Origin of the sequence: Umezawaea beigongshangensis, from assembly GCF_016464305.1 — a bacterium.
GTDB lineage: Bacteria > Actinomycetota > Actinomycetes > Mycobacteriales > Pseudonocardiaceae > Umezawaea_A > Umezawaea_A beigongshangensis.
This window is the reverse complement of sequence record NZ_JAEIOJ010000004.1, coordinates 398,920-454,523: the sequence shown is the minus strand read 5'-3', so window position 1 is coordinate 454,523 and position 55,604 is coordinate 398,920. Positions and strand designations below refer to the sequence as shown.

General features: G+C 72.1%; 60 protein-coding genes and 1 pseudogene (2 of these 61 only partly in view). 20 read left to right on the top strand and 41 right to left on the bottom strand.

Annotated features, from left to right (window positions below; all coding sequences use genetic code 11):
* Both IMZ35_RS13820 and IMZ35_RS13815 read left to right on the top strand, forming a co-directional pair.
* On the top strand, positions 1-60 hold the end of the coding sequence (locus IMZ35_RS13820) for a metallophosphoesterase family protein (RefSeq protein WP_199441416.1). It extends 624 nt beyond the left edge of the window; only the last 60 of its 684 coding nucleotides appear in the window; the start codon falls outside the window, past its left edge; the stop codon is at positions 58-60.
* 43 nt (positions 61-103) lie between these two features.
* A complete protein-coding gene (locus IMZ35_RS13815) occupies positions 104-892 on the top strand; it encodes a ParB N-terminal domain-containing protein (protein WP_199441565.1) in 789 nt (262 codons plus the stop codon).
* 2 nt (positions 893-894) lie between these two features.
* On the opposite strand, the gene IMZ35_RS13810 is transcribed toward IMZ35_RS13815, so the two are convergent.
* From IMZ35_RS13810 to IMZ35_RS13765, 10 genes are all read right to left on the bottom strand, one after another.
* Positions 895-1,872, bottom strand: a complete 978-nt coding sequence (locus IMZ35_RS13810; RefSeq protein ID WP_199441415.1) for a hypothetical protein — start codon at positions 1,870-1,872, stop codon at positions 895-897.
* A gap of 218 nt (positions 1,873-2,090) precedes the next feature.
* Entirely contained in the window at positions 2,091-2,981 is an 891-nt protein-coding gene (locus tag IMZ35_RS13805) for an SDR family NAD(P)-dependent oxidoreductase (RefSeq protein ID WP_199441414.1), read from the bottom strand.
* Between the two features lie 329 nt (positions 2,982-3,310).
* Positions 3,311-4,495, bottom strand: coding sequence for an ABC transporter ATP-binding protein (locus IMZ35_RS13800; protein ID WP_199441413.1), 1,185 nt, complete (start codon positions 4,493-4,495; stop codon positions 3,311-3,313).
* A 7-nt stretch (positions 4,496-4,502) separates the two neighbouring features.
* Entirely contained in the window at positions 4,503-5,348 is an 846-nt protein-coding gene (locus tag IMZ35_RS13795; RefSeq protein ID WP_199441412.1) for a carbohydrate ABC transporter permease, read from the bottom strand.
* Positions 5,348-6,310 (bottom strand): carbohydrate ABC transporter permease, encoded by a 963-nt coding sequence (locus IMZ35_RS13790; RefSeq protein ID WP_438816868.1) that lies wholly within the window; start codon positions 6,308-6,310, stop codon positions 5,348-5,350. The genes IMZ35_RS13795 and IMZ35_RS13790 overlap by 1 nt, the downstream gene beginning before the upstream one ends.
* Entirely contained in the window at positions 6,307-7,536 is a 1,230-nt protein-coding gene (locus tag IMZ35_RS13785; protein WP_229371755.1) for an ABC transporter substrate-binding protein, read from the bottom strand. The genes IMZ35_RS13790 and IMZ35_RS13785 overlap by 4 nt, the downstream gene beginning before the upstream one ends.
* A 220-nt stretch (positions 7,537-7,756) precedes the next feature.
* Complete coding sequence (locus IMZ35_RS13780; RefSeq protein ID WP_199441410.1) at positions 7,757-8,287, bottom strand: YflT domain-containing protein; 531 nt, start codon at positions 8,285-8,287, stop codon at positions 7,757-7,759.
* A 170-nt stretch (positions 8,288-8,457) separates the two neighbouring features.
* Entirely contained in the window at positions 8,458-8,727 is a 270-nt protein-coding gene (locus IMZ35_RS13775) for a hypothetical protein (protein ID WP_199441409.1), read from the bottom strand.
* A 752-nt stretch (positions 8,728-9,479) separates the two neighbouring features.
* Positions 9,480-10,685, bottom strand: coding sequence for an acyl-CoA dehydrogenase family protein (locus IMZ35_RS13770; protein ID WP_199441408.1), 1,206 nt, complete (start codon positions 10,683-10,685; stop codon positions 9,480-9,482).
* Between the two features lie 465 nt (positions 10,686-11,150).
* On the bottom strand, positions 11,151-12,110 hold the full coding sequence (locus IMZ35_RS13765) for an HpcH/HpaI aldolase/citrate lyase family protein (protein WP_199441407.1): 960 nt from the start codon (positions 12,108-12,110) through the stop codon (positions 11,151-11,153).
* Positions 12,111-12,223: 113 nt separating this feature from the next.
* On the opposite strand from IMZ35_RS13765, the gene IMZ35_RS13760 reads away from it, so the two are divergent.
* From IMZ35_RS13760 to IMZ35_RS13750, 3 genes are all read left to right on the top strand, one after another.
* The gene (locus IMZ35_RS13760) at positions 12,224-12,556 is read left to right on the top strand and encodes a hypothetical protein (protein ID WP_307868071.1); all 333 of its coding nucleotides are present in this window, start codon (positions 12,224-12,226) and stop codon (positions 12,554-12,556) included.
* Positions 12,557-12,640: 84 nt separating this feature from the next.
* Positions 12,641-13,894, top strand: coding sequence for a magnesium transporter MgtE N-terminal domain-containing protein (locus IMZ35_RS13755; RefSeq protein ID WP_199441406.1), 1,254 nt, complete (start codon positions 12,641-12,643; stop codon positions 13,892-13,894).
* On the top strand, positions 13,887-14,417 hold the full coding sequence (locus IMZ35_RS13750) for a DUF1003 domain-containing protein (RefSeq protein ID WP_199441405.1): 531 nt from the start codon (positions 13,887-13,889) through the stop codon (positions 14,415-14,417). Before IMZ35_RS13755 ends, IMZ35_RS13750 begins: the two co-directional genes overlap by 8 nt.
* 3 nt (positions 14,418-14,420) lie before the next feature.
* On the opposite strand, the gene IMZ35_RS13745 is transcribed toward IMZ35_RS13750, so the two are convergent.
* Together IMZ35_RS13745 and IMZ35_RS13740 are read right to left on the bottom strand one after the other, a co-directional pair.
* A complete protein-coding gene (locus IMZ35_RS13745; protein WP_307868069.1) occupies positions 14,421-14,837 on the bottom strand; it encodes an NUDIX hydrolase in 417 nt (138 codons plus the stop codon).
* Positions 14,834-15,238 (bottom strand): MarR family winged helix-turn-helix transcriptional regulator, encoded by a 405-nt coding sequence (locus tag IMZ35_RS13740; RefSeq protein WP_229371753.1) that lies wholly within the window; start codon positions 15,236-15,238, stop codon positions 14,834-14,836. Before IMZ35_RS13740 ends, IMZ35_RS13745 begins: the two co-directional genes overlap by 4 nt.
* A 209-nt stretch (positions 15,239-15,447) precedes the next feature.
* Between IMZ35_RS13740 and IMZ35_RS13735 the strand changes: the two genes are divergently transcribed.
* On the top strand, positions 15,448-16,593 hold the full coding sequence (locus IMZ35_RS13735; protein WP_199441403.1) for an Mrp/NBP35 family ATP-binding protein: 1,146 nt from the start codon (positions 15,448-15,450) through the stop codon (positions 16,591-16,593).
* A 99-nt stretch (positions 16,594-16,692) separates the two neighbouring features.
* On the opposite strand, the gene IMZ35_RS13730 is transcribed toward IMZ35_RS13735, so the two are convergent.
* The 4 genes from IMZ35_RS13730 to sigE all read right to left on the bottom strand — a co-directional run bounded on the left by IMZ35_RS13730 (position 16,693) and on the right by sigE (position 19,982).
* Complete coding sequence (locus IMZ35_RS13730) at positions 16,693-17,064, bottom strand: sec-independent translocase (RefSeq protein WP_199441402.1); 372 nt, start codon at positions 17,062-17,064, stop codon at positions 16,693-16,695.
* Positions 17,065-17,113: 49 nt separating this feature from the next.
* Positions 17,114-18,652, bottom strand: a complete 1,539-nt coding sequence (locus tag IMZ35_RS13725; protein ID WP_199441401.1) for a S1C family serine protease — start codon at positions 18,650-18,652, stop codon at positions 17,114-17,116.
* Positions 18,653-18,759: 107 nt separating this feature from the next.
* On the bottom strand, positions 18,760-19,407 hold the full coding sequence (locus IMZ35_RS13720; RefSeq protein ID WP_229371750.1) for an anti-sigma factor family protein: 648 nt from the start codon (positions 19,405-19,407) through the stop codon (positions 18,760-18,762).
* Positions 19,404-19,982, bottom strand: a complete 579-nt coding sequence (gene sigE, locus IMZ35_RS13715) for an RNA polymerase sigma factor SigE (RefSeq protein ID WP_199441400.1) — start codon at positions 19,980-19,982, stop codon at positions 19,404-19,406. Before sigE ends, IMZ35_RS13720 begins: the two co-directional genes overlap by 4 nt.
* A gap of 272 nt (positions 19,983-20,254) precedes the next feature.
* On the opposite strand from sigE, the gene IMZ35_RS13710 reads away from it, so the two are divergent.
* A complete protein-coding gene (locus IMZ35_RS13710; protein WP_307868067.1) occupies positions 20,255-20,887 on the top strand; it encodes an O-methyltransferase in 633 nt (210 codons plus the stop codon).
* Between the two features lie 164 nt (positions 20,888-21,051).
* Here the strand turns inward: IMZ35_RS13710 and glgC are convergent, their stop codons facing one another.
* Complete coding sequence (gene glgC / locus IMZ35_RS13705) at positions 21,052-22,266, bottom strand: glucose-1-phosphate adenylyltransferase (RefSeq protein WP_199441398.1); 1,215 nt, start codon at positions 22,264-22,266, stop codon at positions 21,052-21,054.
* Between the two features lie 114 nt (positions 22,267-22,380).
* Here glgC and glgA point away from each other — a divergent pair, with 114 nt between their 5' ends.
* The gene (glgA, locus tag IMZ35_RS13700) at positions 22,381-23,550 is read left to right on the top strand and encodes a glycogen synthase (protein WP_199441397.1); all 1,170 of its coding nucleotides are present in this window, start codon (positions 22,381-22,383) and stop codon (positions 23,548-23,550) included.
* On the opposite strand, the gene IMZ35_RS13695 is transcribed toward glgA, so the two are convergent.
* Complete coding sequence (locus IMZ35_RS13695; protein WP_307868066.1) at positions 23,537-24,700, bottom strand: MFS transporter; 1,164 nt, start codon at positions 24,698-24,700, stop codon at positions 23,537-23,539. The genes glgA and IMZ35_RS13695 overlap by 14 nt on opposite strands.
* 26 nt (positions 24,701-24,726) lie before the next feature.
* Between IMZ35_RS13695 and IMZ35_RS13690 the strand changes: the two genes are divergently transcribed.
* On the top strand, positions 24,727-25,689 hold the full coding sequence (locus IMZ35_RS13690; RefSeq protein ID WP_199441396.1) for a LysR family transcriptional regulator: 963 nt from the start codon (positions 24,727-24,729) through the stop codon (positions 25,687-25,689).
* A gap of 119 nt (positions 25,690-25,808) precedes the next feature.
* Here the strand turns inward: IMZ35_RS13690 and IMZ35_RS13685 are convergent, their stop codons facing one another.
* The gene (locus tag IMZ35_RS13685) at positions 25,809-27,293 is read right to left on the bottom strand and encodes a leucyl aminopeptidase family protein (protein WP_199441395.1); all 1,485 of its coding nucleotides are present in this window, start codon (positions 27,291-27,293) and stop codon (positions 25,809-25,811) included.
* Between the two features lie 129 nt (positions 27,294-27,422).
* Entirely contained in the window at positions 27,423-27,590 is a 168-nt protein-coding gene (locus IMZ35_RS13680; protein WP_199441394.1) for a DUF3117 domain-containing protein, read from the bottom strand.
* Positions 27,591-27,885: 295 nt separating this feature from the next.
* Between IMZ35_RS13680 and IMZ35_RS13675 the strand changes: the two genes are divergently transcribed.
* Together IMZ35_RS13675 and IMZ35_RS13670 are read left to right on the top strand one after the other, a co-directional pair.
* Positions 27,886-28,686, top strand: a complete 801-nt coding sequence (locus IMZ35_RS13675; protein WP_199441393.1) for a PaaX family transcriptional regulator — start codon at positions 27,886-27,888, stop codon at positions 28,684-28,686.
* Positions 28,687-28,701: 15 nt separating this feature from the next.
* Positions 28,702-29,487, top strand: coding sequence for an enoyl-CoA hydratase-related protein (locus IMZ35_RS13670; protein ID WP_199441392.1), 786 nt, complete (start codon positions 28,702-28,704; stop codon positions 29,485-29,487).
* Here the strand turns inward: IMZ35_RS13670 and IMZ35_RS13665 are convergent.
* The 7 genes and pseudogenes from IMZ35_RS13665 to folP form a co-directional block, all read right to left on the bottom strand.
* Positions 29,474-30,037 carry a DNA-3-methyladenine glycosylase I gene (locus IMZ35_RS13665; RefSeq protein ID WP_199441391.1) on the bottom strand — a complete coding sequence of 188 codons (564 nt, stop codon included), beginning with the start codon at positions 30,035-30,037 and terminating at the stop codon, positions 29,474-29,476. The genes IMZ35_RS13670 and IMZ35_RS13665 overlap by 14 nt on opposite strands.
* Positions 30,034-30,477: an SRPBCC family protein gene (locus IMZ35_RS13660; RefSeq protein ID WP_199441390.1), complete on the bottom strand. Its 444-nt coding sequence runs from the start codon at positions 30,475-30,477 to the stop codon at positions 30,034-30,036. Before IMZ35_RS13660 ends, IMZ35_RS13665 begins: the two co-directional genes overlap by 4 nt.
* A 158-nt stretch (positions 30,478-30,635) precedes the next feature.
* A pseudogene (locus IMZ35_RS32260) lies at positions 30,636-30,914 on the bottom strand (DivIVA domain-containing protein); the annotation flags it as partial.
* 46 nt (positions 30,915-30,960) lie between these two features.
* Positions 30,961-31,638 (bottom strand): permease prefix domain 1-containing protein, encoded by a 678-nt coding sequence (locus IMZ35_RS13650; protein ID WP_199441388.1) that lies wholly within the window; start codon positions 31,636-31,638, stop codon positions 30,961-30,963.
* On the bottom strand, positions 31,620-31,961 hold the full coding sequence (locus tag IMZ35_RS13645) for a PadR family transcriptional regulator (RefSeq protein WP_199441387.1): 342 nt from the start codon (positions 31,959-31,961) through the stop codon (positions 31,620-31,622). The genes IMZ35_RS13650 and IMZ35_RS13645 overlap by 19 nt, the downstream gene beginning before the upstream one ends.
* 11 nt (positions 31,962-31,972) lie before the next feature.
* Positions 31,973-32,911, bottom strand: a complete 939-nt coding sequence (locus tag IMZ35_RS13640; protein ID WP_199441560.1) for a glucosyl-3-phosphoglycerate synthase — start codon at positions 32,909-32,911, stop codon at positions 31,973-31,975.
* Complete coding sequence (folP, locus tag IMZ35_RS13635; RefSeq protein ID WP_307868062.1) at positions 32,911-33,780, bottom strand: dihydropteroate synthase; 870 nt, start codon at positions 33,778-33,780, stop codon at positions 32,911-32,913. Before folP ends, IMZ35_RS13640 begins: the two co-directional genes overlap by 1 nt.
* Before the next feature lie 153 nt (positions 33,781-33,933).
* On the opposite strand from folP, the gene IMZ35_RS13630 reads away from it, so the two are divergent.
* Positions 33,934-35,472: a CocE/NonD family hydrolase gene (locus IMZ35_RS13630; protein WP_199441386.1), complete on the top strand. Its 1,539-nt coding sequence runs from the start codon at positions 33,934-33,936 to the stop codon at positions 35,470-35,472.
* 56 nt (positions 35,473-35,528) lie between these two features.
* A complete protein-coding gene (locus IMZ35_RS13625) occupies positions 35,529-35,915 on the top strand; it encodes a DUF3224 domain-containing protein (RefSeq protein ID WP_199441385.1) in 387 nt (128 codons plus the stop codon).
* 51 nt (positions 35,916-35,966) lie between these two features.
* On the opposite strand, the gene IMZ35_RS13620 is transcribed toward IMZ35_RS13625, so the two are convergent.
* From IMZ35_RS13620 to dapE, 3 genes are read right to left on the bottom strand one after another with little or no spacing between them, the layout of a single operon-like run.
* On the bottom strand, positions 35,967-36,506 hold the full coding sequence (locus IMZ35_RS13620) for an LOG family protein (protein ID WP_199441384.1): 540 nt from the start codon (positions 36,504-36,506) through the stop codon (positions 35,967-35,969).
* Positions 36,506-37,279 carry an LOG family protein gene (locus IMZ35_RS13615; protein ID WP_199441383.1) on the bottom strand — a complete coding sequence of 258 codons (774 nt, stop codon included), beginning with the start codon at positions 37,277-37,279 and terminating at the stop codon, positions 36,506-36,508. Before IMZ35_RS13615 ends, IMZ35_RS13620 begins: the two co-directional genes overlap by 1 nt.
* Positions 37,280-37,327: 48 nt before the next feature.
* The gene (gene dapE, locus IMZ35_RS13610; RefSeq protein ID WP_307868059.1) at positions 37,328-38,392 is read right to left on the bottom strand and encodes a succinyl-diaminopimelate desuccinylase; all 1,065 of its coding nucleotides are present in this window, start codon (positions 38,390-38,392) and stop codon (positions 37,328-37,330) included.
* Between the two features lie 25 nt (positions 38,393-38,417).
* On the opposite strand from dapE, the gene dapD reads away from it, so the two are divergent.
* The 6 genes from dapD (at position 38,418) to IMZ35_RS31410 (ending at position 43,167) form a co-directional block, all read left to right on the top strand.
* A complete protein-coding gene (dapD, locus tag IMZ35_RS13605) occupies positions 38,418-39,392 on the top strand; it encodes a 2,3,4,5-tetrahydropyridine-2,6-dicarboxylate N-succinyltransferase (RefSeq protein ID WP_199441381.1) in 975 nt (324 codons plus the stop codon).
* 149 nt (positions 39,393-39,541) lie between these two features.
* Positions 39,542-39,949 (top strand): YciI family protein, encoded by a 408-nt coding sequence (locus tag IMZ35_RS13600; RefSeq protein WP_199441380.1) that lies wholly within the window; start codon positions 39,542-39,544, stop codon positions 39,947-39,949.
* Positions 39,950-39,957: 8 nt separating this feature from the next.
* A complete protein-coding gene (locus IMZ35_RS13595) occupies positions 39,958-41,130 on the top strand; it encodes an RNA polymerase sigma factor (RefSeq protein ID WP_199441558.1) in 1,173 nt (390 codons plus the stop codon).
* Positions 41,131-41,328: 198 nt separating this feature from the next.
* Positions 41,329-41,829 carry a MarR family winged helix-turn-helix transcriptional regulator gene (locus tag IMZ35_RS13590; protein WP_199441379.1) on the top strand — a complete coding sequence of 167 codons (501 nt, stop codon included), beginning with the start codon at positions 41,329-41,331 and terminating at the stop codon, positions 41,827-41,829.
* Positions 41,826-42,980: an amidohydrolase family protein gene (locus IMZ35_RS13585; protein WP_199441378.1), complete on the top strand. Its 1,155-nt coding sequence runs from the start codon at positions 41,826-41,828 to the stop codon at positions 42,978-42,980. The genes IMZ35_RS13590 and IMZ35_RS13585 overlap by 4 nt, the downstream gene beginning before the upstream one ends.
* A 61-nt stretch (positions 42,981-43,041) precedes the next feature.
* A complete protein-coding gene (locus IMZ35_RS31410; protein ID WP_267877120.1) occupies positions 43,042-43,167 on the top strand; it encodes a hypothetical protein in 126 nt (41 codons plus the stop codon).
* Here the strand turns inward: IMZ35_RS31410 and dapC are convergent.
* The gene (gene dapC, locus IMZ35_RS13580) at positions 43,164-44,261 is read right to left on the bottom strand and encodes a succinyldiaminopimelate transaminase (protein WP_307868057.1); all 1,098 of its coding nucleotides are present in this window, start codon (positions 44,259-44,261) and stop codon (positions 43,164-43,166) included. The genes IMZ35_RS31410 and dapC overlap by 4 nt on opposite strands.
* Positions 44,258-44,578: a ferredoxin gene (gene fdxA, locus IMZ35_RS13575; protein ID WP_199441377.1), complete on the bottom strand. Its 321-nt coding sequence runs from the start codon at positions 44,576-44,578 to the stop codon at positions 44,258-44,260. The genes dapC and fdxA overlap by 4 nt, the downstream gene beginning before the upstream one ends.
* 143 nt (positions 44,579-44,721) lie before the next feature.
* Here fdxA and IMZ35_RS13570 point away from each other — a divergent pair, with 143 nt between their 5' ends.
* Complete coding sequence (locus IMZ35_RS13570) at positions 44,722-45,453, top strand: GNAT family N-acetyltransferase (protein ID WP_199441376.1); 732 nt, start codon at positions 44,722-44,724, stop codon at positions 45,451-45,453.
* A gap of 1 nt (position 45,454) precedes the next feature.
* On the opposite strand, the gene IMZ35_RS13565 is transcribed toward IMZ35_RS13570, so the two are convergent.
* The 9 genes from IMZ35_RS13565 to IMZ35_RS13525 form a co-directional block, all read right to left on the bottom strand.
* A complete protein-coding gene (locus IMZ35_RS13565; RefSeq protein WP_199441375.1) occupies positions 45,455-46,222 on the bottom strand; it encodes a hypothetical protein in 768 nt (255 codons plus the stop codon).
* Positions 46,215-46,604, bottom strand: a complete 390-nt coding sequence (locus IMZ35_RS13560) for a hypothetical protein (protein WP_199441374.1) — start codon at positions 46,602-46,604, stop codon at positions 46,215-46,217. The genes IMZ35_RS13565 and IMZ35_RS13560 overlap by 8 nt, the downstream gene beginning before the upstream one ends.
* Before the next feature lie 13 nt (positions 46,605-46,617).
* The gene (gene mshB, locus IMZ35_RS13555; protein WP_199441373.1) at positions 46,618-47,466 is read right to left on the bottom strand and encodes an N-acetyl-1-D-myo-inositol-2-amino-2-deoxy-alpha-D-glucopyranoside deacetylase; all 849 of its coding nucleotides are present in this window, start codon (positions 47,464-47,466) and stop codon (positions 46,618-46,620) included.
* Between the two features lie 91 nt (positions 47,467-47,557).
* Complete coding sequence (locus IMZ35_RS13550) at positions 47,558-48,601, bottom strand: ABC transporter ATP-binding protein (protein ID WP_199441372.1); 1,044 nt, start codon at positions 48,599-48,601, stop codon at positions 47,558-47,560.
* Positions 48,598-49,764: an ABC transporter ATP-binding protein gene (locus IMZ35_RS13545; RefSeq protein ID WP_199441371.1), complete on the bottom strand. Its 1,167-nt coding sequence runs from the start codon at positions 49,762-49,764 to the stop codon at positions 48,598-48,600. Before IMZ35_RS13545 ends, IMZ35_RS13550 begins: the two co-directional genes overlap by 4 nt.
* Positions 49,764-50,705, bottom strand: coding sequence for an ABC transporter permease (locus IMZ35_RS13540; RefSeq protein WP_199441370.1), 942 nt, complete (start codon positions 50,703-50,705; stop codon positions 49,764-49,766). Before IMZ35_RS13540 ends, IMZ35_RS13545 begins: the two co-directional genes overlap by 1 nt.
* On the bottom strand, positions 50,698-51,696 hold the full coding sequence (locus IMZ35_RS13535) for an ABC transporter permease (RefSeq protein WP_199441369.1): 999 nt from the start codon (positions 51,694-51,696) through the stop codon (positions 50,698-50,700). The genes IMZ35_RS13540 and IMZ35_RS13535 overlap by 8 nt, the downstream gene beginning before the upstream one ends.
* Positions 51,697-51,873: 177 nt before the next feature.
* Positions 51,874-53,655, bottom strand: coding sequence for an ABC transporter family substrate-binding protein (locus IMZ35_RS13530; protein WP_199441368.1), 1,782 nt, complete (start codon positions 53,653-53,655; stop codon positions 51,874-51,876).
* A 308-nt stretch (positions 53,656-53,963) separates the two neighbouring features.
* On the bottom strand, positions 53,964-55,604 hold the 3' portion of the coding sequence (locus IMZ35_RS13525) for an ABC transporter family substrate-binding protein (protein WP_199441367.1). It continues 93 nt past the right edge of the window; only the last 1,641 of its 1,734 coding nucleotides appear in the window; the start codon falls outside the window, past its right edge; its stop codon occupies positions 53,964-53,966.

Here is a 55,604-nt window from a genome sequence, read left to right as displayed (position 1 = left end):
GGGCACCGGGTGCTCGACGTCCCGTCCGCGACGAACCCGGAGGTCGATCGTGCCCCGTGACACCGGATTCCCGCTCGCCGACGCGGAGAACGACTTCACCAGGATGCGGCGGCAGCAGGTGCTGTCGCGGCTCGCGGCGTGGCTGCGGCGCGAACCGGACGACGTGAACATCATGCTGCCGTTCGCCGAGGTCGTGGACGCGCTGGGCCGGCTCAGCGAGCGCAGGACCGGACTGCGGGTGATCCGGCTGGACTCGATCGTCGGCAGCGTGGACCGGACGCGGGACTTCGACCGCCGGTTCCGGCCCACGTCCGGGCGGGTGCGGGAGCGCTGGCAGCGACTGGCGCTGGCGCAGCGGCGCGGCGAGTCCGTGCCGCCGATCGACGTCTACCGGGTCGGCGACCTGCACTTCGTCTCCGACGGGCACCACCGCGTGTCCGTGGCGCACGCCCTCGGGCTGGAGACGATCGACGCCTACGTGACGGAGGTCGTCACCCGGATCAACGCCCGCGGCATCCGGCACCGCGGCGACCTCATCGTGAAGGACCACCGAAGGCTGTTCCTGGAGCGCGTGCCGCTCACCGGACAGGCGCGGACCGCGGTGGTGGTGTGCGACCCGTGGGACTACGCGCGGCTGGGCGAGAACGTCGAGGCGTGGGGCTTCCGGCTGATGCAGGACGAGGGGCGGTTCCTCGACCGGGCCACCGTCGCGCGGCGCTGGTACTCCGAGGAGTACCAGCCGGTCGTGACCATGCTGCGGCAGGCCGACATGATCGGGGACCGCACCGACGCCGAGGCGTACGTGTGGGTCGCCGGTGAGCGGTACCGGCTGATCCGCACGCACCGCTGGGACCCCGAGGTGCTCGACGCGGTGCGGTCCAGCCAGCACTGACGCTAGTCGTCCTCCGGCAGCGGCCGGGCCCGGTGCATGACGCGGTCGGCGTAGTTGTCCAGCAGGCGCGTGCCGATCTGCTGCCCGTAGCCGAGGATCACGGCCCACAGCAGCAGCGCGCCCTGCGAGGTGATGCCGATCAGCCCGGTCACCACCCCCGCGCTCAGCGCCAGCACGCCCACCACCGCCAGCGCGGCCCCGAGCATGACCTTGATCAGCGCCTGGTAGCCGATCATGACGTAGGGCGAGAGGCTGGGCCTGCGGCGCAGCAGCGGCACGGCCGCGGCGAGCAGCGCGCCGAACGCGCCGAGGAGCTGCACGAGGAACAGGTCGATGCCCGCCGGTGCCGGACCGCCGGGGCAGATCGCCGCCAGCTCCTCCCTGGCCCGCACGCACAGCGGGATCGTGCCCGGCCGGACCACGCCCATCACGCCGAGCACGGTGTTGAGGACGAAGAGGACGACGCTCGCCGCGATGAGCTTGTTGCGCAGGGCCCGCGCGCCGGCGTGGGAGCTGTCGGAGTTGTCGAACGCCGCCCGCAGCGCGTCCACGACCACGGCCCGCTCGACCCGCGGCGGGAACTCGCCCGGTCGCAGCTCCTCCAGCGCTCTGCGCCGCGGGTCCTCGTCCGGCAGGTTCGCCCACACCCTGGCCTGGAGGCTCGGGAGCCTGCCGTCCAGGCCGGGTTCGGCGGCGACGGTGGCGATCTCCGCCTCGTGCAGTGCGCGCCAGGCGCGCTCGATGTGCCAGCCGGACCACCACGACGTGATGGCACGTGGTGAGAACCCGTCCCGGTGGGCCAGCGCCGACTCCACGACGGCCACCGCGTCGTCCGCGGTGCGCCGCCACTGCTGGCCCTCCTCGTCGAGCGGGTCGCGCGGCCCGAGCGCGGCCAGATCGGCCTTGACCCGGTTGAGCCGCGCCTCCACCACGAGCCGCCAGTCGGCGGCGCGGGGCCGGTCTCCGCCTGTCTCGTCCACGATCCGATCTTCGCACTCCGCACCGGCGCTGTCGGACCGCCGAAGGGCTCACAGCGGGCGCGATTTCGTGCTCCGGCGTGCGGGAGGAGTGGACCGGGGGGCGGGTGGGACCGGTGTGCGCGGAGGGGAGGCCGGGATGTCCGAACGCGGGGAGCTTCCGTCCCGTCGGACGGCACGAAAGCCCCCCGCGTCCAGCAGTCCCGCTCGGCGTTGCGCGGTTACGCCGTGCGGGACGGTTCGACGAGCTCGCGCAACCGGGGCGGCATGCGCTTCTCGAGACCGAACGGTTCGAGGTGCGCCTGCAGCACGCCGGTGAACGCGCGCTCAACACTCGCCGTGTCCCAGAGGTCGCTCTCCAGGATCGGCTGCTTGAAGTGGGGGTGTCCCACGAGGTGGAGCTGGCGGCCGTTGCAGCGGACGATCTGACCGGTGATGCCCTCGGACGCGTCGCTGAGCAGGAACAGCACCAGCGGGGCGACCTTGGACGGGGTGCGGTCGGCCGGGATCGCGCGCAGCGACCGCTCGGACTGCCACACCATGCGCGTGTGCGCGACGGGGCAGACGGCGTTGACGCGGATGCCCTCGGGCTCCAGGTCGAGCGCCCAGGACGAGCTGAGCGAGACGACGGCGCCCTTCGTGGCGGAGTACGTGGCGAGCTTGCGCTGACCGAGGAACGCGCCGGAGGAGATGTTGACGATGGAGCCGCCACCGCCCTGCTCGCGCATCGCGCGCATGGCGGCCATCCCGGTGTAGACGACGCCGAGGAGGTTGACCTCGACGACCCGGCGGATCGTGTCGGGGTCGTCCTCCCAGGGCGGCGTCTCGTAGTTGAGCCCGGCGTTGTTCACCAGGCCGTCGACGCGACCGAACTCCGTCGTGCAGAGGTCGACGATCTTCTCGGCCTCGCTCGGGTCGGCCACGGTGTGCGCGCTGGCGACCGCGCGGCCCCCGTGCAGCCCGATGTTCTCCGCGACGCGCTCCGCGAGGTCGGCGTCCACGTCGTTCACCACGACCGAGGCGCCGGCGAGCGCCGCGTGCACGGCGTACGCCTCTCCCAGGCCACGGCCGGCACCGGTCACCACGATCGCTTTCCCGTCCAGGATCCCCATGCGCTCTCCCCTGTCCTCGGCGGACACCCGCTGCCCCGACGACCAGCCGGGATGTACCCGCCTTCGACCAGCCTGAGGACGATCCGTAGAGCTGCGGATCACGGTGCGTTGAAAAGTCGCCAGGCTGCGCTGAATGGACCACGCGAGTTCGTCCCGGCAGATGCCCTTGGCCAATCAGCTACTCAGCGTCATATCGGTGGCTGCGGTCAGTGGGGAAGTTGCTGCGCGCAGCACGTTCCGCGGTGTGCCCCGACGACGGAACGGGCCGCCGCCGGGAGGACGCGAGGTCCTCCCCGACGACGGCCCGCGCCGGTCGAGCAGCAGAACGACTAGTCGCCCGAGTAGGTGAGGTTCTTCCCGGTGGCCGGGTCGAAGAGCTGCACCTTGTCGGCGTCGAACCAGATCTCCGCGGGCTCGCCCACCTTGGCCGTCGAGGTCGCCGAGATGCGTGTGACCAGGGAGATGCCGTCGCCGGGGACGTCGCTCGTGCCCACGTCCGCCGCCAGCTCCGCCAGCTCCGCCGACGTCGCCTGCTCGCCGGAGATGCTGAAGTAGGCGTACTTGTCCGACCCCATCGACTCCAGCACCTCCACGGAGGAGGTGAACGTCGCACCGCGGGACCTCGACGCGTCGTCGATCAGCCGGGCGTCCTCGAAGTGCTCGGGGCGGATGCCCGCGATGACCTCGCGGGGCGCGTCCGCGCTCTCCAGGAGGTTCCGGATGCGGTCGCTCAGCGTCACGTCACCCAGGCCCGACCGCAGCGAGCCGTTCTCCAGCGTCGCCGGGACGAAGTTCATCGACGGCGAGCCGATGAACCCGGCGACGAACAGGTTCGTCGGGTGGTCGTAGAGGAACTGCGGAGCACCGATCTGCTGCACCAGCCCGCCGCGCATGACCACGACGCGGTCGCCCAGCGTCATGGCCTCGGTCTGGTCGTGCGTCACGTAGACCATCGTCGTGCCGAGCTGCCGCTGCAACCGCGACACCGACGTCCGCATCTGCACGCGCAGCTTCGCGTCGAGGTTGGACAGCGGCTCGTCCATGAGGAACGCCTTGGGGCTGCGCACGATCGCCCGCCCCATGGCGACGCGCTGCCGCTGGCCACCGGACAGGTTCGCCGGCTTGCGGTCCAGGTGCTGCCCCAGGTCGAGGATGTCGGCGGCCTCGGCCACCTTCTTCTCGACCGTCGCGTCGTCGACCTTCGCCAGCCGCAGCGGGAAGGCCATGTTCTCCTTCACCGTCATGTGCGGGTAGAGGGCGTAGGACTGGAACACCATCGCGATGTCCCGGTCCTTCGGCGCGCGCTCGTTCACCCGCTCGCCGCCGATGCGCAGCTCCCCGGAGGAGATGTCCTCCAGCCCGGCGATCATGTTCAGCGTCGTGGACTTCCCGCAGCCGGACGGGCCGACGAGGATGATGAACTCGCCGTCGGCGATCTCCACGTCCACGTCCTGCACGGCCAGCGCACCGTCGGGGTACCGCTTGGTCACCTTGTCCAGAACGATTTCTGCCATTGGAACCTCACCCCTTGACGGCGCCGGACGTCAGCCCGGCGACGATGCGACGCTGGAAGAACAACACGAACAGGATGATCGGGATCGTGATCACCACGGCCGCCGCGGCGATCGACCCGGTCGGGTCCTCGAACTGCGAGCTGCCGGTGAAGAACGACAGCGCCACCGGAACGGTCCGCGAGCGCTCGGTCGAGGTGAGCGAGATCGCGAACAGGAAGTCGTTCCAGCAGAAGATGAACACCAGGATCGCGGTGGTGAACACGCCGGGAGCGGCCAGCGGGGCGATGACCCTGCGGAACGCCTGGCCCGGCGTGGCGCCGTCCATCTTCGCGGCCTTCTCCAGCTCCCAGGGGATCTCCCGGAAGAACGCCGACAGCGTGTAGATCGCCAGCGGCAGCGCGAACGTGATGTACGGCAGGATCAGGCCGGGCCACGTGTCGAACAGGCCCAGCGAGCGCTCGATCTCGAACAGCGGCGACACCAGCGACACCTGCGGGAACATCGCGATCAGCAGCGACACCCCGACCAGCAGCTTCTTGCCGGGGAAGTCGAGCCGCGCGATCGCGTACGCCGCCATCGTGCCGAACACCACCGCGATCGTGGTCGCGATGAGCGCGATGCCGATGGAGTTCAGCAGCGCGCGCACGAACTCGGTCGTGGCGAAGATGTTGGCGTAGTTGTCCAGCGTCCACTCGCGCGGGACGAAGTTCCCGTCGGTGAGCGTCGCGGCCGACTTGAACGACAGCGACGCGATCCACAGCACCGGGAACAGCGCGTAGATCACCACGACGGCGTTCAGCACGCCCCAGCGGACCTTGCGGGCCGTCGTCTCGGCCCCTCCCACGCCTGCCATCAGCGCTTCCCCCCGTCGTCGCTGCCGGGCGCCGCCGTGCCGAACAGCTTGATGAACACGAAGGCGATGACCGCCACCATGATGAAGATCAGCACCGACATCGTCGATCCGATGCCGAGGTTCAGACCCCTGATCAGGTTGTTGTAGGTGAGCATCGACACCGACGACGTGCCCTGCGATCCGGCGGTCAGCACGAACAGGTTGTCGAAGATGCGGAACGCGTCGAGGGTGCGGAACAGCAGCGCCACCAGGATCGCGGGCTTCATGATCGGCAGCATCACCTTCGCGAAGCGCTGCCAGGCGTTCGCGCCGTCCATCGACGCGGCCCGCAGCAGGTCGTCCGGCACGAGCGCCAGACCGGCCATCAGCAGCAGCGCCATGAACGGCGTGGTCTTCCAGACCTCGGCGAGGACCACGACCATCAGCGCCGGGATCTTCTGGGTCAGCACCGGGTCGCCGCTGGCCACGATCTCGGCGAGGTACCCGGTCTGCGGCGTCCAGGCGTAGCGCCAGGAGAAGGCCGCGACGACCGTGACGATGCCGTACGGGATCAGGGTCGACGTGCGGACGATGCCGCGGCCGACGAGCGTGCGGTGCATGATCAGGGCCAGCGCCATGCCGAGCACCAGCTCGATCACGACGGACACCACGGTCAGCACGACCGTCACCCACACCGCGTTCCACCAGTACTCCGAGGTGAGGACCGTGACGTAGTTGTCCAGTCCGACGAACTCGGTGCGGTCGGGGAACTTCAGGTCGTAGCGCTGCAGCGACAGCCAGACGGAGTAGATGATCGGCCACGCCGTGACGGCGATCATCACGATCGCCGCGGGCGCGACGAGCATCAGGCCCAGCTTGCGCTCGGCCTTCTTGCCCTCGCTCAGGACGGGCTTGTCCTTCTCGCCGGCCGGGCGAACGGCCCGCGCCGCCACGTCGGCCGGCTCGGTGGTCGTCCCGCTCACGGCAGCACCCCCTTGGAGTCGAGCGCTTCCTGCAACTCGCTGCGCAGCCGGTCCGCCGTCGCCCGCGGGTCGATGCTCGCCGGCGGCGACAGGATCGTGGAGATCACCGTGGAGACGTTCTGGTACGCCGGGGTCCGCGGGCGGACGCTCGCCGTCTTCAGCGTCTCGATGATGGCGTCCTTCATCGGGTAGGTCTCGGCCATCTCCGGCTCGTCGTAGACGGCCTCGATGGTCGGCGGCACACCGTCCTTGAGCGCTTGCAGCTTCTGGTTCTCGGCGTTGCGCAGGCAGGTCACCGCGTCGAAGGACTCGTCCGGGTGCTCCGAGTAGGCGCTCACGCCGTAGTTGATGCCGCCCACGGTGACCCGCGAGTCGCCGTCGCCGGTGGACGGGTAGGGCGCCCACTTGAGGTTCTTCGCGAACTCGGGCTTCTCCTGCGCCGCCGCGTAGACGTACGGCCAGTTGAGCATGAAGGCCGCGTTGCCGGCCTCCATCGCCAGCCGGGCGTCGTCCTCGGCGGCGTTGGAGAACGACGGGTCCACGACGTCGGACGTCGCGAAGGTCTGCAGCGTCTCCAGCGCCCGCACCACGCCGTCGTCGACGATCGCCTTCGTGCCGTTCACGTCGAGGATGGTGCCCCCGGAGGAGGCGACGAGCGTGTTGAACATGACGACGAGGCCCTCGTACTGCTTGCCGGTCGCCTCGATCAGGCCCGGCTGCCCCTTGGCCCGCAGCTCCTCGCCCATCTCGATCATCTCGTCCCACGTCGCGGGGGGCGTGGGAACCAGGTCACCGCGGTACCAGAGCAGCTGGACGTTCGTGTTGTCCGGCGCTCCGTAGAGCTTGCCCTCGTACCTGGCGGTGTCCAGCGGTGTCTGGAGAGTGCCCGCCTCCACCTGCGACTTCGCGTCGCCGGTGAACTCCCTGATCCAGCCCGCCTCGGCCAGCTCCGCCGTCCACGTGACGTCCATGCCCATGACGTCCATGCCGGTGTCACCGGCGGCGAGCCTGCGCACCATCTGCTCGCGCTGGGCGTCGGCCTCGCGCGGGAGCTTGTGGTAGACGATGTCGTAGCGACCGCCCGCGACCTCGTTGCAGCGGTCGACGATTGACTGGAAGCTCTCCTGCGGATACTTGTAGACGTTGATGGTGATGCCGTCGTCACTAGCCCCGCACGCTGTCACCAGTGGAGCCGCCACGAGTGCGGCCCCCAGCGCTGCGGCCATCCGACGACGTGGTGTTCGGCAACGCCCCGATCGGTCGGCGTCCCTCATCGGCCCAGCCTCCTTCCGACAACCTCACGGAAGAGCCGGTCACGGCTGCGCCCGGCACCCCGTCGTGCCCCAGAACCGGTCGTCCGTCTCCTGGGTGACGACCGGTGGAACGAACCTAGGCCTGTTGATCACTGCCCGCAACCGAGACGGACAACGATTCAGGACCGAAGCGTCAGACCGCCGGGCCGCCGGGCTTCATGGCGAGCTTGGCGAGCAGGTCGCGCCCCTTCTCGGCCGACCGCGGCTGGCACAGCACGTCGTACCGCCCGGCCACGAGCTGACTGGCGGACTGGAAGTCCCGCTTGCCCCGCGTGGACCCGTAGCCCACCGCCGCGAACACGACGCCGAAGACGACACCGGTGACGAGCCCGACGAGGATCGGCCCGAAGCTGCCGGTGCCCGCGCTGTTGAACAACCCGAGCAGCACGCCGACGAACAGACCGAACCAGGCGCCCGACGCGGCCCCCGTGCCGATCACGCGACCCCAGGTCAGCCGCCCGGTGACCCGCTCGACGAGCATGAGGTCGACCCCGACGATGGTGACCTCCTGGACGGGGAAGTCCCCGTCGGCGAGGAAGTCGACGGCGCGCTGGGCCTCCTCGTAGGTGGTGTAGGACCCGATGGGCCAGCCGGTGGGCGGCGTGGGCAGCCGGGGGGTGAGGCCCTGGCGGCTCTGACTCTGACCGGAGAACGAACTCGTCACGGTGACCACCTCTTCGCAGCGCTGATCACCCCATCCTGCCAAGTCGGGGCACACCGTGCGAAACGGGTGCGGCGCGGTGCGGCGACGGCGGCGCGCTCCGCAAGCACCGCCCGCACCCGCCCCAGCGGACGTTCACGCCGACGAGCACGACCAGGGGCCGGAACGAGTGCTCACCCCTCCGCTCGACCGCGAAACCGCTCGAAGACCTCTCTCTCCTCCCAGTCGTCGTCGAACGCCTCCAGGACTCTCATCAGGACATACTGCCTGCGCCCATCGCTCACCTCGTACCGAGCGAACTCCACAGCACTTCGCACGGACGGCCAGCGGAGGACGTGCACGGAGTACTGCACGATCTCCAACATGCCGAAGTTCTCGGAGTGGATCAGACCTCGAAACTCCTCTTCGAACAGCGATCTCTGATCCGGATTGTCGACGACCAATTGCGTCAGCTGTGCAGCACAGGGGCTCGACTTTCGAGTAGTCGACCCCGGGAAGCTGAGCTTCCAGGACGTTCCCGATATCAACAGCCAGCACCCTGAAGGAGTCGACGGCAGAGCTGACACTTCCCCTCGTAAACCCTTGAGATGTCGATTCCATTACCAGCGAAAGCCCTTTCGGCTACCCGTCGAACAGTCGGACGTCCAGGCGCACGTGAACTTCACGGGCACAGAGGTTGTGCGTACGAAGTTCCACCGGGCGAACAGTGCTCGAAGTGATGACAGAACGATTGTGGACGCTTGCGCAGATCACCTGGTTCAAGCAGGTCAGCAGCGACCCGCCCCTCGATCGAAGCGTTGCAGAACGGGGGTGCGCCGTGACGATCACCGTCTTCGAGCCGTCCGGCGCTTCAACCACCAGATCCACCCGCGCCTTGGCGGCATCCGTGCGGCACGACCAGCGTGTCACCGGTGAGGCTGTTCGGCCCCGCAGCACACGACTCGGCCGCGGTGTCGAGGAGGACGTCCTTCGTCAAGGCTCGGCCGCCCCCGCGCCGCTCTCCACATCGCCGTTGCCGACTCTCCACTGCAACCAGAGTTCCTGGAGGTGGGTGCACTCGTCCAGCGAACAGTTGTCACAACAGCGAACGTGTTCTCGCAGTTCTGCTGCCCGACCAGACCCGCGTTGATCGACTCGGCCGAGCGGGCGTCCGGGCGGTCCGCGCCGCTCTCCGGCGCGGACCGCGTCACCGGCGTCAGCCGCGCGAGCGGTACTCGCGCAGCAGTCCCCTGCTGATGATCGTCTTCTGGATCTCGCTGGTGCCCTCGCCGATGAGCAGGAACGGGGCCTCGCGCATGAGGCGCTCGATCTCGTACTCCTTGGAGTAGCCGTAGCCGCCGTGGATGCGGAACGCCTCCTGGGTCACCTCGACGCAGTACTCGGAGGCGATCAGCTTCGCCATGCCCGCCTCGACGTCGTTGCGCGCGCCGGAGTCCTTCAGCCGCGCGGCGTTGACCATCATCAGGTGCGCCGCCTCGACCTTGGTGGCCATCTCGGCGAGCTTGAACGCGACGGCCTGGTGCTCGGCGATGGGCTTGCCGAACGTCGTGCGCTGCTGGGCGTAGTCGACGGCCAGCTCGAACGCGCGGATCGCGATGCCGCAGGCGCGCGCGGCCACGTTGACGCGGCCGACCTCGACGCCGTCCATCATGTGCCCGAACCCCCTGCCCACCTCGCCGCCGAGCACCTGACCGGCGGGGACGCGGTGGCCGTCGAAGACCATCTCGGTCGTGTCGACGCCCTTGTACCCCATCTTGTCGATCTTGCCGGGGATCGTCAGGCCGGGGGCGACCTCGCCGTAGCCCTCCGGCTTCTCGACCAGGAGGGCCGTCAGGCGCTGGTGGGGCCTGACGGCGTCCTCGGTGCCCTCGTCGGTGCGCACCAGCACGGCGGTGAGGTTGGAGGTGCCGCCGTTGGTCAGCCACATCTTCTGGCCGTCGACCACGAACTCGTCGCCGTCGCGCTTCGCCCTGGTGCGGATCGCCGCCACGTCGGAGCCCAGTTCCGGCTCGGACATGGAGAACGAGCCGCGCACCTCGCCGGTCGCCATCCGCGGCAGGTACTTCCGCTTCTGCTCGGGGGTGCCGTGCTGCTTCAGCATGTGGGCCACGATGAAGTGGGTGTTGATGACGCCGGAGACGCTCATCCAGCCGCGGGCGATCTGCTCGACCACGAGGGCGTAGGTGAGCAGCGACTCGCCGAGCCCGCCGAACTCCTCGGGGACGGTCAGGCCGAACAGGCCCATCTCCTTCATGCCCTCGACGATGTCCGCCGGGTACGTGTCACCGTGTTCGAGCGCCTGCGCGTGGGGGATGATCTCCTTGTCCACGAACGCGCGGACGGTCGACAGGATCTCCTCCTGGACATCGGTGAGACCTGCGGTCTGGGCGAGGCGCGGCATCGCACTTCCCTTCGTCGCTGGGGTTACCGGCGAGTATGGTCAGTGCGACGCACGTCCGCGCCGCGAAGGTGCGCAAGCCCACCCGCTGTACCGAAACAGGAACCGGGCTCCCTCGCGACGCGGGCCGGTCGGCCCGGATCAGCAGGCGGACACCTCCAGGTGCCCGCCGCAGTGGCGGCAGGTGTCGGCGAAGACGTGGACGGCGGCGGCGCATCCCGGACAGGTCCGCAGAGAGCGCTCCAACAGGTCGTCGGTGCGACGGCGGAACACCCGCAGTCCCCGGCGGCCTCGTGTGTTGCTCGAACGTGACATGAACGCAGAATGCACTTCCCACCAGGCAAGATCGCCAGTTGAAAGGCGTCCCGACGCGGTCTTTCACCCGTTGCGGGCCGATGGTGTTACGGACCGGTCCACGGGGGTAGCGGTCCTGCTCCTCTCCCGTTCTCCTCCCCGAACGGCGCGGTGTCACGCCTCGGGCGGGGTCCAGCGGTCGGTGCGGGTCATCCCGGCCGCCCGTCCCTTGCCGGAGATCACCAGCGCCATCTTGCGGGACGCCTCGTCGATCATCTCGTCGCCGAGCATCACCGCGCCGCGCCGGCCACCCGCCTCGGAGGTGAAGTGCTCGTACGCGTCGAGGATGTTCTCCGCGTGGTCGTAGTCCTCCTGCTTCGGGCTGTAGACCTCGTTGGCCGCCTCGATCTGGCCGGGGTGCAGCACCCACTTGCCGTCGAAGCCCAGCGCCGCGGAGCGCTCGGCGACGCGCCGGAAGCCGTCCACGTCGCGGATCTGGAGGTACGGACCGTCGACGGCCTGCACGTCGCCGGCGCGCGCCGCCATCAGGATGCTCATGAGGATGTGGTGGTAGGCGTCGCCCACGTCGTAGCCGGGGGGCTGCTCGCCGACCACGAGGGACTTCATGTTGATGCTCGCCATGAAGTCCGCCGGTCCGAAGACGACGGTCTCGACGCGCGGGGACGCGGTGGCGATGGCGTTGACGTTGATCAGGCCCCTGGCGTTCTCGATCTGCGCCTCGACGCCGATCCTGCCGACCTCGTACCCCATGGTCTTCTCGATCTGGGTGAGCAGGAGGTCGAGCGCGTGGACCTGCTCGGGGGTCTGCACCTTCGGCAGCATGACGCAGTCCAGGTTCGCCCCGGCGCCCTCGACGACCTCGGTGACGTCGCGGTAGGTCCACTCGGTGGTCCAGTCGTTGACCCGGACGACGCGGGTCTTGCCGTCCCAGCCGCCCTCGTTGAGCGAGGCGACGATGGTCTTGCGGGCGTCCGGCTTGGCCAGCGGGGCGCAGGCGTCCTCCAGGTCCAGGAAGACCTGGTCGGCGGGCAGCGTGCGCGCCTTGTCGATCATCTTCTGGCTCGAACCGGGCACAGCCAGGCACGAGCGCCGGGGACGCTGCTGGTCGACCACTGGGTACCTCCTCGTACCGGCCGGTAACTACCGTCGCGCAGAAGCGTGGCACGGCCGCCGGGGCGTCGCCATTCCCCGAGATGCGGCTCACAGGCCCGTGGGAGGCTGAACCGGTGGAGATCACCCGAGTGCTGGACGCGGCGCTGCGCAAGGCCGCCGCCGTGTGGATCGCGCCGCGGGGTCACCGCGGCAGGCTGGCGCAGGTCGTGTGGCGGAACGGCAGCCTGTGGGTCGCCGTCGGCGGCACCGAGCAGGACGTGCCGGGACTCGCCGACGGCGTCCCGTGCACGGTCGTCCTGCGCTCCCCCACGACCCACTCGCACCTGGCCGACGTGCCGGTGACCGCGCACCTGGTGGACCCGGACGAGGAGATCGCGGCGGCCCTGCGGGCGGCGCGGCTGAACGCGGACCCGACGTGGCGGGAGGTCTACGAGCTGGCGCTCTGAGCACCCGCGCTCCCGGCCGCACCGGGTGCGCGCCACCGCGGGCTCGCCGAGGCGGGAGTCGGGAGATCCCACTAGCCTGATCACGTGGTCGCCGTGAACAGGGTCTTCGTCGCTCAGCTGGCCGGATTTCCCGTGTTCGGGCCCGACGGCGAGTCCATCGGCAAGGTCCGCGACGTGGTGATCGGCCTGCGCATCGACCGCCAGCCGCCCCGCGTGCTGGGCGTCGTGGTCGAGCTGACCACGCGCCGCCGGATCTTCGTGCCGATGCTGCGGGTCACCTCGATCGAGCCGAACGCCGTCACGCTCGCCACCGGGTCGGTGAACCTGCGCAAGTTCCACCAGCGGCCCAACGAGGTGCTGGTGCTCGGCGAGGTCCTCGACGCCCGCATCCAGCTGGAGACGGACGCGGCGGCCGTGGTCGTGGACGCCGCGATGGAGCCGACCCGCACCCGCGACTGGCGGATGACGCGCGTCGCCGTGCGCGAGCGCACCGGACGCCTGGGTCGCCGGGGTCCGGTGCAGGTCGTGCGCTGGGACGAGATCAGCGGTCTCAGCGTCACCGAGCTGTCCGGCCAGCCGCAGGGTGCGCAGCAGCTCCTCGCGATCTTCGAGACGATGCGGGCCGTGGACGTGGCCACCGCGCTGCACGAGCTGCCGAGCAAGCGCCGTCACGAGGTCGCCGACGCGCTGGACGACGACCGGCTCGCCGACGTCATCGAGGAGCTGCCGGAGGAGGACCAGAAGGCGCTCCTCGCGCACCTCGACGAGGAGCGGGCGGCGGACGTGCTGGAGGCGATGGACCCCGACGACGCGGCCGACCTGCTCGCCGAGCTGCCCGAGCGGGAGAAGAACCGGCTGCTGGAGCTGATGGAGCCGGAGGAGTCCGAGCCGGTCAAGCGGCTGCTGGAGTACTCCTACGACACCGCGGGCGGTCTGATGACGCCCGAGCCCGTCGTGCTCACCCCGGACGCCACGATCGCCGAGGCGCTGGCGCGGGTGCGCAACCCCGATCTGACGCCCGCGCTGGCCAGCATGGTCTTCGTGTGCCGCGCGCCCTCGGCCACTCCCACCGGCCGCTACCTGGGCTGCGTGCACATCCAGCGGCTGCTGCGCGAACCGCCGTCCGGTCTCGTCGCGGGTGTCCTGGACACCGACCTCGCCCAGCTGGCGCCCAGTGCCCAGCTGGCCGAGGTGACCCGCTACTTCGCCGCCTACAACCTGGTGTGCGCTCCGGTCGTGGACGAGAGCGAGCACCTGCTGGGCGCCGTCACCGTCGACGACGTGCTCGACCACCTGCTGCCCGCCAACTGGCGCGAGACGGGACTCACCCATGCCTGAGCTGGCGCCGCGCCGCAGACTCGACCAGCCGCGACAGCCCGGCCGGGTGCGCTTCCGGGTCGACCCGGACACGTTCGGCCGCTTCTCCGAGCGGCTCGCCCGGTTCCTCGGCACGGGCACGTTCCTGTTCTGGCAGACGTTGCTCGTGATCGTCTGGATCGTGCTGAACGTCTTCGCGGTGACGCTGCGCTGGGACCCGTACCCGTTCATCCTGCTCAACCTGGCGTTCTCCACGCAGGCGGCGTACGCGGCGCCGCTGATCCTGCTCGCGCAGAACCGGCAGGACGACCGGGACCGGGTGTCGCTGGACGAGGACCGGGCGCGCGCCGCGCAGACGAAGGCCGACACCGAGTACCTCGCGCGGGAGCTCGCGGCGCTGCGGATCGCCGTGGGCGAGGTGGCGACGCGCGACTTCCTGCGCAGCGAGCTGGAGCGGGTGTTCCGGGAGCAGAGCCCGAAGCGCCGCCGGGGTTCGGCGGACGTGATCAGGGACGATCCGCGCTGGGACGACGTGCCGTCCTGACGGTCACACCGCGAGCAGACCGGCCTCGGCGAGGTCGCGCAGCACCTCGTGGATCGCGGGGGCCGTCTCGGCGTGCGCGGCGTACTCGGCCTCGGTGACCAGCGCCAGCTCGGCGATCTCGCCGCTGGGCCGCGGCTCGCCGTCGAGGTCTCCCGTGAAGCACGTCATGTCCACCAGCACGCCGTCGCCCTCGCCGTAGGCGGGCGCGAGGTAGTGCCGGAACTCCCGCACGCTGCCCGGCACGAGGCCCACGCCCAGCTCCTCGGCGACCTCGCGGTGCAGCGCCCGCTCACCGGTCTCGCCGGGCTCCAGCTTCCCGCCGGGCAGGTAGAACGCCTTCTTGCGCGCCGAGCGGGCGACGAGGAGCCGTCCTCCGCGCAGGTGCACGAGCCCCACCACCACGACCACCGGAGCGGTCACCGGGACTGCTCGTCGCGGGCCAGCCGGTCGCAGTCGCGGCCGAAGCCCTCCACCGCGCCGGGTTCGAAGCTGCCCGCGAAGTGCCGCGCGACGCCGCTCAGGTGGGTGCCGGACGCCGCGCGCAGCCGCTCCACGCCCTGCTCGGTGAGCACGGCGACCACTCCGCGTCCGTCGCCGTCGGCCCGCTCGCGGCCCACCAGGCCGGCGCGCTCCAGCCGGTCGACCAGCCTGGTGACGCCGGAGCGCGACAGCAGCACGGCGTCGGCGAGCTCGGTCATGCGGAGCCGCTGCCGGGGTGCCTCGGCGAGCTGGACGAGGACGTCGTAGGCGGCGAGCGACAGGCGCTGCCCGGCGATCAGCTCGGTCTCCAGGACACGGGTGATGCGGGCGTGAGCCCGCAAGAACGATCGCCACGCCTCGAGCTCGGTTCGAGAGGGCAACCGGATGTCACTACCCGAGTCCGGCACGGGTGTCGATGTTACGGACAACACCCCGTGCGCGGTGCGGTGACCCCGGCTACGAAGTGACCGGCCGGTAGCTCCCGCGTGGCGCGGACGTAGCATTGGAGCTCAAGACGAATCCCCCTTCTCGAAGGTCGGTGCTCGATCCCGTGACCACCACCCAGCCCCTCCCCACCGTGGACGCAGTGCGCGAGGCGCTCGCCGGTGTCCAGGACCCGGAGATCCGCCGTCCCATCACCGAGCTCGGCATGGTCAAGGACGTCGTGGTCGGCCAGGACGGCACCGTGGACGTCGCGGTGTTCCTGACCGTCGCCGGCTGTCCGATGCGCGACCGGATCACGAAGGACGTCACCACCGCGGTCTCCGCGCTGGAGGGCGTGCGCCAGGTCCGCGTGGAACTGGACGTGATGAGCGACGCCCAGCGCACGGACCTGCGGAAGTCGCTGCGCGGCGGCGTGGAGGAGCCCCGCATCCCGTTCGCCGAGCCCGGCTCGCTGACCAGGGTGTACTGCGTGGCCTCGGGCAAGGGCGGTGTCGGCAAGTCCAGCGTGACGGTGAACCTGGCCGTGGCGATGGCCGCGCGCGGCCTGTCCGTGGGCGTCGTGGACGCCGACATCTACGGCCACTCGATCCCGCGGATGCTGGGCACGGACGACAAGCCCACCCAGGTCGAGAAGATGATCATGCCACCGCAGGCGCACGGCGTGAAGCTGATCTCGATCGGCATGTTCACGCCGGGCAACGCGCCGGTCGTGTGGCGCGGTCCGATGCTGCACCGCGCGCTCCAGCAGTTCCTCGCCGACGTGTTCTGGGGCGACCTGGACGTGCTGCTGCTCGACCTGCCGCCCGGCACCGGCGACGTGGCGATCTCCGTGGCGCAGCTCGTGCCCAACGGCGAGATCCTGGTCGTCACCACGCCGCAGCAGGCCGCCGCCGAGGTGGCCGAGCGCGCCGGTTCGATCGCGCTCCAGACGCGGCAGCGGATCGCGGGCGTCGTGGAGAACATGTCGTGGCTGGAGATGCCCGACGGCACCCGCATGGAGGTCTTCGGCTCCGGCGGCGGGCAGGCCGTGGCGGACTCGCTGACCCGCGCCGTCGGGTCCGACGTGCCGCTGCTCGGTCAGGTGCCCCTGGACCCGCGCCTGCGCGAGCAGGGCGACTCGGGCACGCCGATCGTGCTGGCCGACCCCGAGGCCCCGGCCGCGAAGGTCCTCACCGACGTGGCCGCGAAGCTCTCCGTCCGCTCCCGCGGCCTGGCCGGCCGCCTGCTGAACGTCTCGCCCGCCGGTCGCTGACCCGCGTCCCGGACGCCGTCGCGACGGCGTCCGGGACGGGTGGCGTCCGGATCAGGTGGCGTCGGGGTCAGGTGGCGTCGGGGTCAGGTGGCGTCGGGGTCAGGTGGCGTCGGGGTCGTACGGGGCGCGCTCGCCCGCCGACAGCGGACGCTCGGCGGGCGGCGTCGGCGGCGTCGGGTGGCCGTTGGGCTTGACGGAGTCGTCGGGGTCGTCGAACAGGTGCTTGGTCACGGCCCGCTTCGGGTCGAAGTTGCGCAGCTCGCGCAGGTCCTCCAGCGGCTTGCGGAGCTGCTCGAACTCCGGCCCCATCTCCTGCTTGAGCTGCTCGCGCGCACCGGTCGCGTACTCGCGGACCTGGCGGATCGTGCGGCCGACGAACGCCGCCGCGGACGGCAGGCGCTCCGGGCCGAGGATGAACAGTCCCGCGACCACGATGATGAGGATCTCGCCCCACCCGATGCTGTCGAACACGTCGGCTCCTCCGCGCTGGCCTGCTCCGCCAGCCTAGCCCTCGCAGCGGTCAGTCCGACTGGAGCGTGACCTGCACCGTCAGCTGCCTGCCCTGCCTGGCCAGCACCACGGGCACGGTCTCGCCGATCTCGTGCTCGCGGACGGCGACGGTCAGCTCGGCGGCGTTGCGCACCATCCGGTCGCCGACCTTCGTGATCACGTCGCCCTCCTCGACACCGGCGGCCGCGGCGGCGCCGCCCTCGGGCACGTTCTGCACCTGCGCGCCCTCGGAGGTCTCGGCCGACACCGACTTCACGTTGACGTTCATGTCCGCGTGCTTGACCTCGCCGTCCCGGATGAGGGCCTCGGAGATCGCGCGGGCGTAGTTGCCGGAGATCGCGAAGCCGAGGCCGACCGATCCGCCCGTCTCGGTCCGGATCGACGAGTTGATCCCGACGAGCGAACCGGAGGAGTCGACGAGCGCGCCGCCGGAGTTGCCGGGGTTGATCGCCGCGTCGGTCTGGATCGCGTCGTAGGTGACCTGCGGGCCACCGCCCTCGCCCGGTGCCGTGACCGGCCGGTTGAGAGCGGAGACGATGCCCTCGGTGACCGTGTTGGACAGCTGGAGCGGCGAACCGATCGCGATGACGACGTCACCGACCTGGAGCTGGTCCGAGTCGCCGAACTGGATCACGGTCGGGTTCGTCACCTCGACCTTGATCACGGCGAGGTCCGTCTTGGGGTCGCGGCCGACGATGCGCGCCTCGGCGCGGGTGCCGTCGGTGAACACGGCGGTGAGCTTGGCCGACGAGTCCTGCGTGGCCGGTGCGACGACGTGGTCGTTGGTCAGCACGTAGCCGCCGCCGTCGACGACGACGCCGGAACCCACGCCGCTGACGTTGGCGCCCTTGAACTCGATGGACACCACGCCGGGCGTGACGCGCTTCGCGATGTCCGACACGGACCCGGCGGGGCGCTCCTTGCCGGGGGCCACGGGCGACAGGGTCACCTCGGCGTCGGTGAGGGGGTTGCCCGCGCGGCCGATCAGCCAGCCGACGAGGCCGCCGGCCGTGCCGACGAGCAGCGCGGCGACGAGGAACAGCACGAGGCCGAGGGGCTGCACGCGGCGGCCGAACAACAGCTCGGGGACGCTCAGCCGGGGGCCGGGCTCCTGCTCGTCGTCCGGGCGCGGCGTGCTCTGCTCGGTGACGGCGGGCGGGCCGATGACGGCGCTGGCGCCCGGATCGCGCCACGGGTCACCGGCCGGGCGGTCGGCCCAGAACACGGCGTCGACCTCGGGAGAGGCGTCCAGGGGCTGGTGGCCGGGTGGACGCTGGAGCAGTTCACCGCCCGCCGGGCGGCCGAACGCCGTGGCGAGCGACTCGGGCGCGGGCGGGGCGAGCGCGACCGAGCGGGGGGAGCCGGTGGACCCGGGACGACCGGCGAACGCGCCGTCGACGCCCCGCGGTCGCCCGAAGGTCGCGGCCTGCGTCGGGTCGACCCGCGGCCGGTCCAGCGGGCGCGGAGCCAGCCGGAGGTGCGCTCCGCTGGTGGCGCTGTCGACTCCCGAGACGGGCGTCTGACCGTTGCCCTGCTCTGGCTGGCTCATCGCTCCCCAAGCTGGTCGGTGATTGCTGGAGTTGACGACAAGCCTGACGTGCGACCGGTGAAGTCCCCGTACGCCAGGTGGCGGACGGGGACCGGGGTAGTGCGAGGTCAGCGGCCGAGCTGGCCGTGCACCACCGGTCTGAGCAGTTCCACGCGGTCGCGCTCGTCGACCTGGAGGGGGCTGTCGAGCGCCGTGGGCGGGTTCCCGGTGAGCGGGGCCGGCACGGACTCGTGCTGCCGCGGCTCGCCGCCGGGGGCGACCAGCGCCAGCGCGCCGAGCATCAGCCCGGAGACGACGACCCCGGCGCCGCCGCGCGCGCGCCTGCCGCTGAACCAGCGGTGCTGCTGCCCCAGGACGGCGGAACCGCTGCCCAGGGGCCGGGACTCGCCGAGCACCTGCCCGGCGCCGAACGAGGTGCGCTCGGCCCGTGCAGCCCGGTCGGGACGCAGGACCGCGACGAGCTGGCCGTCCTCGGTCACCGCGAGCCCGTCGGGCACGCCGGGCAGGTCGACCTCCTGCGGGATGGCCCTCAGGTTCGCCAGCAGACCGGCGGGGACGCTGGGCGTCTCCGCGGTCCGCACGACGGCCCGCGCCTGCTGCTGGGAGAACGCCTCGGAGGCGCACAGCGGGCAGCGCGACAGGTGCGCCGAGGCCCGCTCGTGCGCGATCTTCGACAGCTCGCCGTCCACGTACGCCACCACGGCGTCGGGCACCAGGTGCTGCTCGGGGAGGCTCCACCCTCGCAGTTCCGTCATGCAGAGTCCTCCCGCACGTTCTCCCGGCGACGTTCCAAGCTGGCGCGCAGGGCCTGGCGGCCCCGGTGGATCCGGCTCCTCACCGTACCCAGCTTCACACCGAGCGTGGCGCCGATCTCCTCGTAGGACAGACCTTCCACGTCGCACAGCACGACCGCGGCGCGGAACTCCGGCGGCAGTTCGTCGAGCGCTTCCTGGAGGTCGGGGTCGAGATGGGTGTCGGAGTAGACCTGCTCGGGACTGGGGTCGTCCCCGGCGAGCCGGTCGGTGTCCTCGGGCAGCCCCTCCATGCGCAGCCGCGAGCGGCGGCGGGCCATGTCGAGGAAGAGGTTGGTGGTGATCCGGTGCAACCAGCCCTCGAAGGTGCCCGGCTTGTAGGAGGCGAGGGAGCGGAAGACCCGGATGAACGTCTCCTGGGTCAGGTCCTCGGCGTCGTGCTGGTTACCGCTCAACCGGTAGGCCAGCCGGTACACCCGGTCTGCGTGCTCTCGCACGACCTCGTCCCACGAGGGCGGCGTCCAGTCGGCCGTCTCGATGGGCGCGACGGCCGTCGGCGAACTGGGCTGTGTGTGCATCGTGCGGTGGAGCACCTCCAGCGGGCCGCTCGGCCCTGACGTACGGATCAACGATCGTCCTGCCCGGAGTGTTCCCGGAAGCGCGTCGCCGACACCGATCCTTCTGCTGCGACCCACCCTGACGGGTGCGCTTATAACGATGGTGAGAGTCGGCTGAGAGCACGCTGAGAATCGCGTTCGCTGTGGTGATGTCGGCGAAACTCGCCGCCACCCGTGCAGCTCGGGCACCTGTTCACCCGAATCGGGCACTCCCGGCGCTAATCTCCTGGGCTGTGACACCGGATTCGCCGCTTCGGGAGTACGTCGAGCACTACCTCCCCGAGGACGACGTGCTGACCGCCGCTCGCCGCAGGGGTGCGGACCTGGGCTGCGTTCCGGTCGGTCCCGGCACCGGTTCCGCGCTGCGCTTCCTCGCGACCGCGCTCCAGGCCAAGACCGTCGTCGAGGTCGGGACGGGCGTCGGCGTGAGCGCGTTGTTCCTGCTCGGCGGGATGCCGGCCGGGGGCGTGCTGACGTCCATCGACGTGGAGCCGGAGCACCAGCGCGCGGCCAGGAAGGCGTTCGCCGAGGCGGGCATCCCGCTGAGCAGGACGAGACTGATCATGGGCCAGGCGCTGGACGTGCTGCCGAGGCTCACCGACGGGGCGTACGACCTGGTGTTCGTGGACGCGGAGAAGTCCGAGTACCCGCGCTACCTCCAGGAGGGCGTGCGCCTGCTGAGGCCGGGCGGCGTGATCGCGTTCGACGACGTCCTGTGGCGGGGCCGCGTGGCCGACCCGGCGCACCGCGACGCGGACACGACGGTCATGCGGGAGGTCGCGAGGGCGGTCCGGGAGGACGACCGCCTGGTCCCCGTGATCATCCCCCTGGGCGACGGCCTGCTGGTGGCCGCCAAACTCCCGTAGCCCGCGACCGCGAGCCGGAGCGAGCCCGACGCGCAGCGAGCCCGAACCCCCGACTCGCGGTGCCCGAGCGGGCAACTCGCGAGGCGCGAGCGCGGCCGGTCACGCACGGGGGCGCGGAGCGCGGGTGAGCCGCACGTTCGAGCGCGACGAGGTCGCGGCCGGTGTCACAGCGCGCGCACGCCCTTGCCCAGGACCGTCACGCCGTTCGCGCTCACCGTGTAGCGCTCGCGGTCGGTCGACGGGTCGACGCCGATCAGCGCCCCGTCGGGAACGACGACGTTCTTGTCCAGGATGGCGCGCCGCACGACCGCGCCCTTGCCGATGCGCACGCCGGGCAGCAGGACGCTGCCCTGCACGACGGAGCCGACCTCGACGACGACGTCCGAGCTGATCACGGAGCCGTGGACGGTGCCGGAGATGATCGAGCCGGGGCCGACCATGGAGTCCTCCGCGCTGCCGCCCGCGATGAACTTCGCGCCCGGCAGCGGCGGGGTGGCGGTGCGGATGGGCCACGCCGAGTTGTAGAGGTTGAAGATCGGGTTCACCGACACGAGGTCCATGTGCGCGTCGTAGTAGGCGTCGATCGTCCCGACGTCGCGCCAGTACCCGCGGTCCCGCTCGGTGACGCCGGGCACGACGTTGTCGGCGAAGTCGTAGACGTGCGCCGCGCCCTGGTCCACGAGCATGGGGATGATGTCGCCGCCCATGTCGTGGTCGGAGTCGGGGTTGGCGGCGTCGCTGCGCAGCGCGTCGAGCAGCGCCTCGGTGGTGAAGATGTAGTTGCCCATCGACGCGAACGTGACGTCCGGGTCGTCGGGCACGTGCGGCGGATCGGCCGGCTTCTCCAGGAAGCGGGTGATCAGGCCGGTGGAGTCGGAGTCGATGCAGCCGAACGCCTTGGCCTCGGCGCGCGGCACGCGCATTCCGGCGACGGTCACCCCGGCGCCGGACCGCACGTGCTGGTCCAGCATCTGGCTCGGGTCCATCCGGTACACGTTGTCCGCGCCGAAGACCACGATGTGGTCCGGCTTCTCGTCGTAGACGAGGTTCAGCGACTGGAAGATCGCGTCGGCGCTGCCCGTGTACCAGCGCGGCCCGAGGCGCTGCTGCGCCGGGACCGGGGTCACGTACTGCCCGAGCACGTTGGACAGTCGCCAGACCGTCGAGATGTGCCGGTCCAGCGAGTGCGACTTGTACTGCGTCAGCACCGCCAGGTTGGTGAAACCGGCGTTGACCAGGTTCGAGAGGACGAAGTCGACGAGCCGGTAGTTGCCTCCGAAGGGCACCGCTGGCTTCGCCCGGTCGGCCGTCAGCGGCCACAGGCGCTTGCCCTCTCCACCAGCAAGGACAATCCCCAGTACGCGCGGCTGCCCCTTCACGCTGCTGACCCTATCTGCACGCGGCTCCTCCTACCACCGGCGGAGGTCGGATCGTGTCGGTGCGATCGTGCGCGCTCGCGCGACGGCCCCCTCCCGAGGGGTTACGGTGAGCCCGTGCGAGTCGGTGTGTTGACACGGGAGTACCCGCCCGAGGTGTACGGCGGAGCTGGAGTGCACGTCGGTTTTCTGGTGCCGAGGCTGCGCGAGCTGATCGAGGTGGACGTGCACTGCTTCGGCGCTCCGCGCTCGGGCGAGCCGTCGGTGCGCTCGCACTCGCCCGCGCCCGGACTGGAGCACGCGAACGCGGCGCTGAGCACGCTGTCGGTCGACCTGGAGATGGCCGCGGTGCTGGAGGGCGTGCAGGTCGCGCACTCGCACACCTGGTACGCGAACATGGCCGGTCACCTGGCGAAACTGCTGCACGGCGTCCCGCACGTGGTCACGGCGCACTCGCTGGAACCGCGCCGGCCGTGGAAGGCCGAGCAGCTCGGCGGCGGCTACCGGATCTCCTCGTGGGCGGAGAAGACGGCCTACGAGGCGGCCGACGCGATCATCGCGGTCAGCGAGGGGATGCGCCGCGACGTGCTGGACTGCTACCCCTCTCTCGATCCGGAGCGCGTGCACGTGGTGCGCAACGGCATCGACACCACGGCCTACCACCCGGTCACCGAGACGGACGCCCTGACGAGCCACGGCATCGACCCGGACCGGCCGATCGTGGCGTTCGTGGGGCGGATCACACGGCAGAAGGGCGTCGGGCACCTGGTGGCCGCGGCGCACCGGATCGACCGGGACGCGCAGATCGTGCTGTGCGCGGGAGCGCCGGACACCCCGGAGATCGCCGAGGAGACGCGCGCGGCGGTGGCGGAGCTGGCGGCGGCCCGGCCCGGCGTCTTCTGGATCCAGAAGATGCTCCAGCCGGCCGAGGTCCGGCAGGTGCTCAGTCGCGCGACGGTGTTCGTGTGCCCGTCGGTGTACGAGCCGCTGGGCATCGTGAACCTGGAGGCGATGGCGTGCGGCACGGCCGTGGTCGCCTCGGACGTCGGCGGCATCCCGGAGGTCGTGGACCACGGCCGCACGGGGCTGCTGGTGCACTACGACGAGCAGGCCCACGCGACGTTCCAGGACGGGCTGGCCGACGCGGTCAACGAGCTGCTGCGCGACCCCGAGCGGGCGGCGCGGCTCGGCGAGGCCGGACGGCAGCGGGCCGTGGAGGAGTTCTCCTGGGCGACGGTCGCCGAGCAGACCGTGGAGGTCTACCGGGCGGCGCTCACGCGGGCGTGAGCGCGGGCCGTCCCGCGTGCCGGGCGGCCACCGCCGCTCCGGCCGCGAGGACGAACCAGCCGATCACGACGGCCACCAGCCCGTTCCAGCCCCACGCGCCGAACGCGCTGCTGCCTGCGGTGCCGCCGATGCTGCTGCCGAGGTAGTAGGCGCACAGGTAGATCCCGGACGCCTGGCCCTTGGCCGCGGTGGGCGCCCGCACGCCCACCCAGCCGCTGGCGACGGAGTGCGCGGCGAAGAACCCGCCGGTGAACAGGGCCGTGCCGAGCGCCACGGCCGGGACCGAGTCGGGCAGCGTGAGCAGCGCGCCGAGCGCGGCCACCCCCAGTCCGGCGAGCAGGACGGGGGCGCGGCCGAGCCGGTCGGCGAACCGGCCGGCCGCGGCGGAGCTGACGCCGCCGATCGCGTAGGCGAGGAACACCAGCGACGCGATCGTGGCGGGCAGGTTCAGCGGCGGGGCCGCCAGCCGGAAGCTGATCACGTTGTAGAGGGAGACGAACGCGGCCATGGCGAGGGCGGCGACGGCGTACTGGGCGAGCAGCACGGGGTCGGTGAGCGCGTCGCGCAGGCCGTTGCGGCCGCGCACGGGCACCGACCTCTCCCGCGGCAGGCAGGTCGCCACGACGACGGCGCAGACCGCGCCGAACGCGGCGACGACGGCCAGCGAGCCGCGCCACTGCAGGTGGTCGACGGTGAACCCGGCGAGCAGCCGTCCCGACATGCCGCCGACGCTGTTGCCCGCCACGAGGGCCCCGATGGCCGCGCCGACGCCCGCCGTGCCCGCCTCCTCGGCGAGGTAGGCCATGGCGACGGCGGGCATTCCGGCGACGGCCGCGCCCTGGAGCACGCGCAGCGCGACGAGCGCGGAGTAGGTCGGGGCGAACGGCAGCAGCAGGCCGATCGCGGCAGCGGCCACGACGGACGCGATGATCACCCGCCGACGTCCGATCCGCTGCGACAGGGTGGCGACCGGCACGACGACCACGGCCAGCGCGCCGGTGGCCGCGCTGACCGCGAGGGACGCGCCGCCGGGGGTGAGCCCGAACTCCTGCGCGAGCTGCGGCAACACCGGTTGCGGCGCGTAGAGCAGCGCGAAGCAGGCGAGCCCGGCCGCGGTGACGGACAGGGTGATCCGTCTCTGACGTGTCACCCCTCGACGCTAGGCCGTGCGAACACATGCGTCCAATACTGCGTGGTGCCAGAATTCATACCGTGGTGGATGAGAACGCGCTGGCGACGACCATCGCGCCCCGGCTCGCCGTGCTGCGGGCCCTGGCGCGCGAGGAGCACGTGACGAGGGTCGCCGAACTGGTGGACCTGCCCCAGCCCACGGTGAGCCGCTGGCTCGCCCAGCTCGGGGAGGAGCTGGGCACTCCGGTCGTGCGGCGCGTCGGGCGCGGGGTGCGGCTGACCCGTGCGGGACGGCTGCTGGCCGAGGCAGCCGAGCGGTCGATGAGCGCGCTGGAGGCGGGCTGCCGCCGTGCCGTGGAGGAGGTCGACCCGGAGCACGGCCAGGTCGTGCTGGGCTTCCTGCACCTGCTGGGCCGCTCGGTCGTGCCGGAGATGCTGCGGGAGTTCCGCGAGCGGCACCCGCACGTCCGGTTCCGGCTGGTCCAGTCGTCGCGGCAGCACGTGCTGGACCAGCTCACCAGCGGCGAGGTCGACCTGGCTCTCGTCGGGCCGCCGCCGCGGGACGTCCCCGGGCTGGAGAGCACGCCGCTGCTGGAGCAGGAACTGGTGCTCGTCGTGCCCGCGTCGCACCGGCTCGCCGGGCGCGGGACCGTGCGCTTGGCGGAGCTGGCCGAGGAGGACTTCGTCGGCATGGAGCACGGGTTCGGGCTGCGGCAGATCACCGACGAGCTGTGCGCGGCAGCCGGGTTCACCCCGCGGACGGCGTTCGAGGGGCAGGAGACGGAGACCGTGCGCGGCCTCGTCGCCGCGGGTCTGGGCGTGGCCCTGCTCCCGCACGCCGCCCCGGCCCCCGTGCCGGGCCTGGTGGAACTCCCCCTCACCCCGAGGGCGACCCGCACGATAGGCCTGGTCTGGCTGGCCGGAGCCCCCCTGTCCCCCGCGGTCCGCGCCTTCCGGGCCCACGCCACGTCCACCACCCGAGTTGAGCGCTCAGGCACCCCGAGTTGAGCGTTCGGGCATCACGAGTTGAGCGTTGGAGCACCGGTCCGTCCGAGCGGAAACCCCGAACGCTCCACTCGCGGTGCTCGAAAGCTCAACTCGGGGTGCTCGAACGCTCAACTCGGGGGTCAGCGGGTGTAGGTCTCCACCAGGGTGACCAGGGTGCGGGCGGCGAAGCCCGTCGCGCCCTCGACGACCTCGTCGTAGTCCTCCGTGGCGCGGGCGGGGCCCGCGATGTCCAGGTGGGCCCACGGGAGGCCCGCGGTGAACTCGCGCAGGAACAGGGCCGCGGTGACGCCGCCGGGGCCGGGCGGGCACTGGCGGACGTCGGCGACGTCGCTGCGCACGGCGTCGGCGTGCTCGTCGAGCAGCGGCATCCGCCACCACGCCTCGCCGACGTGCTCGCCGGCGGAGGTGATCCGCTCCGCCAGGTCGTCGGACGTCGCGAACAGGCCGCCGGTGCGCAGGCCCAGGGACACCTTCATCGCGCCGGTGAGGGTCGCCACGTCGACCAGCACGTCGGGGGCGAGGTCGCCCACGGCGTAGGCCAGCGCGTCGGCCAGGACCATGCGGCCCTCGGCGTCGGTGTTGGTCACCTCGGTGGTCGTGCCGCCGTGGTGCCGCACGACGTCGCCGGGCCGGTACGCCGACCCCGAGACGTGGTTCTCCGCAATCGGCACCAGCGCGGTGACCCGCACGGGCAGGGCGCGCCGGGCCACGGTCAGCACGGCGGAGATCACCGCGCCACCACCGGCCATGTCGGTGCGCATGAGGTGCATCCCGTCGGCGGGCTTGATCGAGATGCCGCCGGTGTCGAACGTGATGCCCTTGCCGACCAGCACGACGTGCGGGGACTCCGGTCGCGGCTGGGCGGGCTTCCAGACCAGTTCCAGGAACCTCGGCGGACGCTCCGAGCCGCCTCCCACGGCGAGCACACCGCCGAAGCCCCGGCTCGCGAGCCACTTCTCGTCCCGCACGGTCGCGGACAGGCCGGGGACGCGGTCGGCGAGCTTCGCCGCCGTCGCGGCGAGCCACTGCGGGTCCTTCACGTTGGACGGGGTGTTGGCGAGATCACGCGCGAGAGCGGTCGCGGCGGCGGCCTCCGCGGCGCGCGCGGCCTCGGCGGCGAGCACCTCCGCGTAGCCGAGGTCCGACACGACGAGGCGCACCGTGCCGGGCAGCGCGGGGGCGTCCCGCGCGGTGACCCTGAACCGGTAGCCGCCGAGCAGCAGGCCGAGCACGAGGGCCCTGACCTGCGCGGCGTCCACGTCGTCGGGCAGCAGCACGTCGGCGGTCACCCGCTGCGAGCGCTTCTCGGACAGCTCGGCGAGCACGCGGGTGAGAGCCGCGCCCGCACGGCGCCAGTCGGCCGGACGGCCCGCGCCGGTGCCGAGGACGCGGGTGCCGCTGCCGTCGGGCACCTCGGTCGTCTCCCCGGCCTCGCCGGTGAACTCCCCGCGCTCGGTCCACGCGGTGTCCAGCGCGTCGCCGCCCGGCCCGAAGACGGGACCGGTGGACGCCAGGACGACCGGCGGCGACGCGGAGCGTCGCGGGGCCGTGGCCACCTCGACGTCCACGAGCGGGGTGGGCACGGTCGGAACCGGCGTGCGCACGGACTGACTCCTCACGGCTGGTGTGTCGAACGAACGTCCAGTGTCACCCCCGCGGCGCTCGACAACGAAACGAGGCCCCGGTTCCAGGAGGAACCGGGGCTTCGCAGGTCGAGGACCAGGGCTCGAAGATCAGCCCGCGGCAGCCTTCAGGGCGTCGCCCAGGGCGTTTGCCTCCTCCGCCGACATCTCGACGACGAGGCGCCCACCACCCTCGAGCGGAACGCGCATGACGATGCCGCGCCCCTCCTTGGTGACCTCGAGGGGACCGTCGCCGGTCCGGGGCTTCATGGCCGCCATCGCGTGCTCCCTCCGTCGAACTCTTCCCCGTCCGGCCTGGCCTCCCAGCCCACCGGATCCTCCGCCATTCTCCCCCATGCTGACTCAGCAGCGAAACCGAACCGATCTTTCGGCAGGTCGCGAAGGGTGCTCTTGATCTTCGGGGGCACTCGGCGGTGACCCGCTTCCCGCGTGGCACAACGGCTTCCGGTCCCGACCATCCGTCACCGAACCGCAACACCGATCGCCCGAGGGGGTGTCGCCAGATCGAGCCGCCGCTGGTTCTCGGAGGGGCGTGCTGACAGACTCGACGATCGTGCGAGCCCGTTCCGCGCTCTTCGACGTCTACGGCGGCCACCTGCGCGAGCGGGGAGGCGCCGCGACGATCGCCGCCCTGGTCCGTCTGCTGGAACCGCTCGACTTCGCCGCGCCCGCCGTGCGCACCGCCGTGTCCAGGACCGTGCGGCAGGGCTGGTTGCAGCCCGTCCGCCTGTCCGACGGTCCCGGCTACGCGCTGACCCCGCGCGCCGAGCGGCGGCTCGACGAGGCCGCGGCCCGCATCTACCGCACCCGGCCGTCCACCTGGGACGGACGCTGGCACGTCGTCGTGCTGGAGGAGGTGCCGGCCCGCGACGCGCGCGAGCACCTCTCCTCCTCGCTGCAACTGCTCGGCTACGGAGCGCTCGGTCCTGTGACCTGGGTCGCACCCCGCCCGTCGAGAGAGCTGACCGACGTGCTCGCCACCGCGAACGTCGTCGCGCGGACCTTCCACGGCACCCACGAGGGCGACGACGCCGATCTCGCGGCCCGCGCGTGGGACCTGGCCGCCCTGGGACGCGACTACGCGCAGTTCACCGCCGAGCACGAGGCCGCCGTGTCCGCTGTGGACGGATCGTCGCCGCCGGAGGCGTTCGCCGCGTCGCAGCGGCTGCTGCACGAGTGGCGGAAGTTCCTGTTCCGCGACCCCGGCCTGCCGCGCGAGCTGCTGCCGCCGGACTGGCCCGGCCTGGCCGCCGCCGAGTTCTTCGACCGGCACACGGCGCGTCTCGCGCCCGCCGTCGACAAGTTCGTGGACGACTGCCTGGACAAGCACGTCCGCGGCGAGTCCACCGGGTAGAGGAGGTCGAGATCCGTGGCAGAGCTGCTCGTCGACGACGCCGAGGGCGTTCGCACGTTCACCCTGAACCGGCCGGAGGCGTTCAACTCCTTCACGGTCGCGCTGAAGGAGTCGCTGCTGGAGGCCGTGGCCGAGGCGGCGCGCGACACGTCGGTGCGCGCCGTGGTGCTGACCGGAGCCGGCCGGGCGTTCTGCGCGGGCCAGGACCTCAAGGAGCACGTGGTGCTGCTCCAGGCGGGCGACCCGGCGCCCCTGCACACCGTGGAGAAGCACTTCAACCCGCTGATCGAGGCCGTGACCTCGATGCCCAAGCCGGTGATCGCCGCGGTGAACGGCACGGCGGCGGGCGCGGGCGCGTCCCTGGCGTACGCGAGCGACCTGCGGATCGCGGCGGAGTCGGCGAAGTTCCTGATGGCCTTCGCGAACGTGGGGCTGACCGCCGACTCGGGCGCGTCGTGGCTGCTGCCGCGGCTCATCGGCTACGGCCGGGCGATGGAGATGATGCTGCTCGCGCAGCCCGTGGGCGCGCAGGAGGCGCTGCGGCTGGGCATGGTGACGCGCGTCGTGCCGGACGCCGAGGTGCTGGCGACGGCCCAGGAGCTGGCCGCGCGGCTCGCGGCCGGGCCCACGACGGCCTACGCGAAGATCAAGGAGGCCCTGGCAGCCGCGTCGGGCGGGTCGCTGTCCGACGCGCTCGCCGTCGAGGCCCGCACCCAGGCCGAGGCGGGCGCGACGGCGGACCACCGCGAGGCCGTGGAGGCGTTCGTGGCGAAGCGCCCCCCGGTGTTCACCGGTCGCTGACCGGCTGCCGCGCCCGGAAGCACGTCGAGACGTGGTCGTCGACCATGCCCGTCGCCTGCATCAGGGCGTAGCAGGTGGTGGGGCCGAGGAACGTGAAGCCGCGGCGCTTGAGCTCCTTCGCCATCGCGACGGACTCCGGAGACGTCGCCGGGACGTCGGCGAGCGTGGCCGGGCGGGTGCGCGGACCGGACGGCGCGAACGACCACAGCAGGTCGTCCAGCGGCACGTCCAGCGCCCGCACGGCACGCGCGTTGCGCAGTGCCGCGTCGATCTTGGCGCGGTTGCGCACGACGGAGGCGTCCGCCATCAGCCGCGCCACGTCGTCGTCTCCGAACTCCGCCACGGCGGCCGGGGAGAACCCGGCGAACGCCCGGCGGAACGACTCGCGCTTGCGCAGGATCGTCAGCCAGGACAGGCCGGACTGGAACGACTCCAGCGTCAGCCGCTCGTACAGGGCGGTCTCGCCGTGCAGCTCCACGCCCCACTCGTCGTCGTGGTAGGCGGCGTACTCGGGGGTCGAGTCGCCCCACGCGCAGCGCACGACGGTCACGCGTAGTCCTCCGCGAACGCGGCGAACCGGTCGAGCGAGCGCTGCACGCCCCAGCGGAACGCCGGGCGCACCACCTGCCAGCCGAGCCGCCCGACCACGCCGAGCGGCAGGTCCAGCCGTTCGGTCCAGACGAACTCCGACGTCCAGTCGGTCAGCGGCGTCACGACGAACTCGCCGACGCCGCGGACGACGGCCCCGGTGTGCAGCACGTCGCAGCGCAGCGGCGGCCGCCACGTGGTGATCCGCATGGTGTCGGTGAAGCCCAGCGGTCCGACGCCGGTGAACGCGGCCAGTTCGCTGCCGACGCTCTCGCCGTCGCCGGAGGTCACCGAGACCCTGGTGCCCAGCATCCACTCGCCCTGCCGCGGCCAGTCGGTGACGGCGGCGAACACGGTCTCGGCGGGTGCCCCCACGTGCACCCGCAGTTCCAGCTCGGTCACGTGCCCGCCTCCCCGCCGACCCGCCCGGCACCCCCGGGCTCGGACCGCTCCAGCTCGGACTCGTCCGGCTCCGCGCTCGCCGGGGCGGAGCCGTTGCGCCGCGCGCCCTCCGGCCCGGTGCCGGCGATCCCGTGCCCGGAGCCGTCCACGAGCCCGGTCTCCAGCTCGGCGACGCGGGTGCGCAGGGCGTCCAGCTCGCCGGCCAGTCGCTCCAGCACCCAGTCCACCTCGCTCATCTTGTAACCGCGCAGGACCTGCTGGAACCGCAGGTCGCGGACGTCGTCGGGGGTCACGTCGGCCGCCGGGAGCCTCGTCGGCGACGCCCCCGGAGGCAGCGGCGCGAGTTCCTCGCCCCGGCCGAACACGAAGGAGGCCAGCAGGAACACCACGGCCGCCACGAGCACCATGACGACGAGGTAGATGAGCGCTGTGGTCACGGGACGATCGTGGCACGTCCCCCGCGCGGCACGTGCGGCGTCCCCGTCACACGGCGGAGAACCGCAGGCAGCGGTGCGCGAGGACACCGCAGCGGAGGGTGATGACGTAGGACAGCGCGGTGGCGAGCAGCACCGGCGGTGACGCCAGGAGGCGCTGGGCGTCGAGGTGGGCCGTGGCCACGACGAGGGCGAGGTTGCAGAACACCGTCGTGCCGACCGCGGCCGCCGCCACCGCACCGGCCAGCCGCCCGAGGGCGACGCCGCTGGCGCCGCGCCGCGACATCCACCGCACGGCGAGCAGCGCGGCGACGGCACAGAGGGCGACGACCCACGCGGTCGTGTCGTTGGCGGTCGCGATCAGCGGGTACCAGTCGGGCGGCGGCTGGTCGAACGGCTGCCAGGCGCCGATCCAGAACCGCCGGTTGGCCTCCCACAGCAGGTGGGCGAGCGGGACCACGAGCAGCAGCGACCGCAGCGTGCGAGCGCCGTGCGCGACGGCCAGCTCGCCCTGGTACTCGCGGGCCACGACGCCCAGCGGGCCGAACTCGGCCACCGCGCGGGCCTGCGCCTCGGACTCGGGCAGGCCGCGGTGCCGGTAGCTCTCGGCGGCGTCGTGGAGGCTGTCGCGCGCCTCGGCCAGCAGGTCGCGCTTCACCGGGCCGGGTCCGCGCAGCCGGCGGTCGAGCGCGGAGACGTACTCCTCGATCAGGCCCGCGCCGGCCACGGGCCACCACCTCCCAGGACGCCCTCGATCGCCGCGGTGAACTCGCGCCAGGCCGTGCGCTCCTCGGTCAGCGCGCGCCGTCCGGCCGGGGTGAGGTGGTAGGTGCGGCGCTGACGTCCCGCCACGGTGCCCCACTCGCTGCTCACGTGGCCCGCCCGCTCCAGCCGCCGCAGCGCCGGGTAGACGGTGCCGGTGGGCAGGTCGAGCGCGCCGCCGCTGGCGACCTGGAGCGCCTCGATGATGGCGTAGCCGTGCAGTCTCCTGCCGTCGAGCACGGCCAGCAGCAGCGCGTCGAGGTGGCCGCGCAGCGCGTCGGACTTCATGTGCAGGAAGTCTACGGTCGCCCGCAACGGTTCCCGTCGTGCTCGCGGGCGCCCGCCAGGGTCCTCATCGGCGGGCGGTCGTCCAGGGACACGTCGTGGGTGTCGGGCAGCCACTCGCCGGCCACCTGCGCGAACTGGGTCAGTCCCGGTGTCACCGGCACGCCGCAGCGGGCCAGGGCGGTGCCGGTGATCTGCGCGGACATCACGCCGAGCTGGAGCAGCGGGCGGTTGCGGTGCTCGCGCACGCCGAGGTTGACCTGCGCCAGCGCGTCCAGTCCGTGCCGGGCGAGCACGTCGAGCAGCAGGCCGATCTCCACGCCGTACCCGGCGGCGAACGGCACGGACTCCAGGAACTCCCTGGTCGCCGCGTACTCGCCGCCCAGCGGCTGCACGACCCCGGCCAGCTCGGGCCGCAGCGCGTTCAGCAGGGGCCGGGCCAGCAGTTCGGTCACCCGTCCGCCGCCGCTGCTCTCCCGGTGCAGCGGGCGGCGGTAGAAGCCCTTCACCAGGTGCACGCCGGGCGCGGTCAGCAGCGGGCCGAGCAGCGCGGGCACGAATCCGGGATCGGGGTCGAGGAGGTCGGAGTCGAGGAACACCACGAGGTCGCCGGACGTGGCGGCCAGCGAGCGCCACAGCACCTCGCCCTTGCCGGGGCGCGGCGGCAGGTCGGGCAGCACGTCGGTCCGCAGCACGACGCGCGCGCCCGCCTCGGCCGCGACCCGGACCGTCGCGTCGGCCGAGCCGGAGTCGACCACGACGAGTTCGTCCACCAGGGACCCGAGCAGCGGGCGCACGGCGGCCACCACCGCGCCGACCGTCGCCTCCTCGTCCAGGGCGGGCAGCACGACGCTGACGGTGCGAGATCCCTTTTGCCGCACGAGTTCCCGCACCGTCCACGGTGGACTCTGCCAGGTGCGCCCGGTGAACCAGCGCTCGGCCGCCGACCGCATCACGCGAGCGCCCGCAGCACGCGAGCGGGCGGCCTGGTGCCGCGGATGCTGGCCACCATCTCCAGCGCTCGCCGGGTCTGGCGGACCTGGTGGGCCCGGAACACGCGCGCCCCCGCCCAGGCGGCGACCGAGGTGGCGGCGAGCGTGCCGTCGAGCCGGTCGTCCACCCCGGCGTCGAGCGTCTCGCCCACGAAGTCCTTGTTGGACAGCGCCATCAGCACGGGCCAGCCGGTGCCGACGAGCTCGTCCAGGCGGCGCAGCAGTTCCAGGCCGTGCCAGGTGTTCTTGCCGAAGTCGTGGGTCGGGTCGACGAGCACGCCCTCGCGCGGCACGCCCAGGGCGACGACCCGCTCGGCGCGGTCGACCAGTTCGGACACGACGGAGGCGACGACGTCCTCGTACCGCACGCGGTGCGGGTCGGTGCGCGGCGCGAGGCCTCCGGTGTGCGAGCAGACGACGCCGACGCCGAACTCCGCGGCGACCTCGGCGAGCTTCGGGTCGGCACCGGCCCACGTGTCGTTGAGCAGGTCGGCGCCCGCCTCGCACGCGGCGCGGGCCACCTCGTGCCGCCAGGTGTCGACGCTGACGACCAGGGACGGGTGCCGCTCCCGCACGGCGGCGACGAGGGGGACGACCCGGCGGATCTCCTCGGCGGCGTCGACCGCCTCGCCCCTCGACCCGGCTCGCACGCCGCCGATGTCGACCAGGTCCGCGCCGTCGGCGACGGCCCGGTCGACGGCGGTGAGGGCCGCGTCCTCGGCGAACGTCGCACCGCGGTCGTAGAAGGAGTCCCTGGTGCGGTTGACGATCGCCATGACGAGGGCGCGGTCCTGCGTCACCTCGCGAGCGCCGAACCGGAGTGGTGTCACGAGGTCGGATGGTGCCACGCGGGGCGCGAGCACCGGGCAACCGCGTCACCGTCGTGTGAACTGGCTCACACGATATTGCTACTCGCGAGTAGCCACCGCTTTACTCCGCGGTAACCGCCTGTGTGCTGCGGGTCATGGTCGAGGAGGACCACCGTGCGTCGATCCCTGCTGCTCCTGCTCGCGCTCGTCACCTCCCTGCTCACCACGACGGCCCTGGTGAGCCCGGTCGCGTCGGCCGCACCCGGCTTCACGGTCACCTACCGCACCGTCCCCGGCGAGGGCGGCACGCCGCTCGGCGCGTACGTCGTCGAGCCGACCGGCCGCGGCGCCGGCCCGTTCCCCCTGCTGGTGATGCCGTCGAGCTGGAGTCTGCCGAACATCGAGTACGTCGGCGCGGCGGCGAAGCTCGCCCACGAGTCCGGTTACGTCGTCGTCAGCTACACCAGCCGCGGCTTCCACGACTCCGGCGGCGCGATCGACGTCGCCGGACCGGAGACGGTCGCCGACGTGAGCCGGGTGATCGACTGGGCCGTGGCGAACGCGCGCGGCGACGCGACCGAGGTCGGCGTCGCCGGCATCTCCTACGGCGCCGGTCAGGCGCTGCTCGCCGCCGCGGCCGACCCGCGCGTCGACGCGGTGGCCGCGCTGAGCACGTGGACCGACCTGGCCCGCTCGCTCTACCCGAACGAGACCGTCAACGAGCAGGCCGTGGAGCTGCTGCTGGCCGCTGGCCACCTCACCGGCCGGCCCGGCCCGGTGCTGCGCGACGCCGAGGCCGCCTACCGCGAGGGCCGCTTCGCCGACGTGCTGCCGATCTCGCCGCCCCGCTCGGCCGCCTCGAAGGTCGACGCGATCAACGCCAGCGGCACCGCGGTGCTCCTGGGCAACGCCTGGAACGACGGCCTGTTCGCCCCCGGCCAGATCACCGACTTCTACACGCGGCTGACCGGGCCGAAGCGGCTGATGCTGTCTCCCGGCGACCACGCCACCGCCGAGCTGTTCGGCGCGGCCGGGCTGCCCGACGAGATCTGGGAGTCCGTCGGCCGCTGGTTCGACCACCACCTGCGCGGCGTCGCCAACGGCGTCGACCGGGAGAACCCGGTCCAGCTCAAGCCGAACAACGGCGGCACGTGGCGCGGCTTCCCGACGTGGGCGGCGGCCACCCGCACCCGCGAGACGCTGCCGCTGACCGGGACCACGCGCATCGGCGCGGGCCGCGCGACGCTCGCCGACAGCGGCACCCTGCTCGTCAGCGGCGCGCTCCAGGGCTTCCTGCGCATCCCCACCGGCGTCTCCCTGCCGCTGGTGGACCGCACCGCCGCCGCCGTGTGGACGGGACCGGTCCGCCCCACGGCCACCACCGTCAGCGGCACCCCGCGAGCGCACCTGACGGTCACGCCCGGTCGCGCGGACACCACGCTGTTCGCCCACCTCTACGAGGTGGGGCCGCTGGGGCTGGGCGCGCTCGTCACGCACCAGCCGATCACGCTGCGCGGCGCGCAGCCCGGCGTGGCGCGGACCGTGGACGTGGACCTGAACCCGGTGGTGTGGGACGTGGCCGCCGGCAACCGGCTCGCCCTGGTCGTGGACACCGTGGACGCCCGCTACGACGAGGAGAGCGCGCTCGGCTCCACCGTGACGTTCAGCTCCCCCGCGCACGACCCGTCGCGACTGGAGATCCCGCTGGGCTGAGAACTGCCCGGTCGATCCTGACAGCGGTTGTCAGGTACCGCTGTCAGGGTCGGCCCATGAGCACTCATCTCGACGCGACGTTCACCATCACCCGCTGGGAGGGCACGCCGTTCGCCCCGGAGGCGGGCGGTCCCGAACTCGCGGTGGTCGACGTGGCGAAGACCTACGGCGGCGAGCTGTCCGGCACCAGCACGGGCCGCCTCACGACCTGCGTCGCGGCCGGCGGATCGGCCGGGTACGTCGGCACCGAGCGGGTCGTCGGCACGCTCGCCGGGCGCAGCGGATCGTTCGTCCTCCAGCACGGCGCCACCACCCACGAGGGCGTGGAGGCGTTCGTCGGGTACGTGGTCCCCGGCTCGGGCACGGGTGAGCTGACCGGCCTGTCCGGCACGGCGAAGCTCGTGCACGAGGCGATCGAACTGGACTACGACCTGCCCTCCTGACCGGCGCGAGCACCGGCCGGGGCCGCGATCGGCCCCGGCCGGGACCTCCGGTCAGACCGCGCAGGCGTCCAGCGCCGAGGAGACGTCGGAGGCGACGACCAGCGCCGCCCGCGCCGCCGGGGCGACGAACCCGCGCTCGCCCAGCTCGTCCAGCCAGCGGATCAGCCCCGCGTAGTGGCCGTCCACGTCGAGCAGCACGACGGGCTTGCCGTGCATGGCGAGCGAGCGCGACGTCCACACCTCGAACAGCTCCTCGCACGTGCCGATGCCGCCGGGCAGCGTCAGGAACGCGTCCGCGTGCGCCTCCATGACGGCCTTGCGCTCGCGCATCGTGTCGACCACCAGCAGTTCGTCCGCGTCGAAGTCGGCGATCTCCCGATCGGCCAGCGCACGCGGGATGACACCGGTCGTGCGGGCGCCGCCCTCGCGCGCGGCCCGCGCCACCTCGCCCATCATCGACGTCCGGCCGCCGCCCCACGCCAGCGACCACCCGCGCGCGGCGATCTCCTTCCCCACCTCCGCGGCGAGGTCGAGGTAGCTCTGCGGAACGGTCCGCAGCGAACCGCAGTACACGGTGACGGTGAATCCCATCAGTGAGCGTCTCCCCACGCCTTGTGCGCCTCGGTCACGACCCGCACGGCGTCGTCGATGTCGTCGGTCAGGTGCAGCAGGTCCAGATCCGTGTCGCTGACCTTCCCCGCGGGCAGCATCGAGTCGCGGATCCAGTCGTAGAGCCCCTGCCAGTACTGCGTGCCGAACAGGACCACCGGGAACTTGGTGACCTTCTTCGTCTGCACCAGCGTCAGCGCCTCGAACAGCTCGTCGAGCGTGCCGAAACCGCCGGGCAGGCAGATGAACGCCTGCGAGTACTTGATGAACATGGTCTTGCGGACGAAGAAGTAGCGGAAGTTCACACCGAGGTCCACCCACGGGTTGAGCCCCTGCTCGAACGGCAGCTCGATGCCCAGCCCGACGGAGAAGCCACCGGCCTCGGAGCAGCCGCGGTTGACCGCCTCCATCACACCGGGCCCGCCGCCGGTGATGCACGCGAAGCCCTCGCTCGCCAGCGCCGCGCCCAGCTCGCGGCCGATCTGGTACTCGGGGTGGTCGCGCGGGGTGCGGGCGGAGCCGAAGACGGTGACCGCGCTGGGCAGCTCGGCCAGCGCGCCGAAGCCCTCCACGAACTCCGCCTGGATGCGCTGCACCCGCCACGGGTCGGTGTGCACCCAGTCGGTGTGGCCGCGGGAGTCGAGCAGGCGCTGATCGGTCGTGGTGAGCTCGTGCCGCCGGTCTCGGCGCAGCGTGACCGGGCCGCGCTGCCGCTCGCTGGGGTGCTCGTCCACGGGTCCGTTGTCCGTCGTCATCAGCGGGACTCTAGTGATCTCCGGCGAACGGGGGCCGACGACGAGCCGTCAGCTCACGAACCTGCGCACCACGTCCAGGCATCGCCCGATCTCCTCGACCGGGACGTTCTCCTGCTGGGTGTGGGCCAGCGTCGGGTCGCCGGGGCCGAAGTTCACCGCGGGCATCCCCAGCGCGGCGAAGCGCGCCACGTCGGTCCAGCCGAGCTTCGCCACCGGCGTCCCGCCCGCGGCCTCGACCAGCTCCCGCGCGGCCGGCGCGGACAGGCCGGGCAGCGCGCCGCCGGAGGAGTCGGTCACGGTCACGTCGTACCCGGCGAACACCTCGCGCAGGTGCGCCTCGGCGTCGGCGACCGACCGGTCCGGCGCGAACCGGTGGTTGACGGTCAGCACGGCCTCGTCCGGCACCACGTTGCCCGCGACGCCGCCGGAGATCCGCACGGCCTGCATGCCCTCGCGGTAGGTGCAGCCGTCGATGTCCACGACGCGCGCCTCGTAGTCCTCCAGCGTGCGCAGCGCCGCGCCGAGCTTGTGGACGGCGTTGACGCCCATCCACCCGCGCGCCGTGTGCGCCCGCGCGCCCGACGCGCGGACCTCGACGCGCATCGTGCCCTGGCACCCGGCCTCGACCACGGCGTTCGACGGCTCGCACACCACGGCCAGGTCACCGGTCAGCCAGTCCGGCAGGTCGCGCTCGACGCGGCCGAGGCCGTTGCGGGTCGCCTCGACCTCCTCGCAGTCGTAGAACACGAACGTCAGGTCGTGCCGCGGCTCGGTGACGCCCGCGGCGAGGCTCAGCATCACCGCGTCACCGCCCTTCATGTCGACGGTGCCGCAGCCGTGCAGGACGCCGTCCTCGCGGCGCGACGGCCAGTTGTCGTTGATCGGCACGGTGTCCAGGTGGCCGGCGAACACGACGCGCTGCGGGCGGCCGAGGTTCGTGCGGGCCAGCACCGCGTTGCCGGAGCGGGCGATCTCCAGGTGCGGCGCCTGCTCGCGCAGGGAGCGCTCCACGAGATCGGCCAGCTCGGCCTCCTCGCCGGAGACGCTGCGCACGTCCACCAGCGCGGCGGTCAGGTCAACGGGATCGGCGGAGAGGTCAAGGGTGTCGGCCACGCCGGGCACGTTACCGTTGCCAGCCGTGAGCACCGCAAACGTCACCGGCGCGTTCGGCGTCGGCATCGCCACCGTGACCCCCGACGGCACCGTTCTCGACACGTGGTTCCCGTCGCCCGAACTCGGCGAGCCGCCGTCGATCGGCACGCAACTGCTGTCCGAGCTGGAGGCCGCCGAGCACCTGGGCGCGGTGCCGACCGGCGTGATCGGCCCGGACGCCGAGCGCGGCGTGGAGGTCATCGCGGTGCGCACCAGCATCGCCGACCTGTCCGCGCCCCCGGCCGACGCCTACGACGTCTACCTGCGCCTGCACCTGCTGTCGACGCGCCTGGTGAAGCCGCACGGCCTGAACCTGGACGGCGTCTTCGGCAAGCTCACGAACGTCGTGTGGACCAACCACGGCCCGTGCTCGGTGGAGGGCTTCGAGCAGACGCGCCTGCGGCTGCGCGGGCGCGGCCCGGTCACCGTGTACTCGGTGGACAAGTTCCCCAGGATGATCGACTACGTCGTGCCGTCCGGCGTGCGCATCGGCGACGCCGACCGGGTCCGCCTCGGCGCGCACCTGGCCAGCGGCACCACCGTCATGCACGAGGGCTTCGTGAACTTCAACGCGGGCACGCTCGGCACGTCGATGGTCGAGGGCCGCATCTCCGCCGGTGTCGTCGTCGGCGACGGCTCGGACGTGGGCGGTGGCGCGTCGATCATGGGCACGCTGTCCGGCGGCGGCAAGCAGGTCGTGTCGATCGGCGAGCGCTGCCTGATCGGCGCGAACGGCGGCGTGGGCATCTCGCTGGGCGACGACTGCGTGGTCGAGGCCGGGCTCTACGTCACCGCGGGCACGAAGGTGACGACGGCGGAGGGCGACGTCGTGAAGGCGGGCGAGCTCTCCGGCGCGTCGGGCCTGCTGTTCGTCCGCGACTCGACCACCGGCGCGGTGAAGGTCCTCCCCCGCAGGCCCGAGGCCGCGGTGACCCTGAACGAGGCCCTGCACAAGAACTGAGCACGCGCTCCCGGGGACCCGACCGGGTCCCCGGGAACTCGCGGGGCCGGAAAGTTCTCCCCGCGGGGATGTCGAGAACCCGTCACCGGCTCCGTCTCAGGGGTGAAGCGGCCAGAATGGAGGGCCGCACCAGCACCGGGAGACACACGATGGCCAAGTACCTGCTGCTCAAGCACTACCGCGGCGCACCGGCGGCGGTCAACGACGTGCCCATGGAGCACTGGACGCCGGAGGAGATCTCGGCGCACGTGCAGTACATGAACGACTTCGCGGCCCGGTTGCAGGAGACCGGCGAGTTCGTCGACGCTCAGGCGCTCGCCCCGGGAGGGACGTTCGTCCGCTACGACGGCGAGGGGCGTCCGCCGGTCACCGACGGCCCGTTCGCCGAGACCAAGGACCTCGTCGCCGGGTGGATGGTGATCGACGTCGAGGGCTACGAGCGCGCCGTCGAGCTGGCCGGGGAGCTGTCGGCCGCTCCCGGCGCGGGCGGGAAGCCCATCCACGAGTGGCTGGAGCTGCGCCCGTTCCTGGGCACGCCGCCCACCATCACGGAGTGACCTCCCCGGTGGACGAGGGCCTGCTCCGGAGCCTCACGCCGGGTGTGCTGGGCGTCCTCGTCCGTCGCGGAGCCGACTTCGCGACGGCCGAGGACGCCGTGCAGGACGCGCTGGTCGAGGCGGTCCGCGTCTGGCCGGACGACCCGCCCCGAGATCCGCGGGGCTGGCTGATCACCGTGGCCTGGCGCCGGTTCCTCGACGCGGCCAGGGCGGACACGGCCCGCCGCCGGCGCGAGGACCTCGTCGACCAGGAGCCGGAGCCGGGACCGGCGGCCGCGGCGGACGACACGCTCCTGCTGTACTTCTTGTGCGCCCACCCGTCGCTGACGCCGTCGTCCGCGGTCGCGCTCACGCTGCGCGCCGTGGGCGGTCTGACCACCCGCCAGATCGCGCGGGCGTACCTGGTGCCGGAGGCCGCGGTGGCGCAGCGCATCAGCCGGGCCAAGCGCACGGTCTCGGGCGTGCGGTTCGACCGGCCGGGCGACGTGGCCACCGTGCTGCGCGTCCTCTACCTGGTCTTCAACGAGGGCTATTCGGGTGACGTGGACCTGGCGGCCGAGGCGATCCGCCTGACCCGGCAGCTGGCGACCGCGATCGACCACCCCGAGGTGGCGGGCCTGCTGGCCCTGATGCTGCTGCACCACGCGAGGAGCGCCAGCCGGACCGCGCCGGACGGCGGCCTGGTCCCGCTGGCCGAGCAGGACCGGGGCAGGTGGGACACCGGGCTGATCGCCGAGGGCGTGCGCGTCCTGCAGACCGCCCTGTCCCGAGACCGCTTAGGCGAGTTCCAGGCCCAGGCGGCCATCGCGGCCCTGCACGCCGACGCGCCCACCGCCGAGGAGACGGACTGGGTGCAGATCGTGGAGTGGTACGACGAGCTGGCGGCCCTGACCGACAGTCCGGTGGTCCGCCTCAACCGCGCGGTGGCCGTGGGCGAGGCCGACGGCCCGCGCGCCGGTCTGGCGGCCCTGGCGGCGCTGGACGCGTCACTGCCGCGCCACACGGCGGTGGCGGCGTACCTGCACGAGCGCGACGGCGACCTGGCGACGGCGGCGACGCTGTACGCCGAGGCGGCCCACCAGGCCCAGACCCTCGCCGAACGCGACCACCTGACCCGCCGGGCCGCCCGCCTCAACGCCCGCCTGAGCGGCCGAGGGGTCGCGCCCGAACGGACCTCCTGAGTTTGGCCAGTGGTCAAAACTCAGTCCACCATCCCTCGTACGAGTAGTCGTCGCCTGCGCCTGCCACGGTGACGAGTACCGACGTCGGCGGAAGGACCGCCCCGAACTCCCCGGTGGTGGACACCGACCCTCTCGACCACGTAGCTTTCACAAAAGCTTTCACCAAAGCTGATGTGGCGCGGTCGAGAGGAGGTCCCGGTGCCCGACCAGGTGGCGGAGGTGGTCCGGTGGTGGGCGCGTGAAGCGCCCGAGCTGCCCGCGGCGACGATCGAGTTCACCAAGCGGGTGGCGCGGATGCACGCCCTGACCGACCGCGTCACGGTCGCCGTGCTGGCCCGGTTCGACCTCAGCCGGGCGGAGTACGACGTGCTCGGAACGCTGGTGACGGCGGGCGACGTGCGGGTGAAGCCCTCGGAGCTGTCGTCCCGGCTGCTGCTCACCACCGGCGGGCTGAGCAACGTGCTGCGCTCCCTGGAACGGCGTGGCCACGTCGACCGCTCGCCGGACTCGGCGGACGGGCGCAGCCGGCGCATCTCCCTGACACCCGAGGGCGCGGACGTCGCTCGGCGAGTGGTCGGCGAGGTCGTCGCCGCGCAGCACGAACTGCTGAGCAAGGCCGATCCCACCCGGATCGGGGCGGTCTCGGAAGCCCTGACGACCGTCCTGAACGCGCTCGACCCCCGTCCCGGCAGCCGTTGAGGCGCTGCCCCCTCAGCTCGTGGAGGCGTGACATCTCCCGGTTCACCATCACCGACGTCCACCCGCTCGCCGCCGACGGCACGTTCGGCCCGCTGACGTCGGTGGCCGTCGAGGACGGCGTGATCGTCGACCGCCCCGGCGGAGCGGAGGTCGACGGGCGCGGCGGGTACCTGCTGCCCGGCCTGATCGACACCCACGTGCACGTCGACCACCCCGACCAGCTCGTCGCCGCGCTCCGCTGGGGCGTGACGACCGTGCTCGACATGGGCACGCCCCGGTGGGACGGCCTGCGCGCGCTCCGCGACGCCGACGACGACGCCCGCGCCGATCTGCGCGGCGTCTCCTCCCCGGCGTGCGCTCCTCGCGGCACGGCCGTGCGGAAGATGAACCACCCCGCCTCCACCGCGGTCCGGGGTCCCGGAGACGCCGCCCGGTGGATCGCCGAACGGCTGGACCAGGACCCCGACTACGTGAAGATCGTCCTGGAGGAGAAGCTGCCGTTCCAGCCGAAGCCGCTCGCTCCGGACACCGTCGCCGCCCTCGTGGCCCACGCGCACCGCGCGGGGAAGAAGGTCGTGGTGCACGCCGCGTCGAGCCGCGCCTACGCGATCGCGCTCGACGCGGGCGCGGACGTCATCACCCACGCACCCGTCAGGGACACCCTGTCCGCCGACCTGGCCCGGCGGGTCACCGCCTCCGGCACGGCCGTGTCCCCGACGCTGGTGATGATGCGGACCATCCTGAGGACCCTGAAGCTCCCGTTCACACCGAAGTCGCTGAACTTCGGCCAGACCCTCGCCTCCACCGGGGCGCTGCACCGGGCCGGGGCGACGATCGTCCTCGGCACGGACGCGAACGCGGACGACACCTCACCGGCGCGCGTGGCCCACGGCTCCTCCGCGCACGAGGAACTGGCGCTGCTCGTCCACGCGGGGCTGAGCCCGTCCGAAGCGCTCAGCGCCGCGACCTCGCGCGCCGCCGCGGTGTTCGGCCTGGACGACCGCGGGGTCATCGCCCCCGGCAAGCGCGCGGACCTCCTGCTGGTCGCCCGCGATCCGGCCCGGGACATCACCGCCACCCGCGACGTCGTCGGCGTGTGGAAGCGCGGAGTCGCCGCGCCCGTCCCGCGAGCGTCGCCGACGACCACGTAGCCGGCGCCCCGGACCTCCGACCGGGACGACCGGTCGAGCGCCGAAGCGGCCGGTGGTGCGCGTGCAGACCCCCGTCGGGGGCGTCTTCCCGGAGCACCCGTGCGTCGTCGCCGAGTGCCACCGCGCGCTCGACGCGGCGGCACTCGGCGTCTCCGACAGCCGGGCGTTCCCGCTCGCCCCGGTCTAGCTCAGGCGGGAGGCCGCCTCGGCCACGCGCTCGTCCGTCGCCGTCAGGGCGATCCGGACGTGCCTCGCGCCCGCCGGGCCGTAGAACGTGCCCGGCGCGGCCAGGACGCCCCGCTCGGCCAGCCACGCCACCGTCGCCCACGCGTCCTCGCCGCGGGTCGACCACAGGTACAGGCCGCCCTCGGAGTGGTCCACGGTGAACCCGCACGCGCGCAGCGCGGGCAGCAGCACCTCGCGACGGGCCGCGTAGCGGGCCCGCTGCTCGGCCACGTGCGCGTCGTCGGACAGGGCGGCGGTCAGCGCCTCCTGCACCGGTCTCGGCACGATCATCCCGGCGTGCTTGCGGATCTCCAGCAGTCCGGCGACCAGCACCGGATCACCGGTGACGAAGCCAGCGCGGTACCCGGCGAGGTTGGACGACTTCGACAGCGAGTGCACGGCGAGCAAGCCCTCGATCCCGGAGCCGCGCACGCTCTCGTGCAGCACCGACACCGGCTCGGCCGCCCAGCTCAGCGCCAGGTAGCACTCGTCGGACGCCACGATCGCGCCCGTCGAGCGCGCGGCCTCGACGGCGGCGGACAGCGCCGCCGCGTCCTGCACGCGACCGGTCGGGTTCGACGGGGAGTTCAGCCACACCAGCGACGTGCCGGGGGGCGGGGTCTCGCCGTCGGCGAGCCGCACCACCTCGGCTCCCGCGATCCGCGCCCCCACCTCGTAGGTCGGGTACGCCAGTTCGGGGATCGCCACGACGTCGCCGGGCCCCAGCCCGAGCAGCGACGGCAGCCACGCGACCAGCTCCTTGGAGCCGATCGTGGGCAGCACCGCCGCCGGGTCCAGGCCCGTCACGCCGTGCCTGCGCTCCAGCGCCCCGACCGCCGCGGCGCGCAGTGCGGGCGTGCCGTGCGTGGTCGGGTAGCCGGGCTGGTCGGCGACGGACGCCAGCGCGTCCTGGATCGGGCCGGGAACCGGGTCGACGGGTGTTCCGACGGACAGGTCGACCACACCGCCGGGGTGCGAACGCGCCACGGCGGCGTGGTCGGCCAGGGAGTCCCAGGGGAAGTCCGGCAGTGCCGGACCCCGACGCAGGGCGGTCACTCCGCCTGCGGCGGGAGGTTCTTGACGAACACCGGGTCGGCGCTGACCTTGCCCACCTTCGACGCGCCGCCGGGCGAACCCAGCTCGTCGAAGAAGTCGACGTTGGCCTTGGTGTAGTCCTTCCACTCGTCGGGGACGTCGTCCTCGTAGTAGATGGCCTCCACCGGACACACCGGCTCGCACGCACCGCAGTCGACACACTCGTCCGGGTGGATGTAGAGCATCCGGTCGCCTTCGTAGATGCAGTCGACGGGGCACTCTTCGATGCACGCCTTGTCGAGCACGTCCACGCACGGCTGGGCGATCACATAGGTCACTGCGTTCTCCTGCTCTTCTTCCGCGTCCGCACCGCGCACGCGGAGATTACGCGGCACCCTCGAGTATCTCCCGGTGAGGCTCGCCTTAGAGCGGTGTTCCACTTCACAGTCGGTCGTACACCGCGGCGGGGCAGGATGCCGGGGTGAACGAGGCCGAGGAGCTGGAGCACCGCTGCGCCGACGCGTGGCCCGCACTGGCCGACGAGCCGCTGGGCGAGTGGCGGATGCGAGCGGCCGGCGGCTTCACCGGGCGGGCCAACAGCACGCTGACCACCGGAGATCCCGGAATTCCGGTCGAACGGGCACTGCGCCGCGCGGTGGACTTCGCCGCCGCGAACGGCATCCCGCCGACCGCGCACGTGGTCGTCGGCTCCGCGGCGGAGGGCGCGGTGGCCTCCGCCGGTTGGCGGGTGAACCTGGACCATCCGGGTGGTGCGGAGTCCGTCGTGCTCACCGGTCCGGTGGCGGCGTTCCCCGACTCGGCGTCTCAGCAGGTGAGGATCGAGGCCCTTCCTCGTCCCACGTGGTGGAAGCTGACGGCCTCGGCCGACCCGACACCGGCCCAGCGGCACGTGCTGGCGTCCGGCCCGCTCGTCGGGTTCGGCGTCGGCGCCGTCGACGGCGAGGTGGTGGCCGCGGTCCGCGGAGCCGTCGTGGGCGACCTGCTGCACGTCGCGCGGCTCGCCGTGCGCCCGGAGCACCGCCGGCGGGGCCTCGCGACGGAGCTGGTGTCGGCGCTGGCGGCGTGGGGCGCGGAGCACGGGGCCACCACCGTCGCCCTCCAGGTGGCCGTGCACAACACGGCGGCCGTCCGGCTCTACGACGCGCTGGGCTGCGCCGCGCACCACCGCTACCGGTACTGGGTACCGGCCTGAGCTACCGCGCGGGCGGCGGGTTCGCGGCGAACCAGGCCAGCGCCTCGCGCCGCACCCGGCGCAGCGCCGACCGCTCGCCCAGGTAGTCGCCGAGCACCCCCACGACCGGCAGCATCCCCAGGACCCTGTGCACGACGCGGCCCTGCGGACGCTTGCCCAGCTCGTCGCCGAGCGACCACAGCATCCGGCCCAGCTTCCACAGGGTGCGTCCCACGGCCTTGAGCGTCACCTTCCCGTGCGCCCGCCTGGACCGGTCCACGTCCTCGGTCAGCTCGGCGGTGCGCTCGTCCTCGTCCTCGGCGCCGCCCTCCGCGAGAGCGGGGTCCACGTCGCGGTCGAAGAGCACGGCGGCGAGCAGTCGCACGCGGTCGCCGTGGGAGGTGTGACCGTGCTCCCCGGCGAGCGCGCACAGCAGCAGACCCTGCCCGGCCGCGCCCAGGGTGTCCTGGATCGGCAGCCGGTCGGCCAGCGCGCCGCCGATGCCGGGCACGGCCGTCAGCAGGGACACGAACCGGCCGACCCGGTTGAGCCACCAGTCGTCGCGCTGCTCGGTCGTCATCGCGGCCCACGCCGCCGTGCCGGGCGCCTTCACGGCGGCGAGCTGGTCGTGCAGCTTCTCCAGCAGCCCGCGGTCGCCGTCGGTCTCGGCGATCCGGTCGCGCAGCCCCAGCGGGTTCGACTCGCGCAGCGCGTCCAGCAGCGGACCTGTCGCCCGCACGAAGGGCCGCAGCGCGGCGACGACGTGGCGGTCCGTGATCGCCTCAGCCATCGACGGGCGGCCTTCCCATCACGGCCCCCACCGTCACGGCGGCCGGCATCGCGCCCGCGCCGAGCAGCAGCAGCGCCCGCCAGTCGGCCAGCAGCGTCACGTCGCCACCGGGACCGCTGAAGCCGAACAGCCCGAGCGTCACCAGCCAGACCAGCAGCGGCGACCCGGCGACGGACATCTTCGGGTGGACCTTCGCGGCGGTGATCACCAGCCACGGCGTGGTGACCATCGCCACCAGCACCGTGACCGGGAACGGGAAGTCCCACAGGTCGGGCAGCAGGGTGCCGTCGAACCGGAGGTTCAGGAAGAACACCTCCAGGACCGCCAGGACGACGGCCTCCACGAGCAGCACGGCCACCGCCACCCGGTCCTTGCCGCTCACGTCACCGTTCCCGTCATCCCAGACCTCCGAACAGGTCGTCGGCCGCGCCCTGCGCGGGTCCGTGGGCCAGCACGTAGTACTCGGCGTCCACGACGGGCTGCGCGATGCCGTTGGACAGCGCGTAGCTCGCGCCGCCCGACCCGTCCTGCCACACGCTGACCTGCGTGGCGTGCGCGCGCAGGGCGCGCAGCCGCACGGTCTGGTGCTCGGACACGTCGATCGTGGTCGTGATGAGCGCGTCGTCGGTCACCGGCAGCTCGCCCGGCCGCGGCAGCCGGAACGGCAGGTCCGCGAACTCCGCCAGGGCCGCCTCTCCCCGCTCGGTCGCCTCGCGGGAGGTCACGGTGTGGAAGACGCGCTCCACGCCGGGAGCGCCCGCGGCTGCGGCCATCGTGATCTCGTGCGCCCTGATGTGGTCGGGGTGCCCGTACCCGCCGAAGGCGTCGTAGGTCACGACGACCTGCGGGCGCAGCTGCTTCACGATCTCGCTCAGCGCGGCGATCTGCTCGTCCTTCTCCCCGCGCACGAACGCCCGCGGGTGCTCGTTCGAGGGAACACCGGCCATGCCGGAGTCGCGCCAGCGGCCCACGCCGCCGAGGAAGCGGTGGTCGGCGAGCCCGAGCGCGGCGCACGCCGACCTCAGTTCCGCCACCCGGTACCCGCCGAGCTGGTCGGCCGCGTCGGCGGCCAGTTCGCGCAGGCCGGCGGGGATGATCTCCCCCTCTTCACCGAGGGTGCAGGTGACCACGGTGACGTGCACGCCGCTGGCCGCGTACCGGGCGATCGTGCCGCCCGTCCACAGGCTCTCGTCGTCGGGGTGTGCGTGTACCAGCAGCAACCGTGGTGGAGCAGTCAGCGTCACCGGCTAACTCTAAGGCTCGGCCGTCCAGCGGAACGGCCGAGGCCACCCGCACGGGTGCGGACCGCCGTGCGGGTGGCCTCGGCCGGACGCGTCAGACGACGGCCTTCTCCTCGGCGAAGTGGCACGCCGACAGCAGGCTGCTCGGACCGCGGCGCTCCAGCTTCGGCGCCTCGGTGGCGCAGATGTCCTGCGCCTTCCAGCAGCGGGTGCGGAACCGGCAGCCCGAGGGCGGGTCGACCGGGCTCGGCACGTCGCCGGTGAGCACGATGCGCTGGCGCTGGCGCTCCAGCTTGGGGTTGGGCACGGGCACCGCCGACAGCAGGGCCTGCGTGTACGGGTGCATCGGCCGGGTGTAGATGTCCTCGCGGTCGCCGATCTCGATGATCGACCCGAGGTACATCACCGCCACCCGGTCGGAGATGTGCCGGACGACCGACAGGTCGTGCGCCACGAACAGGTAGGCCAGGCCCAGCCGCTCCTGGAGCTCCTCCAGCAGGTTCACCACACCGGCCTGGACGGACACGTCCAGCGCCGACACCGGCTCGTCCAGCACCATGAACTTCGGGTTCAGGGCGAGCGCGCGGGCGATGCCGATGCGCTGGCGTTGACCGCCGGAGAACTCGTGCGGGTACCGGCTGCGGTGCTCCGGGTTCAGGCCCACGAGCTCCATCAGCTCGTTGACCCGCAGCTGCACGCCCCTGCTGCCGCCCTCGACGCCGTGGATCTGCAACGGCTCCGAGATGATGTCGTTGACCTGCCACTTGGGGTTCAGCGACGCGTACGGGTCCTGGAACACGATCTGCATGTCCCGGCGCATCGGCCGGAGCTGCTTCGCGTTGAGCTTCGTCAGCTCGCGGCCCTCGAACTTCACCGAGCCCGACGTGGGCTTGTGGAGCTGGAGGATCGCGCGCCCGGCCGTGGACTTGCCGCAGCCCGACTCGCCGACCAGGCCGAGGGTCTCCCCGACGTCGAGGTCGAAGCTGATGCCGGACACCGCCTGCACCTGGCCGACCGCGCGCGGGATGATGCCCTTGCCCCGGACCGGGAAGGTCTTCACCAGGTCGGTGACCTGGAGGAGCGGTGCGGTCTGCTGGCCGGCACCGGAGGTGCGCTGGCCGTCGGTCGCGGTGCTCATGAGGTCCGCTCCTGTTCGTCCTGAGCGTGCACGTCGGCGAGGTCCTGAGCCACCGGCACGTCGGGGTTGACCTCCACGAACGACGCGGGGTCCTCCACGACACCGATCTCGTCGTGCGCGAAGAGCCGCTGCGGGCTCTCCAGCCCGGCGAGGTGCTCCCAGCGGATGCACCGCGCGCGATGACCGGGGTGGTCGGTCTGCACGAGCTGCGGCTCGCCGTCGTGGCACGCGTCCACGACGAGCGGGCAGCGCGGGGAGAAGGCGCAGCCGGTCGGCAGGTTCACCAGCGAGGGCGGCGCGCCCTTGATGGGGGTCAGCCGCTTGCCCAGCAGCTGGGGGTTGGGCACGGAACCCAGCAGGCCGATCGTGTAGGGCATCCGCGCGGCCTCGAAGACCTCGTCGACGCCGCCGGACTCGACGACCGTGCCGCCGTACATCACCTGCACGCGGTTGACCATGCCCGCCACGACGCCGAGGTCGTGGGTGATCATGACGATCGCCGAGTCGGTCTCCTGCTGCACGCGCAGCAGGGTGTCCAGGATCTGCGCCTGCACGGTCACGTCGAGGGCCGTGGTCGGCTCGTCGGCGATGATCACGCTCGGGTCGTTGATGATCGCCATGGCGATCACCACGCGCTGGCGCATGCCGCCGGAGAACTCGTGCGGGTACTGCGACGCGCGCCGGTCCGGCTGCGGGATGCCGACCAGTTCCAGCGACTCGACGGCCTTCGCCCACGCGGCCTTGCGGGACACGTCGTGGTGGGCCCGGTATGCCTCCGCCAGCTGCCAGCCGACGGTGTAAACCGGGTTGAGCGACGTCATCGGATCTTGGAAGATCATGGAGATGTGCTTGCTCCGGAACTTCTGGAGCTGCTTGTAGCTGCGCCCGACGAGCTCCTCGCCGCGGTACCGGATCGAACCGGTGATGCGGGCGTTCTTCGGGAGCAGACCCATGATCGCCATGGAGGACACCGACTTGCCCGAGCCCGACTCGCCCACGATCCCCAGCACGTCGCCGGGTCGCAGGTCGAAGGAGACGCCGCGCACCGCGCGCACGTCGCCGTCGTCGGTCGGGAAGGTGACCGCCAGGTCCTGGACGGACAGCAGTGGCTGAGACACGTCGTCGGTCCGCAGCGCCTGCGCCAGCTCGGAAACTTCTGCCATCACGCACGCACCTTCGTCTGCCGGGGGTCGAACGCGTCCCGGAGCCCGTCACCGATGAAGTTGACGGCCAGCGAGATCAGCACGATCACCACGAACGGGCCCCAGAACAGCCACGGGCGGGTGGTGATCTGCCCGTAGTTCTCGTTCACGATGACACCGAGGGAGGTGTCGGGGAGCTGCACACCGAGACCCAGGAACGACAGCGCCGCCTCGGCGAGCACCGCGGTGGCGACGGCGAGCGTCGCGTTCACGGTGATGCTGCCGATCATGTTCGGCACGAGGTGCTTGAAGATGATCCGCGGGGTGGTGGCGCCCGCGGCCCTGGCGGCCTCGACGAACTCGCGCTGGGCCAGCGACAGCGTCTCACCGCGCGTGATGCGGGCGATCTGCATCCAGCCGAACGTGGCGAGCACGAGGGCCACCACGTACCAGCTGCCCGACAGGCCCTTCACGACGATCGCGGCGACCGCGATCTGCGGGACGATCAGCAGCAGGTCGACCAGGCGCATCAGCGCCGTGTCGACGAAGCCGCGCAGGTAGCCGGCGAGCGCGCCGAAGAGCACGCCCACGAACGTCGCGACGATGGCCACCACGATGGCGATCTGGAGCGAGAAGCCCGTGCCGCGCATGAGCAGCGCGAGGGTGTCCTTGCCGACCTGGGTGGTGCCCAGCGGGTGCTCCCCGCTCGGCGGCAGGTAGGAGCGGCTGGAGACGTCCTCGTAGTCGAACGTCCACAGCAGCGGGCCGACGAACGCGAAGACGCACAGCAGCACGAACACGGCCGAGCTGACCATCGCCAGGCGGTGCCGCAGGAAGCGGCGCCGGACGAGCTGCCCCTGCGTGCGGGCGGTGGTGGAGTCGAACTCGTGGGTGCTCGACCCCTTGCCGCCGACCTCCGCCGGTGACGCCGTGGTCGACGAGGAGAGGTTGACGTTAGCCAAGGCGGATCCTCGGGTCGAGGAAGCCGTACACGATGTCGGCGACCAGGTTGAACAGGACGACCAGCGTCGCGGTGACGGCGAGCCATCCCATCAGCATGTTGGGGTCGAACGTCCGGACCGAGTCCACGAGCAGCGACCCCATCCCGAACCAGCCGAACACGCGCTCGGTGATGATCGCGCCGGAGAGGACGGCGCCGAAGTTGAGGGAGAACAGCGTGGCCACCGGGATCAGCGCGTTGCGGAAGGCGTGCCGGAAGACCACTCGGCCGTTGGAGATGCCCTTGGCGCGAGCCGTCCGGACGAAGTCCGAGTGCATGATCTCCAGCATCGAGGCGCGCTCGAAGCGGCTGTAGGCGGCGAAGCTGATCAGCATCAGGCTCAGCGTCGGCAGCAGGAACGTGCCGGTGTACTTGAAGATCACGTCGCCGATGCTGCCGGTGAAGCCCTCGGTGGGCGGACCGGCCGTGGTCAGCCACCGGTCGACGCCCATCGACTGGAGCACGTTGTTGAACTCGATGCCGTAGCTCTTGATGATGACCGCGACGCAGAAGATCGGCATGGAGAACATGAGGAACGCCGTGCTGGTGGCCAGGTAGTCGAAGATCGAGTACTGGCGGACGGCGGCGAGGACGCCGACCGAGACGCCGAGCACGAGGGCCAGCAGTTCGGCGCCGACGACGAGCCGGCCGGTGACCCACAGGGCCTCGGTGACGGAGGGGAAGACCTCGGCCCGCGCCTGACCGAGCGCGACGCTCGTGCCCCAGTCGCCCTGCACGAAGCTCGTCAGCCAGTCCCAGTAGCGGGCGATGACCGGCTTGTCCAGGCCGAGCTCGGCGGCGAGCTCCTGGACCTGCTGCTCGGTCACGCCGGGCCGGGCGCGCATCTCGGCGAGCGGGTTTCCCGCGGACGCCACGAGGACGTAGGACAGGAAGCTTCCGAGCAGCAGGATCGGAAGCGATATGAGTAGACGACGGATGATGTAGCGAATCACGACAAGCTCCTCGGTGGCACCCGGCGGCCGGGTCAGGCCGGGTACTGGCCCCTGCCGCTGAAAACTGTACGCGCGGCCTCGGGGCTGCTCACGAGGATGGGGTCGGACTCGTGGTCCGACCCCATCCCCTGTGACCGTGCGCACCTCAACCGCTCAGCGGCGGCCGGGGGGGTTCGATCAGCTGGTGGTCTGCCACTCGTTGGCGTTCCAGAGAGCGCCCACGTAGCCCTGGTTGTAGACGCGGTCGACGCCCTTGAAGGACCACATCTTCGGAGCCTGGAACAGCGGCAGCGACGCGTACTCGTCGGCCAGCGCCTTGTCGGCGGTCTGGTAGAACGGCGTCGCCTTCTCCTGCGTGGCCTGCGTCACCGCGCTCTGCAGCGCCTCGTCGGCGGCGGGGACGCTCACGCCCTGCCAGTTCTGGCCACCGGTGGTGGAGTAGATCGACTTCTTCTCCGACTTCCACGGGCCACCCGACCAGGCGAACAGCGCCACGTCGTAGTCGCCGTTGCTGACCCGCTCGTCGAGGAAGTTCGGGTCGGTGTCGTCCTGGATGTCGATGCCGGCGGCCTTGCAGTGGCCCTGGACCAGCTCGACCGTCTGCTTGCGACGCGGGATGTCGGTGTGGCTGATCCGGAAGGTGACCTTCTGGCCGCCCTTCTCGAAGATGCCGTCGGCGCCCTGCGTGTAGCCGGCGCCCTCCAGGGTCTTCTTGGCCTCGTCGGCGCTACCGGTCGACTTGTCGCTGTAGACGTCGGTGTAGCCCTCGTCCTTCGGGAAGAACAGGAGGCTGCCCAGCGGCTTGGCGTCGGCCTGGACGTTCGAGATCAGCTTGTCGACGATGTCCTGGCGGTTGACGCACTGGAAGAACGCCTTGCGGACCGCGTCGTCGGCGAGCACCGGGTTCTTGAAGTTCAGGTCGAAGTGCTCGAACGACAGGCCGGGGGACGCCGCGAACGTGACGCCCTGGCCCTCCAGGCCCTTCAGGCGGTCGGCCGCGTTGGCGTCGGGCTGGGCGAAGAAGCTGACGGAGACCTCACCGTTCTCCAGCGCCTGAGCCTGCGCGACCGGGTCCGGGATGGCCTTCAGGGTGATCTTGGACGGACCACCGGGGTTGCCGGCCCACTCGGGGTTGCGCTCCAGCGTGACCGACTGGTTCTGCTCGTAGCCGGTGATCTTGTACGGGCCGGAGCCCGGCATGATCGCGGCGTCGAAGCCGTTCCAGCCGGTGTTCCAGAAATCGGCGAGCTTCTCCAGCTCGGCGGTGCTGGACGGCGTGATCTTCTTGATGTCGTCGACGCCCGCCTTCTGCGCGCCGATGTGCGCCGGCAGGACGTCGTTCATGAACAGGCCGTTGTAGTCCGGGTACGGAGAGGCGAACGTGCCGACGAACGTCGTCGCGTCCTCGCACTTCGCGTCCATCTGCTCGTGACCGTTGGTGGCGGCGGCCTGGAAGAAGGAGCTGCCGTCGGCCTTCTTGGCCTTGCCGCTCTGCGCCAGCCACGCCATGTAGAACTCGTCGCAGTCCCAGCTGTCGCCGTCGGACCACTTGAGGCCGGGCTTGATCTTCCAGGTCACGACCTGGGGGTTCTCGCTGGTGACCTCGACGGACTCCATGACGTCCTTGTTGAGGATCACCTTCTCGTTGCCGTTGAGGCGGTACGCACCCGTCTGCACCAGGGTCAGGGCAAACGTGTTGTACGAGTTGTTGCCGTCGGCGGTGGCGTTGTTGTACGTGGTGTACGGCTTGTCGGTGGACACCACCACCTCGCCCATGTCCTCCACCTTGGGCGCGGTGTACGAGGCGTCGCTCTCGTTCTCGCCCTTCGCCACGGCCATGGCCGCGACGTCGTTGCTGATCTCGGTGTCGCCACCTCCACCACCGCCGCCACACGCACTCAGAACCAGTGCCGCGCTCGAGAACAGCGCGACCGCCGGCAGTGCTTTGGATCTCCTCATCGACACGTGCCCTCCTAGCACAGGGTGCTCGCGACCGGATGGTCCTGCGTCACCCATTACCCGTGGTGTGCCAAACGCGCCCCGAACGGACACACCGTTGCAGCACCGTAAGAAGCACTGGTGCAACCGGTCACTGCCCACCGCCCGATCGTGACCAAAGGGTGACACGCTGGTAGCAGGATGCTACTCCCCCGTTACCGGCAGGGAGCTTCTGTTGACCAGCCGGTGGGAATACTGTGAACAACAGTGGCGGAGCGCACGTCGGAACGGGTAAAAGGAGAACACGGTTCGGGCGCGAGCGCGACCGGTCAGCGGTCGAGCCGCCGCCACTCGGCAGCACCGGCCAGCACACCGGCCAACGGCGCTCCCGCGTCCACCCCGGAGACCGTCGGCAGCACCGCCAGCACGTCCGCCACCTGGAACAACGGCACGGCGACGGCCTGCTGCCACAGCACGGGTTCGATCTGCGCGAGCGCGTCGGAGAGCATCATCTCACCCGTCAGAGCCGCCTCGATCGCCGGTTGCAGCGACTCGTCGCAGAATGCGGCTGAATTAGCCGGAACGGGGGTCGAACTACCGGGTGAGCTGGTGACGCACCCGAATGACGCCGCGAGATCGCTCGCGAAATCCCCGGACGACGCTCTCGGCACGACCGCGATATCCACTCGCGAGTCCACGGCGGCCTGATTTTCCGGCGCCCTTCCCGGCAGCAGTTCGGTGAACAGTTGTTCGGCGTCCGGAGTCGCGAGGGCCACGGTGATTCCGGCGGCGACGAGCTGGCCGCGGACCAGTTCGGCGACCTGCGCGTAGGGGTCCACGCCCTCGGGAGCCGCGAGGTTCACCGTCAGCGGCGAGCCGTCCCGACCCCACTGACCACCGGCGGAGCGGGTGTAGCCCGCCTCGGTGAGGAGCTGCTCGGTCAGCGCGGGATCGGGTCGCGCCGGGGGCGCGTCCTGCGGGAGGGTCGCCGTGTGACCGGTCGCGGAGGGCGGTACGACCAGCGAGTCGGCGCGCAGCCCGGCGGACGGGCCGTTGCCGGTGCCCGCGACGATGAGCGCGTCGCGGTCCAGCGCGGCCACCAGCGCGCGGCGCACCCGCTGGTCGGCCAGCTGGGCGCTCACGGGCCGCAGGAGCACCTGCACGACCTCGGGCCTGGGCACGGGCGTCGTGGTCAGCTGCGTGGTCGTGGCCAGGTCGGCGAGCAGGTTGTCCGCGATGGCGTCGGCGCGCACGAGCGCCACCTGGTCGTCGCCACCGGCGAGGGCGCTGACGGTACCGCTGTGGGTGGAGCGGCGCAGGACGATCTGGTCCAGGGCGGTGGGACGCTCCCAGTAGCGGTCGTTGCGCTCCAGGATGATCTCGCCGCGGGCGGCGTCGATGGTCTTCACGGCGTACGGGCCCGCCGTGGCGGGGAAGCTGTCGGTGAGCGCCTCGCCCCAGCCCCCCGGCAGGTCCTTGAGCAGGTGGGCGGGCAGCAGGTCGCTGAAGAGGGACCGCCAGCCGGGGTACGGCTCCGAGAAGGTGACCTCGACGGTCTTGCCGCCCTCGCGGGAGGCGATGTCGGAGATCAAGCGGTACCCGGCCGGCTCCACGAGGCCGGGTTCGTCGCGCATCCGCTGCCACAGGTACACGAAGTCCTCGGCGGCCACCGGAGCGCCGTCGGACCACGACGCGTCGCGGCGCACCTCGTAGGTGACCGTGTAGGGGTCGGTCCCGGTGACCCCGGCGGAGACCATGATCGTCGTGTCGAGCCGGGGCGTGCCGTCCGGGGCGGCGCGGAACGCCGAGGGCAGCAGCAGCGACGACAGGGCCGTGGTGATCGTCGACTGGTCGGCCAGGGTGTGCGGGTTGTAGCCGCCGGCGAGCTCGTCGATGCCGACGACGACCTCGTTGAGCTTCTCCTGCGGGATCGCGGACACCTCGGTGGGCGACACGAGCGGCGGCGGGGG

Excerpts from the sequence above, each read along its gene's own strand:
- IMZ35_RS13815 (WP_199441565.1), top strand. The coding sequence starts at position 104 with ATGCGGCGGCAGCAGGTGCTGTCGCGGCTCGCGGCGTGGCTGCGGCGC.
- IMZ35_RS13805 (WP_199441414.1), bottom strand. The coding sequence starts at position 2,981 with ATGGGGATCCTGGACGGGAAAGCGATCGTGGTGACCGGTGCCGGCCGT.
- IMZ35_RS13800 (WP_199441413.1), bottom strand. The coding sequence starts at position 4,495 with ATGGCAGAAATCGTTCTGGACAAGGTGACCAAGCGGTACCCCGACGGT.
- IMZ35_RS13795 (WP_199441412.1), bottom strand. The coding sequence starts at position 5,348 with ATGGCAGGCGTGGGAGGGGCCGAGACGACGGCCCGCAAGGTCCGCTGG.
- IMZ35_RS13785 (WP_229371755.1), bottom strand. The coding sequence starts at position 7,536 with ATGGCCGCAGCGCTGGGGGCCGCACTCGTGGCGGCTCCACTGGTGACA.
- IMZ35_RS13770 (WP_199441408.1), bottom strand. The coding sequence starts at position 10,685 with ATGCCGCGCCTCGCCCAGACCGCAGGTCTCACCGATGTCCAGGAGGAG.
- IMZ35_RS13750 (WP_199441405.1), top strand. The coding sequence starts at position 13,887 with ATGCCTGAGCTGGCGCCGCGCCGCAGACTCGACCAGCCGCGACAGCCC.
- IMZ35_RS13725 (WP_199441401.1), bottom strand. The coding sequence starts at position 18,652 with ATGAGCCAGCCAGAGCAGGGCAACGGTCAGACGCCCGTCTCGGGAGTC.
- IMZ35_RS13720 (WP_229371750.1), bottom strand. The coding sequence starts at position 19,407 with ATGACGGAACTGCGAGGGTGGAGCCTCCCCGAGCAGCACCTGGTGCCC.
- sigE (WP_199441400.1), bottom strand. The coding sequence starts at position 19,982 with ATGCACACACAGCCCAGTTCGCCGACGGCCGTCGCGCCCATCGAGACG.
- IMZ35_RS13690 (WP_199441396.1), top strand. The coding sequence starts at position 24,727 with ATGCGTCCAATACTGCGTGGTGCCAGAATTCATACCGTGGTGGATGAG.
- IMZ35_RS13680 (WP_199441394.1), bottom strand. The coding sequence starts at position 27,590 with ATGGCGGCCATGAAGCCCCGGACCGGCGACGGTCCCCTCGAGGTCACC.
- IMZ35_RS13645 (WP_199441387.1), bottom strand. The coding sequence starts at position 31,961 with ATGAAGTCCGACGCGCTGCGCGGCCACCTCGACGCGCTGCTGCTGGCC.
- IMZ35_RS13640 (WP_199441560.1), bottom strand. The coding sequence starts at position 32,911 with ATGCGGTCGGCGGCCGAGCGCTGGTTCACCGGGCGCACCTGGCAGAGT.
- IMZ35_RS13625 (WP_199441385.1), top strand. The coding sequence starts at position 35,529 with ATGAGCACTCATCTCGACGCGACGTTCACCATCACCCGCTGGGAGGGC.
- IMZ35_RS13620 (WP_199441384.1), bottom strand. The coding sequence starts at position 36,506 with ATGGGATTCACCGTCACCGTGTACTGCGGTTCGCTGCGGACCGTTCCG.
- IMZ35_RS13615 (WP_199441383.1), bottom strand. The coding sequence starts at position 37,279 with ATGACGACGGACAACGGACCCGTGGACGAGCACCCCAGCGAGCGGCAG.
- IMZ35_RS13600 (WP_199441380.1), top strand. The coding sequence starts at position 39,542 with ATGGCCAAGTACCTGCTGCTCAAGCACTACCGCGGCGCACCGGCGGCG.
- IMZ35_RS13565 (WP_199441375.1), bottom strand. The coding sequence starts at position 46,222 with ATGGCTGAGGCGATCACGGACCGCCACGTCGTCGCCGCGCTGCGGCCC.
- IMZ35_RS13550 (WP_199441372.1), bottom strand. The coding sequence starts at position 48,601 with ATGAGCACCGCGACCGACGGCCAGCGCACCTCCGGTGCCGGCCAGCAG.
- IMZ35_RS13545 (WP_199441371.1), bottom strand. The coding sequence starts at position 49,764 with ATGGCAGAAGTTTCCGAGCTGGCGCAGGCGCTGCGGACCGACGACGTG.
- IMZ35_RS13530 (WP_199441368.1), bottom strand. The coding sequence starts at position 53,655 with ATGAGGAGATCCAAAGCACTGCCGGCGGTCGCGCTGTTCTCGAGCGCG.